Annotated in this window: 58 protein-coding genes and 2 tRNA genes (2 of these 60 only partly in view); 39 read left to right on the top strand and 21 right to left on the bottom strand. The window is 63.8% G+C overall.

Going from position 1 to position 54,671, the window contains the following annotated elements; translation table 11 throughout:
* The 6 genes in view from HYH08_RS08510 to HYH08_RS08485 are tightly spaced (at most 43 nt apart) and all read left to right on the top strand, a layout consistent with a single transcriptional unit that may run on beyond the window.
* Positions 1–605: the 3' portion of a Bug family tripartite tricarboxylate transporter substrate binding protein gene (locus HYH08_RS08510; RefSeq protein ID WP_220009314.1), read on the top strand. It extends 361 nt beyond the left edge of the window; only the last 605 of its 966 coding nucleotides appear in the window; its start codon lies beyond the left edge, outside the window; its stop codon occupies positions 603–605.
* Positions 606–608: 3 nt separating this feature from the next.
* The gene (locus HYH08_RS08505) at positions 609–1,226 is read left to right on the top strand and encodes a flavin reductase family protein (protein ID WP_220009313.1); all 618 of its coding nucleotides are present in this window, start codon (positions 609–611) and stop codon (positions 1,224–1,226) included.
* A 43-nt stretch (positions 1,227–1,269) separates the two neighbouring features.
* Positions 1,270–2,130, top strand: a complete 861-nt coding sequence (locus HYH08_RS08500) for a fumarylacetoacetate hydrolase family protein (protein ID WP_220009312.1) — start codon at positions 1,270–1,272, stop codon at positions 2,128–2,130.
* A 3-nt stretch (positions 2,131–2,133) separates the two neighbouring features.
* Positions 2,134–2,937: a 2-oxo-hept-4-ene-1,7-dioate hydratase gene (gene hpaH / locus HYH08_RS08495; RefSeq protein ID WP_220009311.1), complete on the top strand. Its 804-nt coding sequence runs from the start codon at positions 2,134–2,136 to the stop codon at positions 2,935–2,937.
* Positions 2,938–2,961: 24 nt separating this feature from the next.
* Positions 2,962–3,345, top strand: a complete 384-nt coding sequence (locus HYH08_RS08490; RefSeq protein WP_220009310.1) for a RidA family protein — start codon at positions 2,962–2,964, stop codon at positions 3,343–3,345.
* A 14-nt stretch (positions 3,346–3,359) separates the two neighbouring features.
* Positions 3,360–4,235 (top strand): amidohydrolase family protein, encoded by an 876-nt coding sequence (locus HYH08_RS08485; RefSeq protein WP_220009309.1) that lies wholly within the window; start codon positions 3,360–3,362, stop codon positions 4,233–4,235.
* 62 nt (positions 4,236–4,297) lie between these two features.
* Here the strand turns inward: HYH08_RS08485 and HYH08_RS08480 are convergent, their stop codons facing one another.
* Positions 4,298–5,305, bottom strand: coding sequence for an LLM class flavin-dependent oxidoreductase (locus HYH08_RS08480; RefSeq protein ID WP_220009308.1), 1,008 nt, complete (start codon positions 5,303–5,305; stop codon positions 4,298–4,300).
* 213 nt (positions 5,306–5,518) lie between these two features.
* Here HYH08_RS08480 and HYH08_RS08475 point away from each other — a divergent pair, with 213 nt between their 5' ends.
* Together HYH08_RS08475 and HYH08_RS08470 are read left to right on the top strand one after the other, a co-directional pair.
* Positions 5,519–6,007, top strand: coding sequence for a peptidase associated/transthyretin-like domain-containing protein (locus tag HYH08_RS08475; protein WP_220009307.1), 489 nt, complete (start codon positions 5,519–5,521; stop codon positions 6,005–6,007).
* A gap of 12 nt (positions 6,008–6,019) precedes the next feature.
* Positions 6,020–6,640 carry a ferric reductase-like transmembrane domain-containing protein gene (locus tag HYH08_RS08470; protein WP_220009306.1) on the top strand — a complete coding sequence of 207 codons (621 nt, stop codon included), beginning with the start codon at positions 6,020–6,022 and terminating at the stop codon, positions 6,638–6,640.
* An 8-nt stretch (positions 6,641–6,648) separates the two neighbouring features.
* Here the strand turns inward: HYH08_RS08470 and HYH08_RS08465 are convergent, their stop codons facing one another.
* On the bottom strand, positions 6,649–6,927 hold the full coding sequence (locus HYH08_RS08465) for a hypothetical protein (protein ID WP_220009305.1): 279 nt from the start codon (positions 6,925–6,927) through the stop codon (positions 6,649–6,651).
* A gap of 399 nt (positions 6,928–7,326) precedes the next feature.
* Between HYH08_RS08465 and HYH08_RS08460 the strand changes: the two genes are divergently transcribed.
* From HYH08_RS08460 to HYH08_RS08430, 7 genes are all read left to right on the top strand, one after another.
* Positions 7,327–7,815, top strand: a complete 489-nt coding sequence (locus tag HYH08_RS08460; protein WP_220009304.1) for a cyclic nucleotide-binding domain-containing protein — start codon at positions 7,327–7,329, stop codon at positions 7,813–7,815.
* Between the two features lie 165 nt (positions 7,816–7,980).
* The gene (locus HYH08_RS08455) at positions 7,981–8,403 is read left to right on the top strand and encodes an MgtC/SapB family protein (protein WP_220009303.1); all 423 of its coding nucleotides are present in this window, start codon (positions 7,981–7,983) and stop codon (positions 8,401–8,403) included.
* Positions 8,404–9,584: 1,181 nt separating this feature from the next.
* Positions 9,585–10,133 carry a 7-cyano-7-deazaguanine synthase gene (locus tag HYH08_RS08450; RefSeq protein ID WP_220009302.1) on the top strand — a complete coding sequence of 183 codons (549 nt, stop codon included), beginning with the start codon at positions 9,585–9,587 and terminating at the stop codon, positions 10,131–10,133.
* A complete protein-coding gene (locus HYH08_RS08445; RefSeq protein WP_220009301.1) occupies positions 10,123–11,097 on the top strand; it encodes a hypothetical protein in 975 nt (324 codons plus the stop codon). The genes HYH08_RS08450 and HYH08_RS08445 overlap by 11 nt, the downstream gene beginning before the upstream one ends.
* 1 nt (position 11,098) lies before the next feature.
* Positions 11,099–12,040 carry a CBASS oligonucleotide cyclase gene (locus HYH08_RS08440; protein WP_220009300.1) on the top strand — a complete coding sequence of 314 codons (942 nt, stop codon included), beginning with the start codon at positions 11,099–11,101 and terminating at the stop codon, positions 12,038–12,040.
* Positions 12,030–12,620: a hypothetical protein gene (locus tag HYH08_RS08435; RefSeq protein ID WP_220009299.1), complete on the top strand. Its 591-nt coding sequence runs from the start codon at positions 12,030–12,032 to the stop codon at positions 12,618–12,620. Before HYH08_RS08440 ends, HYH08_RS08435 begins: the two co-directional genes overlap by 11 nt.
* Positions 12,608–13,288: a hypothetical protein gene (locus tag HYH08_RS08430; RefSeq protein WP_220009298.1), complete on the top strand. Its 681-nt coding sequence runs from the start codon at positions 12,608–12,610 to the stop codon at positions 13,286–13,288. Before HYH08_RS08435 ends, HYH08_RS08430 begins: the two co-directional genes overlap by 13 nt.
* 454 nt (positions 13,289–13,742) lie before the next feature.
* Here HYH08_RS08430 and HYH08_RS08425 read toward each other — a convergent pair.
* A tRNA-Thr gene (locus tag HYH08_RS08425) sits at positions 13,743–13,817 on the bottom strand.
* 315 nt (positions 13,818–14,132) lie between these two features.
* Between HYH08_RS08425 and HYH08_RS08420 the strand changes: the two genes are divergently transcribed.
* From HYH08_RS08420 to HYH08_RS08400, 5 genes are all read left to right on the top strand, one after another.
* Entirely contained in the window at positions 14,133–14,309 is a 177-nt protein-coding gene (locus HYH08_RS08420) for a hypothetical protein (protein ID WP_220009297.1), read from the top strand.
* Positions 14,310–14,348: 39 nt separating this feature from the next.
* Entirely contained in the window at positions 14,349–16,055 is a 1,707-nt protein-coding gene (locus tag HYH08_RS08415) for an FAD-dependent oxidoreductase (RefSeq protein ID WP_220009398.1), read from the top strand.
* A gap of 204 nt (positions 16,056–16,259) precedes the next feature.
* The gene (locus HYH08_RS08410; RefSeq protein ID WP_220009296.1) at positions 16,260–16,568 is read left to right on the top strand and encodes an EthD family reductase; all 309 of its coding nucleotides are present in this window, start codon (positions 16,260–16,262) and stop codon (positions 16,566–16,568) included.
* A 290-nt stretch (positions 16,569–16,858) separates the two neighbouring features.
* On the top strand, positions 16,859–17,368 hold the full coding sequence (locus HYH08_RS08405) for a hypothetical protein (RefSeq protein ID WP_220009295.1): 510 nt from the start codon (positions 16,859–16,861) through the stop codon (positions 17,366–17,368).
* 115 nt (positions 17,369–17,483) lie between these two features.
* Entirely contained in the window at positions 17,484–18,308 is an 825-nt protein-coding gene (locus HYH08_RS08400; RefSeq protein WP_220009294.1) for an alpha/beta fold hydrolase, read from the top strand.
* 40 nt (positions 18,309–18,348) lie between these two features.
* Here HYH08_RS08400 and HYH08_RS08395 read toward each other — a convergent pair whose 3' ends face one another.
* Positions 18,349–18,987 (bottom strand): TetR/AcrR family transcriptional regulator, encoded by a 639-nt coding sequence (locus HYH08_RS08395; protein WP_220009293.1) that lies wholly within the window; start codon positions 18,985–18,987, stop codon positions 18,349–18,351.
* An 83-nt stretch (positions 18,988–19,070) separates the two neighbouring features.
* Between HYH08_RS08395 and HYH08_RS08390 the strand changes: the two genes are divergently transcribed.
* The 9 genes from HYH08_RS08390 (at position 19,071) to HYH08_RS08350 (ending at position 25,054) form a co-directional block, all read left to right on the top strand.
* Complete coding sequence (locus tag HYH08_RS08390) at positions 19,071–20,009, top strand: SDR family oxidoreductase (protein ID WP_220009292.1); 939 nt, start codon at positions 19,071–19,073, stop codon at positions 20,007–20,009.
* A gap of 26 nt (positions 20,010–20,035) precedes the next feature.
* Positions 20,036–20,695: an NAD(P)H-binding protein gene (locus HYH08_RS08385; protein ID WP_220009291.1), complete on the top strand. Its 660-nt coding sequence runs from the start codon at positions 20,036–20,038 to the stop codon at positions 20,693–20,695.
* Positions 20,696–20,773: 78 nt separating this feature from the next.
* Positions 20,774–21,217 carry a DUF2948 family protein gene (locus HYH08_RS08380; RefSeq protein WP_220009290.1) on the top strand — a complete coding sequence of 148 codons (444 nt, stop codon included), beginning with the start codon at positions 20,774–20,776 and terminating at the stop codon, positions 21,215–21,217.
* 145 nt (positions 21,218–21,362) lie between these two features.
* Positions 21,363–22,658, top strand: coding sequence for a histidinol dehydrogenase (gene hisD / locus HYH08_RS08375; protein WP_220009289.1), 1,296 nt, complete (start codon positions 21,363–21,365; stop codon positions 22,656–22,658).
* The gene (locus HYH08_RS08370; protein ID WP_220009288.1) at positions 22,655–23,152 is read left to right on the top strand and encodes a UPF0262 family protein; all 498 of its coding nucleotides are present in this window, start codon (positions 22,655–22,657) and stop codon (positions 23,150–23,152) included. The genes hisD and HYH08_RS08370 overlap by 4 nt, the downstream gene beginning before the upstream one ends.
* A gap of 72 nt (positions 23,153–23,224) precedes the next feature.
* Complete coding sequence (locus HYH08_RS08365) at positions 23,225–23,692, top strand: arsenate-mycothiol transferase ArsC (protein ID WP_220009287.1); 468 nt, start codon at positions 23,225–23,227, stop codon at positions 23,690–23,692.
* A 145-nt stretch (positions 23,693–23,837) separates the two neighbouring features.
* Entirely contained in the window at positions 23,838–24,467 is a 630-nt protein-coding gene (locus HYH08_RS08360; RefSeq protein ID WP_007597557.1) for a Maf-like protein, read from the top strand.
* A gap of 144 nt (positions 24,468–24,611) precedes the next feature.
* Positions 24,612–24,794 carry a DNA gyrase inhibitor YacG gene (yacG, locus tag HYH08_RS08355; protein WP_220009286.1) on the top strand — a complete coding sequence of 61 codons (183 nt, stop codon included), beginning with the start codon at positions 24,612–24,614 and terminating at the stop codon, positions 24,792–24,794.
* 184 nt (positions 24,795–24,978) lie between these two features.
* Positions 24,979–25,054, top strand: a tRNA-Phe gene (locus HYH08_RS08350).
* Between the two features lie 103 nt (positions 25,055–25,157).
* Here HYH08_RS08350 and HYH08_RS08345 read toward each other — a convergent pair.
* The 7 genes from HYH08_RS08345 to HYH08_RS08315 form a co-directional block, all read right to left on the bottom strand.
* Positions 25,158–26,558, bottom strand: a complete 1,401-nt coding sequence (locus tag HYH08_RS08345; protein ID WP_220009285.1) for an efflux RND transporter periplasmic adaptor subunit — start codon at positions 26,556–26,558, stop codon at positions 25,158–25,160.
* On the bottom strand, positions 26,534–28,069 hold the full coding sequence (locus HYH08_RS08340; RefSeq protein ID WP_220009284.1) for a TolC family protein: 1,536 nt from the start codon (positions 28,067–28,069) through the stop codon (positions 26,534–26,536). The genes HYH08_RS08345 and HYH08_RS08340 overlap by 25 nt, the downstream gene beginning before the upstream one ends.
* Positions 28,070–29,266, bottom strand: coding sequence for an ABC transporter permease (locus HYH08_RS08335; RefSeq protein WP_220009283.1), 1,197 nt, complete (start codon positions 29,264–29,266; stop codon positions 28,070–28,072). It lies immediately after the preceding gene.
* Entirely contained in the window at positions 29,263–29,967 is a 705-nt protein-coding gene (locus HYH08_RS08330) for an ABC transporter ATP-binding protein (RefSeq protein WP_220009282.1), read from the bottom strand. The genes HYH08_RS08335 and HYH08_RS08330 overlap by 4 nt, the downstream gene beginning before the upstream one ends.
* Entirely contained in the window at positions 29,961–30,140 is a 180-nt protein-coding gene (locus HYH08_RS08325; RefSeq protein ID WP_220009281.1) for a hypothetical protein, read from the bottom strand. Before HYH08_RS08325 ends, HYH08_RS08330 begins: the two co-directional genes overlap by 7 nt.
* 42 nt (positions 30,141–30,182) lie before the next feature.
* Positions 30,183–30,656 (bottom strand): hypothetical protein, encoded by a 474-nt coding sequence (locus tag HYH08_RS08320; protein WP_220009280.1) that lies wholly within the window; start codon positions 30,654–30,656, stop codon positions 30,183–30,185.
* A 190-nt stretch (positions 30,657–30,846) separates the two neighbouring features.
* Positions 30,847–31,557 carry a helix-turn-helix transcriptional regulator gene (locus HYH08_RS08315; protein ID WP_228747633.1) on the bottom strand — a complete coding sequence of 237 codons (711 nt, stop codon included), beginning with the start codon at positions 31,555–31,557 and terminating at the stop codon, positions 30,847–30,849.
* 559 nt (positions 31,558–32,116) lie between these two features.
* Between HYH08_RS08315 and HYH08_RS08310 the strand changes: the two genes are divergently transcribed.
* Positions 32,117–32,806, top strand: a complete 690-nt coding sequence (locus HYH08_RS08310; protein ID WP_220009278.1) for a hypothetical protein — start codon at positions 32,117–32,119, stop codon at positions 32,804–32,806.
* 166 nt (positions 32,807–32,972) lie between these two features.
* Positions 32,973–33,656: a hypothetical protein gene (locus HYH08_RS08305; RefSeq protein WP_220009277.1), complete on the top strand. Its 684-nt coding sequence runs from the start codon at positions 32,973–32,975 to the stop codon at positions 33,654–33,656.
* 334 nt (positions 33,657–33,990) lie between these two features.
* Here HYH08_RS08305 and HYH08_RS08300 read toward each other — a convergent pair whose 3' ends face one another.
* Positions 33,991–35,859, bottom strand: coding sequence for a tetratricopeptide repeat protein (locus tag HYH08_RS08300; RefSeq protein ID WP_220009276.1), 1,869 nt, complete (start codon positions 35,857–35,859; stop codon positions 33,991–33,993).
* Between the two features lie 497 nt (positions 35,860–36,356).
* On the opposite strand from HYH08_RS08300, the gene HYH08_RS08295 reads away from it, so the two are divergent.
* The gene (locus tag HYH08_RS08295; RefSeq protein ID WP_228747631.1) at positions 36,357–37,514 is read left to right on the top strand and encodes an ABC transporter substrate-binding protein; all 1,158 of its coding nucleotides are present in this window, start codon (positions 36,357–36,359) and stop codon (positions 37,512–37,514) included.
* A 63-nt stretch (positions 37,515–37,577) separates the two neighbouring features.
* On the opposite strand, the gene HYH08_RS08290 is transcribed toward HYH08_RS08295, so the two are convergent.
* From HYH08_RS08290 to HYH08_RS08280, 3 genes are read right to left on the bottom strand one after another with little or no spacing between them, the layout of a single operon-like run.
* On the bottom strand, positions 37,578–39,443 hold the full coding sequence (locus tag HYH08_RS08290; protein WP_220009274.1) for a di-heme-cytochrome C peroxidase: 1,866 nt from the start codon (positions 39,441–39,443) through the stop codon (positions 37,578–37,580).
* A 20-nt stretch (positions 39,444–39,463) separates the two neighbouring features.
* Entirely contained in the window at positions 39,464–40,852 is a 1,389-nt protein-coding gene (locus HYH08_RS08285) for a Dyp-type peroxidase (protein ID WP_220009273.1), read from the bottom strand.
* A 5-nt stretch (positions 40,853–40,857) separates the two neighbouring features.
* A complete protein-coding gene (locus HYH08_RS08280; protein ID WP_220009272.1) occupies positions 40,858–41,310 on the bottom strand; it encodes a hypothetical protein in 453 nt (150 codons plus the stop codon).
* A 341-nt stretch (positions 41,311–41,651) separates the two neighbouring features.
* Here HYH08_RS08280 and HYH08_RS08275 point away from each other — a divergent pair, with 341 nt between their 5' ends.
* From HYH08_RS08275 to HYH08_RS08265, 3 genes are read left to right on the top strand one after another with little or no spacing between them, the layout of a single operon-like run.
* The gene (locus HYH08_RS08275; protein WP_220009271.1) at positions 41,652–42,314 is read left to right on the top strand and encodes an FABP family protein; all 663 of its coding nucleotides are present in this window, start codon (positions 41,652–41,654) and stop codon (positions 42,312–42,314) included.
* 19 nt (positions 42,315–42,333) lie between these two features.
* A complete protein-coding gene (locus tag HYH08_RS08270; protein ID WP_220009270.1) occupies positions 42,334–43,056 on the top strand; it encodes a RibD family protein in 723 nt (240 codons plus the stop codon).
* A gap of 9 nt (positions 43,057–43,065) precedes the next feature.
* A complete protein-coding gene (locus HYH08_RS08265) occupies positions 43,066–44,337 on the top strand; it encodes a flavin monoamine oxidase family protein (protein WP_220009269.1) in 1,272 nt (423 codons plus the stop codon).
* A 49-nt stretch (positions 44,338–44,386) separates the two neighbouring features.
* Here the strand turns inward: HYH08_RS08265 and HYH08_RS08260 are convergent, their stop codons facing one another.
* Positions 44,387–44,683 (bottom strand): hypothetical protein, encoded by a 297-nt coding sequence (locus HYH08_RS08260; RefSeq protein WP_220009268.1) that lies wholly within the window; start codon positions 44,681–44,683, stop codon positions 44,387–44,389.
* 162 nt (positions 44,684–44,845) lie between these two features.
* Positions 44,846–45,415 (bottom strand): cysteine hydrolase family protein, encoded by a 570-nt coding sequence (locus HYH08_RS08255; RefSeq protein WP_220009267.1) that lies wholly within the window; start codon positions 45,413–45,415, stop codon positions 44,846–44,848.
* A 336-nt stretch (positions 45,416–45,751) separates the two neighbouring features.
* Here HYH08_RS08255 and HYH08_RS08250 point away from each other — a divergent pair, with 336 nt between their 5' ends.
* Complete coding sequence (locus HYH08_RS08250; RefSeq protein ID WP_220009266.1) at positions 45,752–47,566, top strand: AMP-dependent synthetase/ligase; 1,815 nt, start codon at positions 45,752–45,754, stop codon at positions 47,564–47,566.
* Between the two features lie 106 nt (positions 47,567–47,672).
* Complete coding sequence (locus HYH08_RS08245; RefSeq protein WP_220009265.1) at positions 47,673–49,232, top strand: oleate hydratase; 1,560 nt, start codon at positions 47,673–47,675, stop codon at positions 49,230–49,232.
* Between the two features lie 161 nt (positions 49,233–49,393).
* Here HYH08_RS08245 and HYH08_RS08240 read toward each other — a convergent pair whose 3' ends face one another.
* The 4 genes from HYH08_RS08240 to HYH08_RS08225 all read right to left on the bottom strand — a co-directional run bounded on the left by HYH08_RS08240 (position 49,394) and on the right by HYH08_RS08225 (position 53,179).
* A complete protein-coding gene (locus tag HYH08_RS08240; protein ID WP_220009264.1) occupies positions 49,394–49,972 on the bottom strand; it encodes a hypothetical protein in 579 nt (192 codons plus the stop codon).
* A 199-nt stretch (positions 49,973–50,171) separates the two neighbouring features.
* Positions 50,172–51,485: a tetratricopeptide repeat protein gene (locus HYH08_RS08235; RefSeq protein ID WP_220009263.1), complete on the bottom strand. Its 1,314-nt coding sequence runs from the start codon at positions 51,483–51,485 to the stop codon at positions 50,172–50,174.
* Between the two features lie 15 nt (positions 51,486–51,500).
* Entirely contained in the window at positions 51,501–52,511 is a 1,011-nt protein-coding gene (locus HYH08_RS08230; RefSeq protein WP_220009262.1) for an aldo/keto reductase, read from the bottom strand.
* Between the two features lie 242 nt (positions 52,512–52,753).
* Positions 52,754–53,179 carry a PaaI family thioesterase gene (locus HYH08_RS08225; protein ID WP_220009261.1) on the bottom strand — a complete coding sequence of 142 codons (426 nt, stop codon included), beginning with the start codon at positions 53,177–53,179 and terminating at the stop codon, positions 52,754–52,756.
* Positions 53,180–53,250: 71 nt separating this feature from the next.
* On the opposite strand from HYH08_RS08225, the gene HYH08_RS08220 reads away from it, so the two are divergent.
* Together HYH08_RS08220 and HYH08_RS08215 are read left to right on the top strand one after the other, a co-directional pair.
* Positions 53,251–53,877 carry an NUDIX hydrolase gene (locus tag HYH08_RS08220; protein ID WP_220009260.1) on the top strand — a complete coding sequence of 209 codons (627 nt, stop codon included), beginning with the start codon at positions 53,251–53,253 and terminating at the stop codon, positions 53,875–53,877.
* A 73-nt stretch (positions 53,878–53,950) separates the two neighbouring features.
* Positions 53,951–54,671, top strand: the 5' portion of a protein-coding gene (locus HYH08_RS08215; RefSeq protein ID WP_220009259.1) for a hypothetical protein. It continues 494 nt past the right edge of the window; 721 of the gene's 1,215 nt are visible here — the first part of the coding sequence; its start codon is at positions 53,951–53,953; the stop codon falls past the right edge of the window.

Genomic DNA, 54,671 nt, shown 5'->3' with positions numbered 1-54,671 from the left:
TGACGCCGCTGGTGCTCGAGGTGCATCCCTCCGTGCAGGCCAACACTTTCAAGGAATTCATCGATCTCGCCAAGCGCGAGCCCGGCAAGCTGACCATGGCCTCGCCCGGCCCCGGCACCACCAACCATCTGCTCAGCGAGCTGATGCAGGAAAACCTCGGCCTGCAATGGGTCACCGCGCATTACCGCGGCAACGCGCCCGCCATCAACGACCTGCTCGGCGGCCAGGTGCAGTTCGCCTTCGACCAGCTCACCGTCAGCCTCCAGCACATCAAGGCCGGCCTGTTCCGCGCGCTCGCGGTCACCAGCCCGCACCGGCTGAAGTCGCTGCCCGACGTGCCGACCTTCATCGAGCTCGGCTACAAGGATTTTGACGGCCAGACCTTTACCGGCCTGTTCGCGCCCGCGGGCACGCCGGCGCCGATCGTCGACAAGCTGCACGAGACGCTGGTCGCGATCCTGAAGGACCCCGGCGTGGTCGACAAATTCGAAAAGCTCGGCGGCGAAGCGACGCCGATGACGCCCGACGAATTCAAGGCCTATCTCGAGCGCGAGGACGCCAAATGGATTCCGGTCGTGCGCAAGGCCAACATCAAGGCTGATTGAGCGATGCGGATCGACCCCACCGAACTCGGCGCGGAGCGCATCTATCGCCTGATGACCGGCATCGTGGTGCCGCGCCCGATCGCGTGGGTGACGAGCCTGTCGCGCAGCGGCGTGCTCAACCTCGCCCCCTTCAGCGCCTTCACCTTCGTCTCGCAGAAGCCGCCGATGCTCGCCATCAGCGTCGGCCGCAAGGGCGCCGACTACAAGGACACCGCGCACAACATCCTCGATACCGAGGAATATGTGATCCACATCGCCGATACCCCGCTGATGCAAGCGTTGCACGACAGCTCCGTCGAGCATCCGCCCGAGATCAGCGAGGTCGAGCATCTCGGCCTGGAGACGCTGCCTTGCGAGCGTATCAAGGTGCCGCGGCTCGCTGCAGCGCCGGTGGCGATGGAGTGTCGTTTTCGCCAGTGCCTCGAATTCGGTGATGCCAGGAGCCGGCTGATCGTCGGCGAGGTCGTGATGTTCCACCTGCGCGACGGCCTCGTCAACGACGGCAAGGTCGAGACCAGGGCGCTCGACCCGATCGCGCGCATCGGCGGCCCGCGCTACGCCCGCCTCGGCGAGATCGTGACGCTGAACAGCGTCTTCCAGACTCCCAAATCGAAGGACTGAGCGCGCAGGCCCGGCCGCGCCGCCAGATTATTGGAGAACAATTATGCGACTCGTAAGCTATCTCCTGGACGGAGAGCCGCGCTATGGCGCAGCCGTCGAAGGCGGTGTCGTCGATCTGACCAAGCGGATCGGCCGCGACTATTCCGACGTCAAGGCGCTGATCGCGGCCAACGCGCTCCCCGATGCGCAGGAAGCTGTCGCCGGGCAAAAGCCCGACTACGCGCTGGATGAACTCGTGCTGCTGCCGCCGGTGCTGGCGCCGGAAAAGCTGTGGTGCATCGGCGTCAACTACGCCGAGCGCAACGCCGAATACAAGGACAATTCGGACCTGCCCAAATATCCGAGCCTGTTCGTGCGCAGCATGTCCTCGATGACGGGCTCCGGCCAGCCGCTGGAGAAGCCGAAAGTCTCCGAGCAGCTCGACTATGAGGGCGAACTCGTCATCGTGATCGGGCAGGGCGGTCGCCACATCCCGCGCGAGAAGGCGTGGGGCCACATCTTCGGCATGACACTGTGCAACGAGGGCACGATCCGCGACTGGCTGCGCCACGGCAAGTTCAACGTCACGCAGGGCAAGAATTTCGACCGCTCCGGCAGCATCGGTCCCTGGATCGTCACGTCGGACGAGCTCGACCCGCGCGGCCCGCACGATATCGTCACGCGCGTCAACGGCGAGGTGCGGCAGCAGGACACCACCGAACGGCTGATGTTCCCGTTCGATTTCATCATCTCCTATCTCTCCACCTTCGCGACGCTGAAGCCCGGCGACATGATCGTGACGGGAACGCCGACCGGGGCAGGCGCCCGTTTCGATCCGCCGCGTTGGCTGAAGGTCGGCGACGTCGTCGAGGTCGAATCCAGCCGCATCGGCGTGCTCAGCAACACCGTCGCCGCGGAGCAATAGAGCATGCTGGACCCCGCCACGATCGAACGCCTTGCCGCGCGCCTCGATGAGGCCGAGCGCACCAAGACGCTGATCACGATGTTCACGAAGGACTATCCCGATTTCAGCATCGAGGATGCCTATGCCGTCCAGCGCGCCTGGACGCAACTTCAGCTCACGCGCGGCCGAATCATCAAGGGGCACAAGATCGGCCTGACCTCGAAGGCGATGCAGAACGCGGTCGGCATCAGCGAGCCCGATTACGGCGTTTTGTTCGCCGACATGTTCTATGCCGACGCCACGCCGATCCCGTTCGACCGTTTCCACGCGCCCCGCATCGAGGTCGAGCTCGCCTTCGTGCTGAAGGCGCCGCTGCGCGGGCCCGACTGCACCATCTTCGACGTGCTCAACGCCACCGATTACGTGACGCCCGCGCTGGAGATCCTGGAAACGCGGATGCATCGCGTCGACCCCCAGACGGGCAAGGCGCGCAAGGTGATGGACACGATCTCCGACAACGCGGCGAATGCCGCCCTGGTGCTCGGCGGCCGGCCGATCCCCCCCATGGATGCCGATTTGCGCTGGATCGGGGCACTGCTGTTCCGCAACGGCGAGGTCGAGGAGACCGGGCTCGCCGCCGGCGTGCTCAATCATCCCGCCAATGGCATCGCCTGGCTCGCCAACCGCCTCGCGCCGCATGACGAACATCTTGAGGCCGGCGAGGTCGTGCTGGCGGGATCGTTCACGCGCCCCGTCGATATCCGCCGCGGCGACACGTTTCATGCCGACTACGGCCCGTTCGGCTCGGTGTCCTGCCAGTTCGTCTGAAACAATAAAGAGAGGGAGCGCACCATGTCACGGCGCAAGAGCATCCATATCGGCGGCTTCAAGCACGCCAACCCGATCCCGAACGCCTGCCGCATCGGCAATCTCGTGATGTCAGGCGTCATCCTCGGCCGCGATGCGGCCGGCGTGATGCCGGAGAGCCTCGACGCGCAATGTGCCAACATGTTTGCGCATATGAAGGCGACGGTGGAGGCCGCCGGCGGCACCACAGACGACATCATCAAGATGACGGTTTGGCTGAAGGACCGCGGCAATCGCGGTCCCGTCAATGTCGAATGGCTCAAGATGTTTCCGGACGAGCATTCGCGCCCGGCGCGCCATGCGCTGCCGATGGACAACATGGACGGCGGCGCGCTGGTGCAGTGCGACTTCACCGCCGTGATCGACTGAAGGAGCACGTCTGCATGCCGACCTATCTGCCGTTCGATCCCAATCCCCGCCGTCCGATCAAGGCACCGCCGCCGAAGACCGTCGACAGCCAGTTTCACGTGCTGGGTCCCATCGACAAATATCCCGAGCGTCCCGGCGCCGCCTACCGGATGCCGACCGCGACCTGGGAAGCGGCGCTGCGCGTGCACAAGACGCTCGGCATCGAGCGCGGCATCATCGTGCAAACCACGACCTATGGCGCCGACCATTCCGTCGTGCTCGACGGCCTCGCGGCGATGGGCCCGAACTATCGCGGCTGCGCCAACGCGTTGGTGTTCGCCGAGGCGAACGACGCTTACCTCGCCAAGCTGCATGGTGCCGGCGTGCGCGGCGCCCGCTTCAGCTTCCGTCAGGAACTCGGTGCCGTGCTGTCGGATGCGGACTTCGCCCGGGCCATCGCCCGCATTCGCGAGCTCGGCTGGTACGTCAAGATCCAGCCGGAGAAGGATGGCATCATCTCCAGCGTCGCGAAGTACGAAAACCTCGACGTGCCCGTGCTGATCGATCACATGGCGCGGCCGGTGCCTTCGAACGGCAAGGACGATCCCAATCTGCGCAAGATGCTGGAGCTGCTCGAGAAGGGCAATTTCTGGGTCATGTTGTCATTGGGCGAGAAGACCTCGCAGACCGGCGCGCCCTATGACGACGTGATCCCGATCGCGCGCGCCTATATCGAGGCCGCCCTCGACCGCTGCGTCTGGGCCACCGACTGGCCGCATCCGGTCTCCGTCAAGCAGCCGCCGAACGACACCGACCTGCTCGAGCTGATGTACCGCTACGCGCCTGACCAGACAGAGCTGGAGAAGATTCTGGTGCACAATCCGGCCAAGCTGTTCGGCTTTCCGGATTGAGGCCCGCCACGCGTGCGATGCGCTCCCTCTCACGCTTGCGGGGGGGAGGGAGCGCACCTTCGTCACATTACCGGCTGCATCGCCAGCCGGTCCCTGACCCCGGCCGCAATCTCGAACGAGTGCAGCCGCGCCGTGTGGTCGTAGATCTGCCCCGTGGTCATCAATTCGTCCGCGCCTGTCTCCGCGATCAGCGCCTTCAGCTTCGCCTCGACGACTTCAGGCGTACCCACCGCGGAGACGGATAGCGACTGGCCGACCATGGCCTTCTCCGCCGGCGACCACAGCGCATCCATGTCGTCGACCGGCGGCGGCAGCGGGCCGGGCGTGCCGCGGCGCAGATTGATGAATTGCTGCTGCAGCGAGGAGAACATCCGCTGCGCCTCGACGTCGCTGTCCGCGGCGAACACGTTGACACCGACCATCGCATAGGGCTTTTCCAGCTGCGCCGATGGCTCGAAGCGTGCGCGATATTCGCGCAGCGCCGGCATCATCATCTGCGGCGCGAAATGCGAGGCGAAGGCGAACGGCAGGCCGAGCATCGCCGCAAGCTGCGCGCCAAACGTGCTCGAGCCCAGGATCCACAGCGGCACTTTCGTCCCCATGCCGGGCACGGCGCGGATCGCCTGGTTCGGCTGCACGTCGCCGAGCAGCGCCTGCAACTCCAGCACGTCGTGCGGAAAATTCTCCGCCGCCGTGGCAAGGTCGCGCCGCATCGCCCGCGCGGTGAGCTGGTCGGTGCCGGGCGCGCGGCCGAGGCCGAGATCGATGCGTCCGGGATAAAGCGATTCCAGCGTGCCGAACTGCTCGGCGATCACCAGCGGCGAATGGTTCGGCAGCATGACGCCGCCGGAGCCGACGCGGATGGTTTTGGTCCCGCCCGCGATATGCCCGATCACCACCGAGGTTGCCGCGCTCGCGATGCCCGTCATGTTGTGGTGCTCGGCCAGCCAGAACCGCTTGAAGCCCCAGCGTTCGACGTGCTGGGCGAGGTCGAGCGAATTGCGAAAGGCCTGCGCCGCATCGCCACCCCTGCGGATGGGAGCGAGGTCGAGCACGGAGAAAGGGATCATGCGGGAATACCGGACGGAGGAGCTGGGAACACCACATGTAATGTCAGTGCGCAGGATGGGTAGAGCGCCTCGCGCGACCCATCGAACCGTTCGCGCGGCCCGCGCCCCGTTCACAACCCTGTTATTGCGGCCGTGGGCGCCTTTCGTCCCAACTGGGCGTCCGGCGGCCGTTGTTGTATTCTCTGCGGCGCCACGCTCGCAGGAGGAACCGACATGACCATCGTCGTACTCAGCCGCCGCAACCTCCTCCTCGCAGGCGGCGCCATTCTGGCGGCCGGTGCGTCCAGTCGTCTGTTGCCGGCACGCGCCGACGGCCTCGCACCGACCGAAACCATGTCGGGCGGCGCGAACAATTACCGCAAGGGCGCGCCGATCGTGGAGCGGATCGGCAAGGGCGGTTTCTGGATGAGTGGCACCGTGCGCCGCGCCGGCGACGGCGCCCCGCTCGCCGGGCAGCGCATCCAGATCTGGGCGCACACGGTCGAAGGCCAGGAGCACGAGCCGCAGAGCCACGGCGCCACGCTCACCGACAAGGACGGAAAATTCCGGCTCGAGATGCCGCAGATCATTCCGATCTTCGGCCAGCCGCATGGCCACCTCGCCTATGACAGCGGCGAGTTCAAGACCGTCTTCCTGCGGCCGATCATGCGGAGCCCGAAGGAAACCAGCCTCGAGGCGCACTTCGTGCTTCAGCCGGCCTGACCGGGCCGGCGAATGAAGCAGGGAAGATCGGCGCGGGTGATCCTGATCTGGGTCGCCCTTGCCTCGGCGATCGGTGTGCCGATCGCGCTTGCAGCGGGAAGCGAACAGCTCGCATGGCGCGGTCCGGTCTACATCCTCGCCGGCTTTGCGGGCATCATCGCGCTGGGTCTCGTGCTGGTTCAGCCGCTGCTGGCCGGCTTATATCTGCCGGGCCTGTCGGCCTATCGCAGCCGGCGCGTCCATTTCTGGATCGGCATTGCGCTTGCGTTGACGATCGTGATCCACGTCGCCGGGCTCTGGATCACCAGCCCGCCCGACATGATCGACGCGCTGACCTACACCTCGCCGACGCCGTTCTCGCCCTTCGGCGTGACCGCGATGTGGGCCATCTTCGCCGTCGCGCTGCTGGCTCTCTTCCGCCGCCGATGGGGACTGCGCCTGCGAACCTGGCGCATGATCCATATTCCCCTCGCGATCGTCATCGTCGCAGGGACCGTCGCCCATTGTCTGCTGATCGAGGGGACGATGGAGACCGTCTCGAAAGCCGTGCTCTGTGCGCTCGTTCTCGCGGCGACAATCAAGGTGATGGTCGATCTCTGGCGAAAGCGCACGTTGCGTGGCGAGAGCCCATAGCCCGCGCGTTAATCCCGATCGTCGTATTTGTCGCAGCGCGAATCGCCGCGCTTGACGTCGGTGTCGATCTCGTCGAGCGGCGGGGTGCAGCGAAGCAACGAATATTTGTCGTTGTACGGCGCGGGCTGCCGCCGGCAGACGCTGCCGCCGATGGGCACCTGCACCGCCTGAGTTCCAACGGTGTAGAAGCAATTGTCCGCTTTAGGTTCGGTCTTCTTCGCCGCGTCCTGCGCCGATGCCGGCACCGAGGCGAGCGTCACGACTGCAACCACGACAGCTTTCCACACGGCTACTCTCCGTTAAAGCATGATCCGGAAAGGATCATGAGCAAGCAACAACCCCAAGCGCGACGACGATTCATTGCGATCTCATCGCGCTCATGTGCAGCAGAGACCAGCATAGCCTATGATCGATTGGCGAAACATTCAATTCATACGCAGGTATGGCGGTTGACGCGTGGAATCGGGCGATTTGGATTCATGGTTCGTAGCGCGGATGGAGTAGGGGCGTAGGATGAGTAGAGCCCTTGCGAAAGCCATCATGTCTCACCACCAAGCAAGGCCTTGATGGGTTTCGCTTTGCTCGACCTATCCTGCGGGCTACCCCATCTTCGAGCGCGTCGGGCGTGATCAGTGCCGATGCGCACCCTGCTTGCCGCAGATGGAGGCCGGGCTTATCCTCGCAAAATGGTTGTCAGTGCCCCCGATCTCAAGACGTTCCTGCTCGCGACACCGTTCTTCGGTGGTCTTTCGGACCCGGGTCTCGATTTCCTGGTGTCGATGCTGGTCGAGCGCCGCTTCGATGCCGGCGCAACCGTCGTGACGGAGGGCGAGCCGGGACGCTCGATGTTCATCGTCGAATCCGGCCGGCTGGCGGTGAGCAAGCGGGTGAATGCGGGCAGCGTTGTCCCAATCTCGGTTCTACAGCCCGGTGATTTCTTCGGCGAGATGACGCTGATCGAGATGCAGAATCGCTCTGCCACGGTGGTCGCGGAAGAGCCTACGCTGCTGTACGAGCTGACCGCCCAAAATCTCTACGCCTGCTACAAGGCCGACATCCACGCCTATGTGATGGTCCTGCAAAACATCAACCGCGAGCTCTGCCGGCGCCTGCGCCGCGCCGATGACCGGTTTGCGGGACGGCACGGCCATGATGAGCGCGCTCCGCCTGTGTGACAAATCGCTCCTGCGAGCTGGAAGAGCTTCGTAGCCGGAGGCAACGGAACGCAATCCGGGAGTGCGCGGCGCGTGCGGCAAATTCGCACGACGCGAAACCACGAGCAGTCCCGCCGCGTTGCCGGCGGTTCGATTCAATCGGCTGCTTTCGTTTCAGGTGTTGCCTTGGACAAATTCAATATTGGTGCACATTTCCTTGCGTTGGCCGTCGCGTTCGCGCTTGCCATCCCGATTGGTTGGGATCGCGAGAAGCGGGCACGCAGCGCGGGCCTGCGGACCTTTCCGCTGGTCGCGCTCGCAAGCTGCGGTTTCGTACAGGGCAGCGAAGGCCTGCTGTCGCATTCGCCAGACGGGCTCGCCAAGGTGGTCGAGGGCCTCATCACCGGTATCGGCTTCATCGGCGGCGGTGCCATACTCAAGCAGGGCAATTCGGTGCAGGGCACCGCAACGGCCGCAAGCCTTTGGGCCACAGGGGCGATCGGGGTCTCGGTGGGACTCGGCAGCTACGACGTTGCCGTGACCATTGCGATGTTCACCTTCCTGACGCTGCGCTTGCTGACGCTGGTGAAGGAGGAAGATGACCAGTGAAGGCGCGTGCGCAGTATCTTGCTTCGCTTGAGCCACACGAACGTGCCATCGCTGCGGCTACATCAGCGCCATCGTATGCAGCGAATTTCGATGGAAGCCAAAGGCAACAATGCCGGAGAGAAGCAACGCAATCCCAGTCACGATCAGGCAGCACGCAATCACTATCGAAGCCCCACGTTCGTCATCACTGGCAGGACGATAATAGATAAAATTTTACCGACAATCGAAAGGAAGGATTAACCTTACCTGCGTGGTCCCACCTTGCCCGTCGGGCAAAACACCCCAAACCCTGTCAACCCTTCCCCATAAAAATATTCCACTTTACCGAAATTCGGAATTACGGCATTCTCTCCGCCATCCCGGTCCCCGGAGAGGGGCGATCGTACGTCGTAACGAACGTGGACCGGGGTGCGGTGGACGCGGCAGCGCCGGGCGCGGGACGGTCGGACCAGGGCGAGATGAACCTCGTGAGGTCCGCCTCCGTGCGGAACGAACGGCGCCAAAGTCCGGCCAAGCCTCATGGCGAAGCGGGGTGAGCTGCGTACGGCGAAAGCGCGTCGTTCTGACCGTCGTTGCTACGGTCAAGCCTTGCGGAGATGCTTTGGGGCTCGACCGGGCCGACGGGCATCGTCAATTCGCGAGGCGACGGAGGCCAGAAGGAACTCGGCTCCGGGGAGAGCGCGTATAAGCCGTCAACCCACTGCGCAGGGAAGGCCGAGTGATTGGCTACACCTGTATGCTGCTGTGCGGTTTCCTTGCGCTACATTTTCGCGCAGCGGACCGCGGGTGCCAGCCGGCACCTGGTCTTCCCTGCGCTCTCTTCACAGAGGAGCGCGAACGAGGAGAGCAAAACTCGGGCGTTTCAGGCCGCGAGAATGCCGCTTCATGTGCGATTGAACCCGAAAAATGGTGCTGCCAGACAGGATTGAACTGAGGTTGTAGCTGCTTTCGTACTGAAACCATTGAGGATTTTTGGCCCGTCACTCCCGGTTCTGTATCAGTGGCGCGAGCGGTTGGCGCGCCCATTTGGAATGCCGAGCCAGCCGCACCCCAAGGTGCGTCTGCGAAGCCGCGACACCTCGCAGCCGCGCCGAACCCGGACCAAAGGATGAGGGGCGGGGCCATTTGCCTCATCGGAACCCTACGGTAGAAATGTCAACTCCAAGTCGAGTGATTTGCCCATGCACGCTTCTGTCCTGTTTAGCGGTGGCATTGATTCAACCTCTTGTGTCCACTTCTTCAAGAAAAGAGGACACGAGGTACGCGGAATCTTCGTCGACTTCGGGCAGGCCGCGGCGCGGTGTGAAGATGCTGCCGTTGATGTTCTGAGTGAGAAGCTCTCAATCCCGGTAATCAAACTTAAGGTGTCCTCTTCGACCAAATTTGGTGCAGGAGAACTTATTGGTCGCAACTTATTTTTGATCGCAAGTGCAATTCTGCTGGGAAGTTGTCACGACGGGCTGTTGGCGATTGGGATCCATTCTGGGACCAACTACTACGACTGCTCTCGCTCCTTTTTGTCTCGTGTTGAGGTACTAGCCCAGGAATGCTCCGACGGACGCGTGGCTGTCGTTGCTCCCTTCGTCGATTGGTCGAAGGATGACGTCTTTAGTTATTTCAAGGCGGCAGCGTTGCCGCTCAATGATACTTACAGCTGCGAAGCAGGCGGCATCCCGCCGTGTGGTACCTGCGCTTCGTGCAGAGATCGTGTGAGGCTTTATGCTGGCTAGTCGTCGATTTCTTCGAATAGGCAACGCGCCTTCGATAAAGACCCCGCTTTTGTTGCCGTCATTTTCCAGCAAGGGCTTTCCCAACGTCGCCAAAATCTTGCAGACAATGGAGGAGTATATATCGGACGAGGTCCTGGTCAGCGCCTACGACATCTACAACAATCACATAAAGCCCCCATTTGATTTTGCGTCAGCCATCTTTTTGGATAGCGGTGGCTATGAGGCGTCCAAGGAGACTGAGCTGTCTGACACCTATGAGAAGGAGTATTCCGGAAAGGAGTGGTCTTTCGATAAGCATCAAAAGGTTCTGGCCGAATGGAAATCCAACTCTCCGACAGTTTGCGTCAGCTATGACCATCCCAACGATCGCGTGCCAACCGGGCAGCAAATTGAACGTGCAAAGGCAATGGTACTGCCGCCTGGAAACAGCGCACGTGCGTTGCTGATAAAGCCTGAGAGTGAAACTTCAAAGCGTCTGCACTTGGAGAACATACTCCCGGCTGTGAAGCTAATGACGGGGTTTGCAGTGGTGGGTGTCACAGAAAAGGAAATTGGCAACTCTACATTGAGTCGAATGATCAATGTGGCAAAACTCAGAAACGAGTTAGACGCGCACCACCCCGGCGTCCCAATTCACGTCTTCGGCAGTCTCGATACGATTTCGACATTCTTATATTTCTTGGCGGGAGCTGACATTTTCGACGGCCTGACGTGGCTGCGCTATGCGTTTTCCAATGGCGACACCGTGTACAGGCATCACTTTGGAGCGCTTTCCCTACCAATTACGACGAACTCTGACATTGTTGAAGGTAGGTGCTGGACGAACAACTATCAATCCATGCAAGAGATGAGACTCAGCATGATCAAGTTTGTTGCCGATCACCGCTTCGAACATTTTGGCAAGCATCATGAGAGTCTGAAGAGAGCCTATGATGTAATGACTGCTGAGTTGGGAGGAACCTAATATGGGTGGTGGTGGAGGCGGTGGCCCATTCGTGAATAGGACGCCCGAGCAACTTCGTCAGCAGGTGCGTGAAACCGAAGATCAGACTGCTATTAAGGTGTTCGAGACCGAACTCGGCGGTCTTCTAAATGAGCTTCTGGCGTCGGCAAACAGTAGAGATGTTGAAAAAGTCCGGAATCGTCTCGATGAAATAAAGGACGCCCTGGAGGGGCCGCTCGAAACAACAGTCGATTCCTTGTTTGGCGGCTCGGTAGCGAAGCATACATATGTTGACGGATTAAGCGATGTCGATTCTTTGCTCGTCCTCGACGACCCAGACCTGCAAAATTCAAGGCCATCGGAGGCGATTAAATCCGTTGCCGACATACTTTCGAGCGAACTCGGAGGCGGCGCAAAGGTGAGTTCGGGCAGGCTTGCCGTTACGGTGGCGTATCCGGACGGGCAGGAAATTCAGCTGCTACCAGCATTCAAGACGACAGAAGGACTAAAGGTTCCTTCTTTTATGAGAGACGGGTGGTCGGGCATATCGCCTGAAAAATTCCAGGCTGCATTAACAGCCAGGAATGAACAATGTGCAGGGAAGCTTGTCCCGACGATCAAATTGGCTAAGGCAGCTATCGGCACATTGCCAGAGCAACAACGACTGTCCGGTTATCACGTCGAGAGCTTGGCGATAGCTGCCTTCCGCAACTACGAGGGCCCCAAGACAACCGCTTCTATGCTCCCTGTCTTCTTCGAGAAGGCGCGCGACCTGGTGGCGTCGCCGATTCGGGATAGTACGGGGCAATCCGTCCATGTGGATGCCTATCTGGGCGACGCCGGCAGCCCTGAGAGGGTCGCCGCCGCGCACGTTTTGGGGCGCATCGCAAAGCGCATGCGAAATGCGAGTGCCCACATGTCGAGAGAGCAATGGGAGGCGCTATTCAGCACCAATGACGATTGAAACAGATATCGGTTCACGAGAAGAAGTCGAGCGAATACGGCGGGTTTCAGATCAGCTCTGCACCGCGCATGCCGCGCTGTCCGACAGATTCAGCCGGCGGGCTCTTCTACTTGATATCGTTGTTTTGGTCCTGTCGGCTTTGGTGACCGCGCTAGCTTTTGTTGACCCAAAGCTGCTCCGCCATGCCATGCCTGAGGCGGTCGATCCCGCAATCGTGGTGGGCTTTTTTGGCCTCGTGGTATTCTGTCTTACATTGATCCAGTCGAAGACCGATTGGCGTGGACGGGGAGAGGCACATAAACGCAGCTTCACGATGTACGCAGAAGTAAAGAGAGAAGCTGGCTATTTGCTTGCATCCTCCAGCGACATTCCTTCTCGCGAATTCCAGCGCCTTGCTGCTCGGTACGATATGGCGAGTGACGTTGGTAGCGGTGTGCCGGAATCGGAGTTTCTTCGTCTAAAGCAAAAGCATCTCACCAAGATAGAAATCAGCAAATTGCTCGACAAAAAACCGGGGGCGAGTATTTGGTTAACAAAATTGAAGCTGTTGATTCGCGACAATCGGCCATGGTCAACATAGAAGCCCGCCAATCTGAGCTCGTGGAGTATTACCTCGAAGCGAAGTCTTGGGTTGAAGGTTCACCATTTGTACAAGAGGTCGAGAGCCAAAAGCGGGTCGTAAGCGAGCGCTCGATCACCGAGACAGCCTTCCTTCGTGAGTACGCTTGGGTTGTCCTGAATTCAGGGTTTCGTGAGGCCGTAGTTAGGAAGCATTTCGACTATATCTCGCTTAGCTTCTGCGACTGGGAATCGGCCGGCGTGATTGCCGAAAACCGAGACGTTTGCGTCCGATGTGCCTCTTCGGTGTTTGGTCATCGAGGGAAGCTTCAGGCTATCGGCGAGACCGCTAGCTTGATCGCGAAGAATGGTTTCACGTGGCTGGAGGAACGCCTTGAGGCCGATGCGCTCTCCACCTTAGAGTCGCTGAGATACATAGGTGCCGTTACGAAGTGGCATTTGGCTAAGAACATTGGATTGGATGTTGCCAAGCCAGATCGCCATTTGGTTCGATTGGCAAGTCGGTTCGGTTACTCCGACGTCCACGTCATGTGCCGTGACATACACGAGCAGTGCGGCGATTTGGTTTCCATTGCAGACTTGATTCTTTGGCGCTTTGAGGAACGTGCCTCTGCTTTGAAGTCTCGAGGCAAGCTATTCGCAATTGATCGAACCTTTGCGGCGGTGTGATTCCAGCAAGCTCTCCGAGTTAGAGACTTGGTTTGTTGGGGCATCTGAGTGAGATTACGCCGCTGGATGGCGAAGCTGGGCGAGCTGCGTACGGCGAAAGCGCGTCGTTCTGACCGTCGTTGCTACGGTCAAGCCTTGCGGAGATGCTTTGGGGCTCGACCGGGCCGACGGGCATCGTCAATTCGCGAGGCGACGGAGGCCAGAAGGAACTCGGCTCCGGGGAGAGCGCGTATAAGCCGTCAACCCACTGCGCAGGGAAGGCCGAGTGATTGGCTACACCTGTATGCTGCTGTGCGGTTTCCTTGCGCTACATTTTCGCGCAGCGGACCGCGGGTGCCAGCCGGCACCTGGTCTTCCCTGCGCTCTCTTCACAGAGGAGCGCGAACGAGGAGAGCAAAACTCGGGCGTTTCAGGCCGCGAGAATGCCGCTTCATGTGCGATTGAACCCGAAAAATGGTGCTGCCAGACAGGATTGAACTGTCGACCTCTCCATTACCAATGGAGTGCTCTACCACTGAGCTACGGCAGCATGTGCTGGGATCAGAATCGGCCGCCACAAGGGCCTACCAAGCGGGCCGATATCTGCCACAAGCCCCCCGCCTGTGCAAGCTTGCTGGACCGGTCAAAACGAGAAAATCGGGGCGATATCGGGCCCAAAATGCCCCATTCGGCGCGAAACGGCCGGCTTTCTACGGATTTGGCTTGTGCTTATCCCCCGCCAACTGGCCAGTTGGCCGGACCTGCGGAAGAGGTCCATTTCGCGTTTCGCACGATCCGTTCACGCGGGCCTCTTGAGCTGCCGCATTCTCTGGGCATGTTATCGCGACCGCTGTATGGACCCGTGATGGCTGACGAGAACGACAAGGGCGCGAGAGGGGCGAGGTCGTCGCGAGACGACCGCCTGAAATCGGCGCTGCGCGAAAACCTCAAGCGGCGGAAGCTGCAGGCGCGCGAACGCGCCGCAAGCGCCGACCTCTCGCAGGATGACGATGGTTCCCAAGATCAGGGGACCGGCGATTGAAGACCGGCGATTGGAACTTCTGGAGTGAATGACGTGGCAATGGCGCAGGACGAACAGCAACGAACCGATAGTCAGGCGCAGCTGCCGCAGTTTACGCGCCCTGAGCAGACCTTTCCGACGTTGACACCCGCCGAGATCGAGCGGATGCGGAAATTCGGCGAGGTCCGCAGCTATGCCGATGGTGAACTCCTGTTCGAGACCGGCAAGCCGGGGCCCGGCATGTTCGTGGTGCTGAAGGGCCATGTCGCCATCACCCAGCGCGACGGTCTTGGCAACGTCACGCCGGTGATCGACCAGGGGCCGGGGCAGTTCCTGGCCGAGCTCAGCCAGCTCTCAGGACAGCCCGCGCTGGTCGACGGCCGGGCCGAGGGCGATGTCGAGACGCTGCTGCTGCCGCCGCATCGCCTGCGCGCGCTGCTGGTCGCCGAGGCCGATCTGGGCGAGCGCATCATGCGCGCGCTGATCCTGCGCCGGGTCAATCTGCTCCAGGGCGGCGTCGGCGGTCTGGTGCTGATCGGCCCTTCGCATTCGGCCGGCGTCGTCCGCTTGCAGGGCTTCCTCACCCGCAACGGCCAGCCGCATCATCTGCTCGATCCCGAGCGCGACCGCGACGCCGCCGAGGTCATCGCGCGCTATTCGCCCAAGCCGGAAGACTGGCCACTGGTCGTCGCGGCAAGCGGCGAGGTGCTGCGCAATCCCAGCGAAACCGAGGTGGCGCGCGCGATCGGCATGATCGGCGGCCCCCGCAACGATCGCATCTATGACGTCGCGATCGTCGGCTGCGGCCCGGCAGGGCTCGCTACCGCGGTGTATGCGGCGTCCGAAGGATTGTCGGTGGCCGTGCTCGATACCCGCGCCTTCGGCGGCCAGGCAGGCGCCAGCGCGCGCATCGAAAACTATCTGGGCTTTCCGACCGGTATTTCCGGCCTGGCCCTGACCGCGCGTGCGTTCAACCAGGCACAGAAATTCGGCGCCGACATCATGATCCCCGTCACGGTGAAATCGCTCGACTGCACGCGCAAGGACGGCGCGTTTGCGGTGGCGCTCGACGGCTGCGATCCCCTGCGTTCGCGCGCGGTGGTGGTCGCGAGCGGCGCGCGCTATCGCCGGCCCGAAATCGAGAATCTCGACAAGTTCGAAGGGCGCGGCGTCTGGTACTGGGCCTCGCCGGTCGAAGCGAAGCTGTGTGCCGGCGAAGAGGTGGCCCTCGTCGGTGCCGGCAATTCGGCAGGCCAGGCCGCCGTGTTCCTGTCGGGCCACGCCAAAAAGGTGCTGATGATCATCCGCGGCGGCGGCCTCGGGGCCAGCATGTCGCGCTATCTCATCGAGCGCATCGAAGCGACGCCGAACATCGAATTGATGTTCAACACCGAGATCACCGCGCTCGAAGGCGATGAGGCCTCGCTGCTGCGGCGGATCCGCTGGAAGAGCCGGCTGTCCGCCGATGAGGATTCCGCCGACATCAGGAATCTCTTTCTGTTCGTCGGCGCCGATCCCGCCACCAGCTGGCTCGACGGCTGCGGCGTCACGCTCGATCGTGGCGGCTTCGTCGTCACCGGCGCCCAGTCGGAGCAGAACCAGGGCAAACTCGTGGCTCCGCTGGAGACCTCGGTGCCCGGCGTCTACGCCGTCGGCGATGTCCGCTCCGGCTCCGTCAAGCGCGTCGGCGGCGCCATCGGCGAAGGCGCCCAGGTCGTCGCCGCCCTGCACGGTTATCTTGGCGACGCAGCCAAACCGGCGCTCTGAGCACGATCCGGATCCGAAGGGCCGCGTCAGCGCAAAGTGTGGAGCGGTTTTCCGGCGAGATCGTGCTCGAAAAAATAAGTCAAGGACAAGACAAGCAAATGGCAAGTCGAATCTGGCTTGCCATCTTGCGGTGTGATGCGTGACTATCGCCATGTCGCGAGGCCAATCGCACGCGGAAGAACAAGATTCAAACGGGAGGACTACATGGCTGAACTCGTCGTGCTCTACAAAACGCCCAAGGACACTGCCGCTTTCGACAAGCACTATGCCGAGACCCACATTCCGCTCGCCAAGAAGCTTCCCGGGCTGAAGAAATACGCCGTCAGCACTGGCCCGGTTGGCTCGCCCGCCGGACCGTCCGGAATCCACCTCGTCGCCATCCTCACCTTCGACAGCGTCGCCGACATCCAGAAGGCGTTCGGCAGCGAAGCAGGCAAGGCGGCCGCGGGCGACGTGCCGAAATTCGCCAGCGGCGGCGCCGACCTCCTGATCTTCGACACCAAGGAAGTGTGAGACCTGATTCAACGTTCGTCGAAAGCGCCTGAGCTCGTAGCCCGGATGGAGCGAAGCGCAATCCGGGACGGTGCCATCCACATGCGAGAACCCCGGATTTCGCTTCGCTCCATCCGGGCTACAAACTGCTCTCGTTTGGGACGCCGCTGCAAAAAATTCAGCCATGCGTTTGTCGATTCGCACGACGACGCGTGGCTGCACGCGAAGCTGTGACACGGGAGCATGTGGCAATCCGATGAGGACCGTAATACTAATCTGCTGATCTCAGCGTCGAGAACAGGAGAGATGACATGGTCCTTGGATTGAGCTTGCCTGCCTTCACACTGGTCCATGTCATCATCAGCCTGATCGGAATCGTTGCGGGCCTCGTCGTGATGTTCGGCCTGCTCGGCTCGAAGCCTATGCCGGGCCTCACCGCGATCTTCTTGGCTTTCACGATCCTCACCAGCGTCACCGGCTTCCTGTTTCCGTTCAAGGAATTGCTGCCCTCGCACATCATCGGCATCATCTCGCTGGTGCTGCTCGCGATCGCCTGCCTCGCGCTGTACGGCATGAAGCTGAAGGGCATCTGGCGTCCGGTCTACATCGTGACTGCGATGATCTCGCTCTACTTCAACTGCTTCGTGCTGGTGATCCAGTCGTTCCTGAAGGTGCCGGCGCTCGCCGCGCTCGCGCCTGCCATCCCGCCGAATCCTCCGGGAGGCCCTGTTTTCGCGGTGGTGCAGGGCATCGTGCTGGTGTTCTTCGTCGTGCTGACCATCGGCGCCTGGCGCCGCTACAGGCCGATGGCGTTTGCCTGATCGCACGTTTCCGGCCGGTGCGTGGCATCGACCTCGTGATATCGCACAACCATCTTCCGATCGCCGGCTCGCGGCATTGCGAGCCCCGGATTGATTCTCACTGAAGGAGCCATTCATGCCCACCATCACCACCAAGGACGGCGTCGAGATCTTCTACAAGGACTGGGGATCGGGCCAGCCGATCGTGTTCAGCCATGGCTGGCCGCTCTCGGCCGACGATTGGGACGCGCAGATGCTGTTCTTCGTCGCGAAAGGCTACCGCGTCATTGCCCATGACCGCCGCGGCCACGGCCGCTCGGCGCAAGTCGCCGACGGCCACGACATGGATCATTATGCCGACGATCTCGCGGCGGTGACCGCGCATCTCGATCTCAAGAACGCCATCCATGTCGGCCATTCCACCGGCGGCGGCGAAGTCGTGCACTACATCGCGCGCCACGGTGAGTCTCGCGTGGCGAAGGCCGCGATCCTCTCCGCCGTGCCGCCCTTGATGGTGAAGACCGAGGCCAATCCCGGCGGCCTGCCGAAGAGCGTGTTCGACGATTTGCAGAAGCAGCTCGCCGCCAGCCGTACGCAATTCTATCGCGACCTCCCGTCGGGCCCGTTCTACGGCTACAACCGCCCCGGCGCAAAACCGTCGGAAGCGGTGATCCAGAACTGGTGGCGCCAGGGCATGATGGGCGGCGCGAAGGCGCATTACGACGGCATCGTCGCGTTCTCGCAGACCGACTTCACCGAGGATCTCAAGAAGATCAACGTGCCCGTGCTGGTGATGCACGGCGACGACGACCAGATCGTGCCCTACGCCGATTCCGCCCCGCTCTCGGCCAAGCTGCTCAAGAAGGGCACGCTGAAGACCTACAAGGGTTTTCCCCACGGCATGCCGACCACGCACGCGGAAACCATCAACGCCGACCTGCTGGCGTTCTTCAAGGAGTGAGGACTGATTCTACCCTCCCTGCAGGGGAGGGTAGGCCAACTCACTTCAAGATCGCCCTGATTGCATCGAAGGTACGCTTCACGAACGCCTCCGGCTTCTCGCGTGCGCCTTCGCTCATCCAGCTCTCGCCGCCGACGCGCATCGCGCCGGTGGCGATCATCGCGACGAGTTGCGCCTTCAGGCGATCCGATTTGCGGCCTGAGCGCTGCGCAAGTCCTTCGGCGAGAGCCTGCTCCAGCTTTTCATATTTGAGCTGATCGCGCGCATGCAGCGCCGGGTTGTCGCGCTTCAGCCGCGACATCGCGGCGGCCTCGGCCGGATCGATCCGCTTGACTGCCGTCGCGATCGCATTCTCCGCCGCCGTCAGCATGGATTCATCCGCAGGCCGTGCCAGGATCTCGGCGACCAGTGCGCTGGCAGCGTCCTCCTGCCAGGCCGCGACCACGTCCTCTTTCGAGGCGAAATAATGAAAGAAGCTGCGGCGCGACATGTCCGCCTGGGCCGCGATGTCGTCGATTGTCGTGGCCTCGAAGCCGCGTTCCAGGAACAGCGCCATCGCCGCGCGCTTCAGCCGCTCGCGGGTCTGCTGCTGCTTGCGCGCGCGCAAGCCGGGCGCCGGGGATTTTCCCTCCGGCGCCAATGGCTTGGCAGCTTTCCCGGCAGGCTTCGAAATCTTCAAAATATTTCACCTCTTGCAAATTTGCACTCAGTGCACATTTAGACCTCTCGCGGGCGTTTTCCAGCCCCGAACGGAGACATGGCATGACCGACTGGACGACGGCAGACATCCCCTCTCTCGGCGGCAAGACCGCTGTCATCACCGGGGCCACGGGCGGCCTAGGCTATGAGACGGCGATGGCGCTGGCGGGCGCCGGCGCCTTTGTCATACTCACCGGGCGCAACGAGGCAAAGGGCCGGCGGGCGATCGAGGGCATTTGCCAGCGGTTTCCGAACGCGCTGATCGCCTATGAGCATCTCGACCTCGCCAGCCTTGCTTCCGTCGCCGATTTCACCCGGCGCTTTGCCGCTGGCAACGAGCAGCTCGACCTCCTCGTCAACAATGCCGGCGTGATGGCACTGCCGAAGCGGCAGCAGACCGAGGACGGCTTCGAAATGCAACTCGGCACCAATTATCTCGGCCATTACGCGCTGACGGCGCGCCTGTTGCCGCAGCTTCGGCGCGCCAGAGCTGCGCGCGTCGTCAATCTTTCCAGCCTTGCGCACCGCTCCGGCGCGATCAATTTCGATGATCTCCAGAGCAGGCACTCCTATCGTCCGTGGCGGGCCTATTGCCAATCCAAGTTGGCGATGCTGATGTTTTCCCTGGAATTGCAGCGGCGTAGCCTCGCCGCCGGCTGGGGAATGACGAGTCTTGCCGCCCATCCCGGCTTTGCGCGGACCGACCTCGTTGCGAACGGTCCGGGCGTCAATACGCTCCGGTGGCGGGTGGGCCGGTTGCTCCAGCCTTTGCTGAGCCAGTCCGCCGCCGATGGCGCGCTGCCAACCTTGCTGGCCGCGACCTCACCGGCCGTCGAGCCCGGCGGCTATTACGGTCCGAACGGCTTCTACGAGATGAAGGGACCACCCGTGCCGGCGAGGATCATGCCCCAGGCGAAGGATTTGGCAGCATCGGCGATGCTGTGGGATGTTTCCGCAACGCTGACGGGTGTATCTTTCGACGAGATCGCGGCCGCCGCATGAGCCGCGATCCGGGTGGGGACATCCCGATGCGAGTGATCATCTTCGGCGCGACCGGCATGGTCGGGCAGGGTGTTTTGCGCGAGTGCCTGATCGATCCCGGCATCGAGCGCGTGCTCGTGGTCGGCCGCAGCCCGACCGGCGTGCGCAACGCCAAGCTCACCGAGATCATCCACGGCGATTTCACGGACTATTCGGCGATCGAGCCGCAGCTCACAGGCTTCGACGCCTGCTTTTTCTGCCTCGGCGTGTCCTCGATCGGCATGAACGAGGAGCGCTACCGTCATCTCACCCACGACATCACGCTCGCGGCAGCGACGACGCTGGCGCGCCTCAATCCGCAGATGACCTTCACCTACGTCACCGGTGCCGGCACCGATTCCACCGAGCAGGGCGCGCGGATGTGGGCGCGGGTCAAGGGCAAGACCGAGAACGATCTGCTCAAGCTTCCGTTCAAGAGGGCCTACATGTTCCGGCCTGGCGCGATCCAGCCGCTGCACGGCATCCGTTCCAAGACCGCCTGGGTGCAGGCGGCCTACACCGCAACCTGGCCGCTCTGGTCGGTGCTGCGGCGGATCTCGCCGTCGCTCGTCACCTCGACCGAGCAGATGGGCCGCGCCATGATCCATGTCGCCCGGGCCGGCTACCCGAAGCAGGTGCTGGAGATGGAGGATATCAATAGCCTCTAATCCGCCAGCCGGTTACGTCCAGGGAAATTTCGGCGTAGCTACGCGTTGGGCCATGTTCGTCCCCGAGGAGTGCCGGTGATGTCTCCCCAGCTCAAAATGATCGCGCTCGACGCCGACGATCTCGCGGTGATCTCGACCCATGTGCAGGACGCCCGCGTCCAGCCGGCCGACATCATCTGGCGGCAGAGCGAGAAGCGCCTGGTGGTCGGCATGAGCCGGCTGGACTGGGAGCAGACGCTGGATGGCCAGGCCGAGCCGCGCCGGCTGGTGGCCGCGCTCCGCTTCGACCGCGTGCTCGCCTGCAAATCGCGCAACATCGATCTGGCCGCACCGGGCGAGGTTCTGGACCTCGTCGGCATCGAGTTTCATCCCCAGGACGGCCGCCAGGAGGAGCCCGGCGGCAGCGCCTTGCTATTGTTCGCCCAGGGCGGCGCCATCCGCCTTGATGTCGAGTGCCTCGAGTGCGAGCTGACCGATCTCGGGACGGACGAGCTGGGGGCGGCAATCGACGTGGAGGGGTGAGGTCGCCGGTATACCAGTGAAACCGGCTCAGGCCTCCGCTGGAACGGCACCCCGCGAGGGTTGACGCAGCTTCCCCGCCGCGCCATTGAGCAGGGGGCCCGCGTGAGCCAATGCGCCCCAAAGACCAGCCGGAAGCCAAGCCAAAATGCCCGTTCGTCTCGACCGCAGCAGCGCCGATTTTGACCAGCGATTCGCGGCCTTCCTCGCCGCCAAGCGTGAGGTCTCGGCCGACGTCGAGGCCGCCGCGCGCGCCATCGTCGATGATGTGGCCGCGCGGGGCGATGCCGCCCTGCTCGAGGCCACCGCAAAGTTCGACCGGCTCAAGCTGGATGCATCGTCCTTGCGCATCACTGCCGCCGAGATCGAGACCGCGTTAAGAGCCTGCGATGCCGCGACGCTGGACGCGCTCAAGCTCGCGCGCGATCGCATCGAGGTTTATCACCGCCGCCAATTGCCGAAGGACGAGCGCTTCACCGATCCGCTCGGCGTCGAGCTCGGCTGGCGCTACACCGCGATCGAATCCGCCGGCCTCTACGTGCCCGGCGGCACTGCGGCCTATCCGTCCTCGGTCCTGATGAACGCCGTGCCCGCCAAGGTCGCCGGCGTCTCGCGCCTCGTGATGGTGGTGCCCTCGCCCGACGGCAAGCTCAACCCGCTGGTGCTGGCGGCAGCCCATCTCGGCGGCGTCACCGAGATCTACCGCGTCGGCGGTGCGCAGGCGGTGGCCGCGCTCGCGCACGGCACCGCGACGATCGCGCCCGTGGCAAAAATCGTCGGACCCGGCAATGCCTATGTCGCCGCCGCAAAGCGCCTGGTGTTCGGCAAGGTCGGCATCGACATGATCGCGGGCCCCTCGGAGGTGCTGGTCATCGCCGACGACACCGGCAATGCCGACTGGATCGCCGCTGATCTCCTCGCGCAAGCCGAGCACGATGCCAGCGCGCAGTCGATCCTGATCACGGATTCGGCACGGCTTGCCGCCGATGTCGAAAAGGCCGTCGAGGCGCAGCTGAAGACGCTGCCGCGCGCTGCGATCGCCGGCACGTCGTGGGCCGATTTCGGCGCCATCATCATGGTGAAGAACCTCAGCGATGCCATTCCGCTCGCGGATGCGATCGCCGCCGAGCATCTCGAGATCATGACCACCGCCCCCGATACGCTCGCCGCGAAGATCCGTAACGCCGGCGCCGTCTTCCTCGGCGCGCATACGCCCGAAGCGATCGGCGACTATGTCGGCGGCTCCAACCACGTGCTGCCGACGGCGCGCTCGGCGCGGTTCTCCTCAGGGTTAGGGGTTGCCGATTTCATGAAGCGCACCTCGATCCTGAAATGCGGTCCGGACCAGCTGCGTGCGCTGGGCCCGGCCGCGATGACGCTCGGACAAGCGGAGGGGCTGGACGCCCATTCGCGCTCGATTGGATTGCGCCTCAATCTGTCATGACAACGCCGCCCGAACAGGACGACTCGCAGAACCGTATCGTCGCAGTCACGCTCGACGAGGACTCGATCGGCCGTTCGGGGCCCGACATCGAGCATGAGCGCGCGATCGCGATCTACGATCTGATCGAGCAGAACCTGTTCGCGCCGGAGGGCGCAGAAGGGAAGGGGCCGTTCACGCTGCATATCGGCATCACCGGCAGCCGGCTGATGTTCGACATCCGCCGCGAGGACGGCACGCCGGTGGTCGCGCATCTGCTCTCGCTGACGCCGTTCCGGCGGATCGTGAAGGACTATTTCATGATCTGCGACAGCTACTACCAGGCGATCCGCACCGCGACGCCTGACAAGATCGAGGCCATCGACATGGGCCGCCGCGGCATCCATGACGAGGGATCGCGCACGCTGCAGGAGCGGCTGAAGGGCAAGGTGCGGGTCGATTTCGAGACCTCGCGCCGGCTGTTCACGCTCATTACCGTCCTTCATTGGAAGGGCTAAACGCGCATGATCCCGAAAAGTGGGAACCGGTTTTCGGATCGGATCATGCGCAAAAACAAAAGAGCGTAAGCGATGGCTGCGCCCCCACGCGCACGCGATCCGCAATCGGTGCTGTTCGCCTGCGCCATGAACAGCGTGCGCTCGCCGATGGCCGAGAGCCTGCTGCGGCACATGTTTCCGCAAGGGCTCTACGTGAAGTCGGCCGGTGCCAGGAAGGGCGACCTCGATCCCTTCGCGGTCGCCGTGATGGACGAACTGGGGCAGGACATCTCCACCCACAAGCCGCAGACCTTCGAGGAGCTGGAGGACTGGGAGGGGCTGAATTTTGATCTCATCATCACGCTCTCGCCGGAAGCGCATCACAAGGCGCTGGAACTGACCCGCACGCTCGCCGCCGACGTCGAGTACTGGCCGACGCAGGATCCCACCACCATCGAAGGCAGCCGCGACCAGAAGCTCGCCGCCTATCGCGAAGTCTGCGACCAGCTCTTGATGCGCATCCGCCGGCGCTTCGCGAAGGCGGGGGCTGCGAGCGGTTAGCCGTAACACCCGCGTCACAGATCGCGGGCACAGCCATGTCGGGGGCCTTGAATCAGCAAAGTCGGGGTTCCGGGTTGTGAAATCAGCCCCCTTCCGATAGGTTCCGCGCGCAATTCACCCCCTGCTTCATCCCCCAAATCACCTGATGCTCGGCCGCCCCAAATTCGTACTTGCCTCCGGTTCGCCGCGGCGCCTGTCGCTGCTCAACCAGGCCGGCATCGAGCCGGACGCGCTCCGTCCGGCCGACGTCGACGAGACGCCGAAGCGGGGCGAGCTGCCGCGCGCCTGCGCCAATCGCCTCGCGCGGGCCAAGGCCGATGCGGCGCTCAAATCGGTACAGCTGGACGACGAGCTGCGCGGGGCCTTCATCCTCTCGGCTGACACGGTCGTGGCGGTCGGCCGCCGCATCCTGCCCAAGGCCAATCTGGTCGACGAAGCCGCGCAGTGCCTGCGACTGCTGTCGGGCCGCAACCACCGCGTCTACACCGCCATCACCCTGGTGACGCCGCGCGAGGCCTTCCGCCAGCGCCTCGTCGAGACCCGCGTCCGCTTCAAGCGCCTCTCGGAGGACGACATCCAGGCCTATATCGGCTCCGGCGAATGGCGCGGCAAAGCCGGCGGCTATGCCGTGCAGGGCATTGCCGGCTCGTTCGTGGTGAAGATGGTGGGGTCCTACACCAACGTGGTCGGCCTGCCGCTCTACGAGACCACGACGCTGCTCGGCGGCGAAGGCTTTCCGATCCGCTTCGGCTGGCTCAACGCCACCGCGGTGTGAGCGCCAACTCAAACCTCGAAAACAACCCCATGCACAGTAGAATGGGCCGTTCCGAGCCCGGCGAGGAAGCACGCGCCGTTGTCCCGGGAACCCGTTCACCGACAGGCTCTTGAACCCCGTCACCCCTTGTAAGCTGCCGACATCATGGACAACCAGGTCAACAAGCCCGCAGGATCGCTCAAGACCTGCCCGATCTGCGGCAAGCCGCAGGCGCAGGCCACCCGCCCGTTCTGCTCCTCGCGCTGCCGCGACGTCGATCTGAACCGCTGGCTGAAGGGCAGCTACGTCATCCCCGGCCGCGACGACGAGGTGGATGACGTAGAATAAATAAGAAATTTCAACTGCTTGCGGCTTGAAATGCCGCGCCCGGCGCCAACCCCGGCAAGCCCACCCCATCTTGTACACAGCCGGGCCGCGCCCGGCGAAGCCACTTGGCGAAGCCGGGTGGACAGGCAGCCCCGAGCCCACTATAAACCGCCCGCTCGATGGGCCTTGGTCCTTCGCACAGCAAGCCCAGGTAGCTCAGTTGGTAGAGCATGCGACTGAAAATCGCAGTGTCGGTGGTTCGATTCCGCCCCTGGGCACCATTTCCTCAGCAAATTTGCGAACCGGGCCCGGCCAAGAGTGGCCCTGCTATCGTCGTTCGAGCCGTTGACGCGCGAGATCGACAAGCACGTGCCTGTGCGCAGTTCACCGCGGAGGATCCGGCTCGGAGACACGTCCAATATCGGATGAGGTCAGAACGACAACCTCTCCCGTCTCCAGACCGCCCAGCACCTCGACGCCAGTTTCGGTGGTTGCTCCTAAGACGACGGGCCGGTCGAACTCTCGGCCCGATCCTGGCTCACGGATTCTGACCATTGGCTTCACGCGGGTACCGCCTACGGCTTCGATGGGAACGACCAGCGCCTTTGCATTCGCCATCAGCTCCATCGTCATCCGGGCCGACATGCCCAGCCGCACCATATCGCGCCGCGCCGCTTCGACCGATATGGCCGCGCGGACTTCGAACGAGGGAGCCGGATTTCCGGCCTGGTCGGCATTCGCTTCGGCGCTCACGCCGACGATGCGTCCTGCGATCTCGCCGGAGAAGGCATCGCTGGTGATCGCGGCAGGTTGGCCGACATGGAGGCGATTGACGTCGACCTCGTCGATCTTGCCGACCACAACGAGCGTCGAAAGATCGGCGACGGAAAACAAGGCCTGCCCGCGGCTGACCCGGCTTCCGGGCTCGGTCGAGAGAGACCCCTGAGTGCTGGGTGCCGTCGCCGGCGGGCGGACCAGGATGCCTGACGAGGGGGCGAGCACTATGCTGCCATCGAGTTGTTGTTTCAGGTCCGCCAGTCTGGCCTGTGCGTTCGTCATTTCCAGATCCGCCAGCTGGCGGTATTCGGCGTTGCCACGTGCGAGCGTGGTTTGCAGGTCCAGGCGGCTGCTGGCGGCTGCGATCCGTTGTGCATCCCGCTGTTGCATCAGCCCATCGAATTCGTTGCGCGAGACGATCCCGCGATCGAACAGGGCCTTGATCTCGGTCACCTGGCGTTCGAGGACTGCCAGCGTGGCGTCTGCGGCCTCGACTGCCCGCTTGGCGCGCGTGACCTCCGGGCTGGTCTCCCAATGAAGCAGGACGTCGAGCGCCATGCTGGCCTTGAGCAGGGATCCCTGAGCGTCGCGAAAACGGCTTTGCACTTCCCCGGGGTCCATGATGAGAACCGTGTCACCCGCAGCGACACGATCGCCCAGCTGCACCTTGCGCTCGAGTATGGGGCCGTCGAACGGCGCCACAATCGGGACCGTCTTTCCGGCTCTCAAGGTACCGGTCAGGGTCAGGCGTGAAACGACCGCGCTCGGTGCAACCGTGAAGGTGCGGGCCGTTGTCGGCCCGGACGCGCTCCGCGGCGGCGAGACGGCGTTTTGCCAGCACCACGCGGTCAGGCTCAATGCGACAATGGCGAGTAGGGCAGCTGCGATCGTCACGCGTCTGATTCGTCGCGGGACAGGTCCGGCCACGCGCGTACGCTCCGGGCGATCCGTCTCCTCGGCGTCGGGCGTCTCGGCGTTCACGGTCAGTCTTTCAACGCGATTCGCCATGTCTCCAGCGTCGTCCCCAATTGGATATCCAGAAGCGTGAGCGCGTTGAGATAGCCGATCATGGCGCCGAGCCGCTGGCTCTCCGCCGACCTCAGATCGTTCTCCAGCCCACGCACCTGGAAATTGGCCGAGCGGCCGGCCTTCAATTTCTCCTTCTCGATCTCCACGGCTCGGGCAGCCAGATGGCGGGCGCGACGTGCCACTTCGAGCTGCCGCCAGCGGATGTCCACATCCGTCACTGAACCGCGCACCTGGAGCTCCAGGCCCTGGCGGATGCTGGCAAGCTGCAACTCCGACGTCTGCAATGTCGAGGTCGCCTGCACGAAAGGTTGCTCGCGGCGCAGATCGTTGAGCGGAACGCTGAACGACGCGCCGACCGTCACGTCGGAGATCCGTTCGGAAACGAGAGCGCCACCGCCTGTGGTCGTCTCGCGCCCGAACCGGCCGCTTGCGAAGACCGACAGGTCCCACAACCGTTCATTCTGGGCGACGACAATGCCCAACTTGTTTTGCTCGACGACGAGAACCTGCCCGAGATAATCCGGGCGCTGGGCCAGCGCGATCTGCATCAGCCGCGACAGGTTCGTCGCGATCCTCGCCGGATCGGTGCTCTCCCTGGCCACGATCGCGGCACCGAGGTCGATGGACAGAAGGTTCAGCAATTGCAGCCGCGCCGAATCCAGCGTCTTCGTCGCCTCGAGCACGCGAATGCGTTGGTTCTCGAGGTCGGCCTCGGTCTGCACGATATCGACTTCGGCCATGCGTCCGGCGGTGATGAGGGTGCGGTTGATGTCGAGGAGCTCCTCCGCGCGCCCGACCGATGCCTGTGCCAGCTTCAGCTCCTCCTGGGCCTGCAGAAGTGCACGATAGGCGAAGATGACCTGGCCGACGGTCTCTGAGACCGTCGCCTTCAGCCGCAGTCGGTTGATCTTCTCCGTCAGGCGGGCGGCCCGCACCGGCGCCATGTTGACGTCGACGCCGCCTCCGCGCAGCAGAGGCTGCGACAATGTCAGCTCCGCCGTGGAGCTGCGTGTGACGATGCCGGCTGTATCGGTCATGTGGTTCGCCCAGGCCAGGCCGAACGTTGCTCCCGTCGGCAGCAGGGCAATGGCGGTCGGCGTGATCTCGGCACTCGTCGTGTTGATGCCGGCAACCTGCTGACGGGTCGCGCCTCCGTTGATCGAGAAATGCGGCGTGAAGCGGTCCTCGACCACCCTCAGATCGAACTTCTGCGCGATCCTGTCGATATAGGCGCTGCGGATCGTCCTGTTGTCGCGCAGCGCAATCGCGATCGCATCGGCAACGGTGAGTGAAATGCCGGCTGGCCTGGCTACCTCCGTGTCGGCTGTGGCGGCCGGCTGCGCCAGGGCTGCGGATGGACGTGCCGCGCGCTTGGCTTTGACTGCGGTTTTTGAGGCTGGCTCCTGCGCCGCTGCGCCGACAAGCGGGACGGCCGCTCCGATCAGCAGCGCGAACCCAATTCCAAGCCGGTGCTTCCGCCGCGCGCCCATCTAGTCCGACCTCAAGGCGACAATCGGATCGAGCCGGGCGGCGCGCGCCGCGGGATAGCTTCCGAAGAACAGGCCGACCACGAGCGCCATGCCGGCCCCCAGCGGCAATGCGACAGGCGCCATAGCGAAGGTCCAGCCGGACGATCGGGCGAAGAGCCAGCCGGTCAGCGTCCCCAGCACCGTGCCGATCGCCGAGCCGGCCGCCGAGAGCAGCAGGGCTTCGATCAGGAACATCACGCGGATATCGTGGCGACGTGCACCGATCGCCAGCCTGATGCCGATCTCCCGCCGCCGCTCCATCACGCTCATCAGCATCACGTTCATCACGCCGACGCCGCCCACCACCAGCGAGACCGTCCCGATCGCCAGCAGCAGGAGGCCGTAGATGCGCATCTGCTGATCGAGGGTCGCGATCAGCTGTCGCGCGGTCTGCACGCTCACGCCGCCGCCGCGCATGCGCGCGCCGAAATATTCGGAGATCTTCTCCGAGACGATCGTATCGTCGTTCGCGATGTCGATCCGTGCCGCGACATTGGTGATTTGAGGGGACGGGATCAGGCGGCGTGCGGCCGCATAGGGAATGACGACGGATCGGTCGAGATCGAGGCCGAGGACCATATTGGAGTAGACGCTGGCGAGGATGCCGATGACGGTCATGACCTGGCCGTCGAGTGAAATCTGGTCGCCGATCCTGACGGGCCTGCCGGTGCTCGCCGCGATGTCTTTGGTGAGAACGGCCCCGAGCACTGCGAACGGCGCAAACCCGTCGAGATCGGATGTCCGTCGACCAGTCGCGATCTCGGCCTTGGCGAGCGAATAGATACCGTCCGTTGCGGCGACGAGGTTGGCCTGAAGCGAGGAGCGGCCGATCCTGACGGACGTGCCCGTGAGGATGAAGGGAGCCGCGGCGATGACGCCAACCCCGACAGCGGCGACATCACGAGTGGCGTCGAGGGGGATCACGGCATTTTTCATTCCGTCGGATCTCGGGGTGACGTTCACGAGGTCGATGCCGAGCACGTCGAATTGCTGCATCGTCTCCTTGCGGGCATTATAGCCGATGTGAAGCATCGCGATCACGGCGGCTGTCCCGATCGCGATGCCGACCAGGGCAAGGACGGTGCGCCCCGTGAGGGCCTGCAAGTTCGAAGCCGCATCGAAAGCGAGTTCGCGCAGAACCATGCGATCGCCGCTCATGCCGTCGCTCCGACGCAGCGGAGCTCGCCTCTGTTGTCGTCGACGACGCCGCCGTCGCGCATGACGATGCGCCGGGGGCAACGCGCCGCGAGCGAGGAATCATGAGTCACGATCACCATGGTGACCCCGGACTCCCGGTTCTGGGACAGGAACAGGCCGAGGATGTCGTCGGCGGATTGGCTGTCGAGATTGCCGGTGGGCTCGTCCGCGAGAAGCAACGCAGGCTCGCCGACGAGAGCCCGGGCGATCGCCACCCGCTGGCGCTGCCCTCCGGAGAGTTCATCGGGGCGGTGCGCCAGACGATCCGCAAGGCCGACACGATCGAGAGCGGCGGCGGCAGCCTGTCGGCGCCGCGCGCCCGCGACGCCGCGATACAGCAGCGGCAACGCCACATTGTCGAGTGCGGACAGGCGCGGCAGCAGATGGAACGACTGGAAGACAAAGCCGATGTGCCGGTTGCGCAGCCGGGCCGCGTCGTCCTCGCGCAGGCTTGCGACGGATGTTCCGTTCAGATGAATCTCGCCGCTGTCGGGCCGGTCGAGCAGCCCCATCAGGTTCATCAACGTCGTCTTGCCCGAGCCCGACGCGCCTGTCAGCGCGCACATGTCTCCGGCGTTGATCAATAGCGAGACGTTCCTCAGCACGGGCGCGCCGCCCGCAACTCCGGCGTAGCTCTTGCTGACGCGGGCAATGCTCAGCATTCCGCGCGAACTCGGTGACGATAGGGCTGCGAACCGCGGTGAAGTCCTTGAACCAATGAACGCCTTCGATCGTCCGAACGATTGAGCAGGCCGGCCAAATGATCGCGATGTTGCAGCACCACGGGTGAGCCGCGCCGCTGCATCATTGCTAGTTTGTTGGGATTGTCCGGCATGGGCGTCTCGTGCCTACGAGACACCCACGGGGGGCAGCATCTCTAGTTCATGGTGGTGACGTTAAAGACGTAGGTGCACGTCTTGGGGTCCTCAGTGACAAGGGCCCATTGGCAGACCGGACTGGTGCCAGTCCCGTTACCCTTAGAAAAGGTGATGCTCTTGCCCTCACATCCTGGTCCCGGAAATGTGCTGTTCGGTCCGTAGGCGCTAACCACGAGCTGACACGACTTCCTCGTGAGACCGTCCATATAGTAGAATCGCGTGCTCATGGTGCGAATGTACTGGGTGCTCGCGGCCGTGTGCGTGAGCACTCCGGTCGTGCCGTTGTTGATGTCATGCGGGATAGTGCAAGTGCCGCCGTTGCAGGCGTTGTATGCCGCTGTAAAGTCACGCCCCATGCCGAAGCCGGTGCTGTTGGTCCAGTTGACGGTAATGGTGTCGTTGGCGTGGGCCGTCGTTGCGAAGGCTGCGACGGCGACAAGGGCGGGCAGGATGGAGCGCAGGATATTTTTCACAGTGTCTTCTCCGCTGACAGAACTGGAGAGCTGCGAGCCGCAGCATCCGGCGGAGATCTAAAGCGATCATGCGTGTGTATCACAATCTGAGATAATAAAACTTGACACGCTCGCCTTGGACATTTCGACAATTTCTATGTCGCGCGCGGCACGCGTGGCTCTCGAAGAGAGAGCGAGCGTGCGTCGCGCGTCAGGCCTCGATGATGTCGAGGCTGACGGCCCTGGCGATCGACTGCATAAGAGTCGCGCATTCCAGCTTTGTGCGTGCGCCCTGCAGATAGAGGCGGACGGCCGTCGGCGACAGATGCAGGTCGGCGGCGATCTGCTTCGGGCTGAAGCCGCGCGCGGCGAGCTGAAGAGTCTCCCGCTCACGCGCGGAGAGCGATCGTCCGAGCTCCTGTGGTCGCAAGCCTGCTAGCCGCACGGCCTGATCGTGAATGAAGTGGGCGATGATCAGAAAATCCCGCATATAGGTCATCCGCCGGCTGGCCCAGGTGTCGGTGGTGACGTTCGAGGCGATCGACAGACGTGCGTGCTCGCTGGCCGGCCCCCGGATCGGGATCGTCATGCCGCGAAAACCGGTCTTGCGAAAGAACGTGCGTGCATCCTGTGTCTCCGGGGCGGCCTCGCCCCAGTCGACCGGCAGGAAGCCGCTTCGGCCGTTTTGAAAGACAGAGCCTGCCTGAAGGACGTCATGCTTGAGATATTGCTGCGCCAGGTCATCGTCGGATGAGAGCAGCATCAGCGGGGTGAGCGTGTTGGTCTCGGGTCGGCGCGCAGCTTGGTATGCTAGAAGTGTGAGGCCATAGTCATTCGAAATCCGAGTCAGCACGAGATTCAGTTCATCGAGAGTCGTCGTGCTCGTGATGTTTGCGAGGGTTCCTTCGATCGGCGGAAACATTTGCGTTCCCCAGTCTTGGCGAGTCGTGAGTTGGCCGGGCGGCGAGTGTTCCCGGTTGGGTTGTGGTAGTGTCGGGAGCTGGTGCGAGGCCGTTGCGGCAGCGTCGGATCTGCGGATTGCTGCGCTGAGGACGAGCTCCGATTGATTTCAATCCATTTCATTCACGAATTTCCGCCGCGCGATGGTTCGCAGCTTGTGTGGGATCTTCGGGGCGCGTCATTTGGACGCGCTGGACAGAGCTATCTCGGGGTTCAGCCCCGCCATTTAACAGTCGATTCACCATTGGGGGCTGGCTTGCAATTTCGCAGATTGCGCGGGCTTGACCGGAACCGTTAGCCTGCGAGCACTGATTCGGCTTCGCGCCCTGAGGTTGATCAGCCGTGAGTGCGACTGGGAGCCCTGTCTACGGCGACATGGCATCCTTATCGATGCATCCGCTCCGGCCGGTCGAGCCGACGAACGCGGGGCTGCTGTTGCGACGACTGGCATGAAGCCAGCCCCTGCTTGTGACCCGGCAATGATTGGCGGACGTCCAGGTAACACAGACCAGGAGGCCTAAATGGTTGCCATCAATTCCGTCGGCGCGACCGCGCTCACCATCCTGAAAGCCGCCAGCGCTCAGACGGCGACAGAGCCCGAAGCAAGTCCGATCGGCATCATCCCTCATGTTAACGCCGTGTCGTCTCGCCTGGCGCCGGGCGTGTCCGACGCGCTGCTGAAGATCGACGCGCTCATCAACGGAAAGGACGCGCTCGTTAACGCAAAGACAGCGGCGGCGAACGCAGGGAAGTCTGCTGGCAGGGTAATCGCTCGCGACGGCTATGTCGAATCGCCCATGATGAAGCTCTCCGAGCTTCCGGCGGATCAGGCTGAATACGTGAAGAGGTTCGGCGCGGATGCGGCGGTACGCATTGATCCCGTCGAAGTGAGCCGGGCGGACTTCGAGCGCATGGTCCTGCAGCACGCGATGGAGAGCTGGAAGGATCTGCCGGGCTTCAATGAAGCGCTCGCCAACGGAACGTTGAAGATCCAGCGGGCAAGCGACGTGCCCGAAATCGGCTACGAGTCGTTTCAGTACGATCTCTATAGCGGCGGAAACTATTTCGGCGGCGTAGGCTGGAGCGGCATCAACAACAAGAAGCTCTACTTCGAGATCCAGGCGCAAGGCATTAGTCAGGCCTTCGGGTCGATCCGGGGGCAGGAGTTCTACGTGACCTGGCCGGACGCGAGCTTAGCGAAACCTTCCTAAGGGCCCTCGGACCAACGTCATCGCACCCTGTCGGTTCATCCGTTCCGACCTCGTAGGAACTGATGAACGTGCGACTTCTATCGTGACGACTGGCATGAGGCCAGCCCCCTGCTTGTGACCCGGCAATGATTGGCGGACGTCCAGGTAACACAGACCAGGAGGCCATATGGTTGCCATCAATTCCGTCGGCGCGACAGCGCTCACCATCCTGAAAGCCGCCAGCGCTCAGACGGCTGCCAAGTCCGAAGCAAGTCCCGTCAGCGTCGTCCCTCATGTCAACGCTCTATCGTCTCGCCTGGCGCCGGGCGTGGCTGACGCGCTGCTGAAGATCAACGCGCTCATCAACGGAAAGGCTGCCGCGGCGAAGGGAGGGAGCTCTGCTGGCGATGCACTCACTCTCGCTCGTGCGCGCGAAGGCCTTGTCGAATCGCCCATGATGAAGCTCTCCGAGCTTCCGGCGGATCAGGCCCGATATCTGAAGGGGTTTGGAGCGGATGCGGTCGTGCGCGTTGACGGCGTCGCGGTGAGCGATGCGGACTTCAAGCAAATGGTTCTCCAGTACGGTATGGAGGCCTGGACCGATGAGCCGGGCTTCAACGAGGCGCTTGCCAACGGAACGTTGAAGATACAGCGCGCAAGCGACGTGCCCGAACTCGGCTACAAGTCAAATCTGTACGATCTCTATAGCGGCGGAAACCTCCTAGGCAGCGTAAGCTTCGGTAGCAGTACCTTCAACAAGAAGCTCTACCTCGAGATCCAGGCGCAAGGCATTCGTCAGGCGACCGGGTCGATCAATGGGCAAGATTATTACGTAACTTGGCCGGACGCGAGCTTGGCGAAATCTTCGTAAAGGCTCCGGACCAACGCCATCGCGCCCTTGTCGGTTCATCCGTTTCGACTCCGTCGGAACTGATGAACGTGCGGCTGCGATCGTGACGACTGGCATGAAGCCAGCCCCCTGCTTGTGACCCGGCAATGATTGGCGGACGTCCAGGTAACACAGACCAGGAGGCCTAAATGGTTGCCATCAATTCCGTCGGAGCGACAGCGCTCACCGACCTGAAAGCCGCGAGCGCTCAGACGGCCACCGAACCTGATGCAGGTCCCGTCAGCGTGACCCCTCATGTCAAGGGTCTGTCCTAGCGCCTGGCGCCTGGCCCGCGCCGTTTGCCGTGACGAGGCCCTCACCTCGCTGCGGCAACCAGGCCCTCGAGTTCGTGGCGAACGCTGTCCACGACGCTCGCCCAGTCGCCGCTGCTGGGTTGCCTGAACAGCCTCATGGACGAATACCACGCGCTATCGTTGCGGTTCAGCAGCCAGCGCCAATCCGGGGTGAAAGGCAACATCGTCCAGACGGGAGCGCCGAGAGCGCCGGCAAGGTGAACGACGCTGGTGTCGACCGAGATCACCAGATCGAGGCATGACACCAGCGCCGCCGTGTCGGTGAAATCCTTGATCTGGTCCGTCAGGTCGATGATGTCGGGACGTTCGCCGAGGAAGGCACGGTCCTGATCCCGAACGCCCTTCTGCAGGCTGACGAACTGGACGTCGCAATCCAGCAGAGGAGCAAGCGTGCGCAGGGCCATCGAACGGTTGTGGTCGTTCTTGTGATCCGGATTCCCCGACCAGACGAGACCGACACGGAGGCGATTGCGGGGGCCAAGCTGGTCTTCAAGCCGATCGTCAAGCCGGTCTTGCCAAGCCTTTACGCACGCCGCCGGAGGCGCAGCAAGGTACCGCTCCGCGAACGGGATCGTATCGAGCCTGGTCCCGAACGCCAATGGCAGAGCGCCAAGAGGACAGTGCAGGTCGAACGCAGGCAAATTCGCAGACGGTCGGCCGATACAATTTGCGACGCCGGTGATGCCCGCCAAAATCTGCCGGATCGGAGAGTGAACCTCGAGGATGACCCGCGCTCCGAGTGCGGCCACCATGGGCACATAGCGCGCGAACTGAATGGCATCGCCCAATCCCTCGTCGGCGTGAAGCAAGATGGTCTTGCCTTCGATCGGCTGGTCACCACGCCAAAGCGGTTGGGAAAAGCCGCGATCGGCATGGCCGAGAGACGATACGTTCCAACGGGCCTCGCGTCCCGACCAGCCCCGCGCGAAGTCTCCGGTCAGCAGCTGAAGCAGCGCGAGATTCCAGATCGTCCGCGCATCGTTCGGGTCGAGCGCCAGGGATCTGTGAAAGGCCGCGAAGGCCTCGTCCAGCAATTGCAGGCGCGACAATGCCACCGCCTTGTTGGAAAGCGCCGAGGCAAAATCCGGTCGAAGTTCGAGCGCCCGATCGATGCTCGCAAGTGCCTGCTCCATCCGGTCCAATCTCGAATGAAGCGCGCCGAGGTTGTTGTGCGTCTCCGCCAGGCTGGAGTCCAGCGCAATAGACCTTTCGTAGTCGACCTGCGCTTCCTCGAACCGGCCCGCCTCCTGGAGGCAAACGCCGCGCATTTGATACAACGCTGCGGACTCCGGATCGAGTTTCACGGCGGCATTGAAGGACTCCAGAGCTTCCGCATGCCGGCCGAGTTCGAGCAGCAGCAGCGCGACATTGCGGGTCGTGTCCGCATTATCAGGGTCGATTGCCAGCGATTGGCGGAAGACCACGAGAGCTTCACCCCGCAATTGCAGGGTCCACAAGGCGCGCGCCTTTTCGTCGAGCGCTGCGGAAAAGTTCGGACGAAGTTCGAGCGCGCGATCGAGGCTCGCCAAGGCCTGCTCGATGCGGCCAAGCCTTGAATGAAGCGCGCCGAGGTTTTTGTGCGTCTCCGCCTCGCGAGGGTTCAGCGCGATGGACCTCTCGAAGTCGGCCTGCGCTTCCGCGAACCGATCGAGCCGCTGGAGGCAAAGGCCGCGCGTCTGATACAGGGCTGCGACATTCGGATTGATCCGGTCGAATGCGTTGAAGCACTCCAGGGCTTCGGCGTAGCGGCCGAGATCAAACAGTAACTTGCCCCGTTTCGCAGCCTCAAGGCTTCGTTTCACGGCCTCTAGATCTTGCGGTGCGACCCTTTGGGACTGTTTGGCCGCCGCGCGGCGCTCCTGGCGATTCATAGGCTGACCGGAAAAAAATGGACGACGTCAGATGGCTCGCCGTTTCTCAGTCGCGCGAAACGGAGGCGTCCATCGCATCTGCCTCTCGTTCCCTCAGTTCACATTCAGTCCGTGCCGGCGGAGTCCACCGAGCGCGGCCGTCGCATCCCGTTGGCTGGTTTATCGTGCGAAGCTGGCGCGAGACTGACGCCGGCCACGGCGCCGAAGCGCCGGCGCGGCCGCCGATGCCCGGCTTGCCGCCGCACATCGGGCAGATTTCCCAACACACCGCGGGCAGGGCTCGTTGGACTGCGCTTGCCCGCTCTGGTCCAATCCGGCCGAACGGTTTTCTTGCCGGTCACGTGATGCGTTTGCGCTTCGGCCAGCGAGGCAGCATGGAAGTCGTGAACGGCGCCCGGATCGAGGGGCCCGCTCCAATAACGAGGGTCGCAGCGATGAGCGCGCGCTTGCGCACGGACGCCCTCAGAGCAGCAATCCTTGCTGCCGGGCTTTTCACCATGACCCCATTGCTTGCGGGAGATCGTCGCTATGATCAGGGCGCAAGCGATACCGAGATCAAGATCGGCCAGACGATGCCCTTTAGTGGTCCGCTCTCGGCATCTTCCGTGATCGGCAAGGTGCAGTCCGCCTATTTCCGCATGATCAACGATCGTGGCGGCGTCAATGGACGCAAGATCAATTTGATCTCCTACGATGATGCGGCAACGCCGTCCAAGACCGTCGAGCAGGTCCGCAAGCTGATCGAGAGCGACGAGGTGTTGTTCACATTCGAAACGCTCGGCAATGCCTCGAACATCGCAGTTCAGAAATACCTCAATGACCGCAAGATCCCGCAACTCTTCGTAGCCGGGCGGTCGACGCGTTTCGAGGATCCGGTCAATTTCCCATGGACGATGGGCTTTGCGCCCAATCTGCGCACGGAGATCCGCGTCTACGCGCGCTTCATCCTGGACAATTATCCGAATGCCAGAATCGGCCTGCTCTATCAGAACGATGAAAGCGGCAGGGACTATCTGGCCGGGTTGAAGGACGCGCTCGGCGCAAGGGCGGGCGAGCTCATCGTCGGCGAAGCGTCGTACGATGTGTCGGACCCGACCGTCGATTCGCAGGTCGTGCGCCTCAAGGCGGCCGGTGTCGACGTGCTCATCGACATGGCGGCCTCGAAATTCGCCGCCCAGGTCATCAGAAAGACGGCAGAACTCGGTTGGAAGCCCGTTCACCTCCTTGGCGTCGGATCGTCCTCGATCGATGCGGTCCTGATTCCCGCGGGTATCGAGAACGCAAAGGGCATTATCTCGGCGAGCTCGTTCAAGGAGGCTACGGACCCGACCTGGCGTGACGACGAAGGCATGAAGCGGTGGAGCGCCTTCATGGACGGCTATTATCCGGGAGGCGACCGGAAAAGCATCTTCGCGGTCTACGGCTATAGCGCCGCCGAGCTGCTGGTCCAGGTCTTGAAGCAATGCGGCGACGATCTCTCGCGCGAGAACGTCATGAAGCAAGCCGCGAGCCTGAAAGGCGTGCAACTTGATCTGCTGCTTCCGGGGCTCTCCATCAACACCAGCCCGACCGATTATCGCGTGGTCAAGGAGTTCCGAATGATGCGTTTCACGGGCGAACGATGGGAGGCGTTCGGGCCGATGGTCACCGATTGATCCGGTGCGGCCATTCGCGCCTTGCAGGACCGACGGCCGTTCAGGCGATAATGCATCTGCTCCTCACATCGTCTTCAGAAATTCCACCAGCGCCCGCCGCTCCCCGGGCGTCAAAAGGCGCCCGATCACGCCGCCTTTTTCATTTTGCTTCGTCCCGTCACCATTGAACTCGTGCCCGGTGTTGGTGTTACCGCGCAGCCGCGTATCGAGCTCGAATCCGTTTTCCAGTCTGTCGGTGCTGTATCCGACATTGACCGGGTCGTATGCGCGGTTGCCCAGGTAGAATTTCGTCGGCCGCTCGCTGACCGGCGACAGTAGGGCATACAGGTTCGGTACCGAGCCGTTGTGCAGATAGGGCGGCGTTGCCCATATCCCGTTGAGCGGACGCGCCTTGTAGGCCAGCGGCGCCTGGATGCCGTTGTCGCGGTATCCGTTCATATCCTCGCGCTTTTCCGGCGAGACCGGCGGCGTCTGGCCCTCATACCAATGCTTGACGGTCTTTGCTGTGACCTCGCCGAGCGCGAGGCCGAAACTGTCGGAGGAAATATCGAGCTCCTTGGGAACGGCGACCTTGCGATCGAGCATGTCCTGGGCCTGCGCGGGGTCGGTGCCGATCTCCGTGATCCTGACGATTGGGACGCGGAGATAACGCTCGCCGGGATAACGCTCCACTGTCCGACCGTCCGGCAACGACCAGAAGTCCGAGGTCCAGAACTCGGCCGAACTCACCGGCGGCAGGTGGCATCGCTGGCAATGCTCTCTGTAGAGAGCCGCGCCTTGCCCGGCGAGAGTCTTGTCGATCGGAGGAAGCTCGGAGGGCCATTGCGGTGACTTCAATCCGGTGAAGCCCGTGCTCGCATTCGGCTGCTTGCCGGCCAGCGATTTCTCGATCCTGTCGAGGTTCACGAATTCGATGCCTGAATTGTACAGCCCACCCCGCGCATCCGTCAGATTGATCATCGCCGATACGCCCATGGCTTCGCCGGCATTGCGCACCATGGGCTGCTCGATCGACGCGTTGTACTGGACCCAATCGAACCACGAGGCATCCCAGATGCGCGGGAAATGCACCGGCGCCGAGGTGGCGGCATAGTTGGCGGGAGTCTTGAGGTCGACCGCAAACACCTCGTTGCCGATGCGGTTCAGCGCGTCGAGCCTGCCGAACCCCTCGACCACGCTCTGCGGCGCAACCATGGTGTCGAGATCGGACAGCCACTTGCCCTGCGCCAGGATCTTGCCGAGTTGCGCACGCAACTGGCTCTTTTCCACCTCGCTCGGATCCGGGCCAATGATTTTTTCGGCAAACCGGTCGAAGCGGTAGGGAACGACGCTGGTGAAGAACAGCGAGAGGCCGAGTGCCGTCCGGAATTTGCCGAGATCGGTGAGGGCGGGGCCGCCGTCGACCAGGAATTCCGTCCCGTTGTAAGTGAAGCGTCCGGTGTGGCACGCCGCGCAGGTCAGCCCGATCCGCGTCAAGTCATTGTAGGGCGCCCGCGGATTTTTCCAGGGCTGTGCGGTGGCATCGACCATGGCCTTGCCGCGCGCCATGCCGATCGGCAGTCCGAGCTTGGGGTTGGCCGGATCGGGGATGAAGCCGAAACGGTCGAGATAGACAGGGTCGCTCAAGAGTCCGACCGAGGTCAGCGATATCTCCGGCTGCTCGAGGGCCATGAACCATTCGTAGGGAATGTGGAAGGTCGCCGTTCCCTGATCGGCGTGGTGAAACCATTCGCGCTGATCCTTCCAGTTCTGGTCGAGCCAGCGGGTGTTCCGGGCGGTCGGATATTCCGGCAGCTTCACCCTGATCCCGTCATAGACCTTGGCGACATAGGGGTAGCCGATCACACTCGCGATCACGACGAGTGCGGCAACCACGACCGAGAAGAGCAGGGCCAGTGAGGCGACGATCGAATTCGGTTTCCACGCCATTTTGCTCTCCTTGGAATCGATCATGAGCCCGTGCCCGCGGCGGGCTCGGCGAGAGATCGCAACGCGGTGATGCCCGGCAAGAAGAAATACTCGCCGCCGCGCGTGCTCACGAAAGCCGGTAAATTCTTCAATCGACGCCGCGGCGGCGGGACTCGCGGGATCGTGAAGGTCCCGCTGCCGTCATTGCCGCCGATCATCGGATCCCTCTCGTTCTCGAGGCCCGCGAAGTTTCCATCGTTGATCCAGACCTTCTGAACGAATTCGAACTGGCGTGCGATGTCGGCGTTCACCAGCAGCATGATGGCGCCGCGCGCGGCGCCGTCATCGGCGGTCGCATCCGCAGGCAGGCGTGATCCGTAAGGCAGGCCCTGGCGCAGCAGCCGATGCCGATGGACGGACGCGCCATTCGGGCCGGTCAACCCCGAGCGTGGATTGAGGCGCCGCACATGCGCCCCCATCGGGCAGCTCGTTCCCTGCAAATCGTCGAGATAGGTGAAATCATTGTTTCGCTGCGGATCGGCCGCGAGCGCCGGATCGTCCCGCTCTGCCGCCAACGCCAGCGGCGCGCCGCTCGGCCAGCGGCCCATCATCTTCGCGGCCAGCAGCGCGGCGTCGGCGTCGTCCCTGGCGCAGCTGCGCAGATAGTTGCGGAAGGCCCAGACATTCTGGTGCAGCTTGCGCAGCACCACGAAGCTGCCGTTGCCGCTGAAGCTTGCCGGGGTGGGCAAGTCAGCGACCGCACCCATCTCGTCCGGCTGCCCGAGTACGAACTCCCCGGCCTTCAGGGCTCGCCAGCCGCCTGCGTCCGGAATGCCCGCGCCGGGCAGGACGGGCTCGCCACTGCCTTCGATGGCAGGTTGGGTAATTCCGTCGCGGTAGCCGAAGTGCTCGATCGGAACGAGCCCGCCATCCGGACCGGGTAATAGTTTCGCGTCGATGGCAATGGCTGCCGTCAAGCCGTTGTCGCGTACTTCGGACAGCAATGCGGCCGAAGCCGCATTGCGCTCCGCTTCTGTCATCGCACTCACCACGGCGAGCACGTGCACGCGCGCGTTGAACGGTGGATCCCACCGCGCCGGAGCGCTGTCGCCGACATCGCCGAGCCGGTCGGCGCGCGCGGCCATCCCTTGCCGGAATTCCTGCGAGAAGCTCGACAAAGTGGCTTGCGGCACGCCGATCGCCGACAGGCCCTGCCATGAGAGGGCGACGTTGAAGGCCTGCGAAGGCGATGCGTCCAGGCCCGCCACCGTGGTGCATCGCCCGGCAACGCCGGCGAACCATCGCCGTGCCTTCGCCGAATCGCTCACGTTCAGCACATGATAATGCGCAAACGGGAAGCGATATGGCCGCATCGTCATCCCCTGGATATCGGTCCGATCCAGCTCGCCGGCTGCGGACTGGGCAGCCATGCTCGTCAACCGATCTGGTCGAGGAACGTGTCGAACTTGCCCTTCCAGTCCAGCGCCTTGTTGATGTCCGCGACGGTCGCGTTCGGCGTGGCGCAGTAATAGCCGGTGGTCTCGACGGCGCTGCCGAGAATGTAATCGCGCAGCTTGGGATAATCGCGCGCTCCCGGATAGCCTTCGCAATGGCCCCAGATCGCGTCGATGCCGTCGGGGGCCCGCTCGGCGAAATCGCGCATGTAATCTTCGACGTCGCCGTCGAAATTCGTTGCAAAGAACAGGCGCGTGTCGTCGTCGAAGATGACCCAACGCACGATGTGGATGGTGCCGAGCGACGCGATCTTGCCGCCGTTTGCGGCGGTCAGCGCCTGCAGGGTCTTGCGCAGCGCCTCGGCATGACCAGGAATGATCCTGGTGATGGCGGTCAGAGCGCTGATCTTCCCAGCTTTCAGTACAACTGACATGGCAACTCCTCCCTCTCTCCGCTGCAACCGTTGCGCGTGACTCATGCGCTGCGGGCAGCAATGTCGGCATTACGCCCGCGACTTTAGCACCATATACAGCTAGAGATTGTGACTTGTTTCACACCGGAAAGGCGCGTTGCTCCCGGAGTATGTTGCGGATCGTGCTTAGGCGGCATGTCGCTACCGGTTTCGCGCGACGAGCCATGGCGGATATTTCGTTGATGCGGCCCGACCATCGTCTGCGCGTGGCGCCTAAGTCCATTCGCGATTGTGAGGCTTGGGCCCGCGCCAGGGTCCTGCCGCTATGCTATGGCTGCTCCCGCAACGATGCGAGGCCAGCCATGCTCCCCATTCCCGCCGACATCTTCACCGAACAAGAGGACGTCTCGCCCGACAGCCTCGCCAATCTCGGCCCGCTCCGCCGGCTCGCCGGCATCTGGCAGGCGGACAAGGGCATCGACGTCAACCCGAAGGCCGACGGCCCGGAGCGGCGGACCTTCATCGAGCACATCCGCATGGATCCGATCGATCCGCAGGCCAACGGGCCGCAGCTGCTCTACGGCCTGCGCTATCACATCCACATCAACACGCCCGAGGAAGACATCACCTTCCACGACCAGGTCGGCTACTGGCTGTGGGAGCCCGCGACAGGGCTGATCATGCAGACGCTGGCGATCCCGCGCGGGCAGGTGCTGCTCGCCTCGGGCAACGCCAAAGTGGAAGACAGGACCATCGCGGTGACGGCAAAACGTGGCGATACCGCCTACGGGATCTGCTCGACCGATTTTCTGGAACAGGCATTCCGGACCGATCATTACCGTTGCGAGATTACCTTCAACGACGATGGCAGCTGGAGCTATCTCATCCAGACCGAGTTGTTCGTGCGCGGCGCGCCGTTCAACCATCACGACAGCAACACGCTGAAGCTCGTCGCGCCGCCAAAGCTCAATCCGCTCGCGGTGATCGTGAACGATCGCGCCAAGAGCGGCGGAACGGCGGCTTGAGCGTGACCGGGAGATTTGCATGAAGCCGTACGTTATCTGCCTGATGCATTCGAGCCTCGACGGCCGCACGCATCCCAGCCGCTGGCGTCCGAAGGGCGCCGGCACGGACTGGTTCGAGACAATCCATGAGGAGCTTGGCGGCGATGCCTGGGTGATCGGCCGTGTCACCGGCTCGGAATTCGCCAAGGGCCAGCCCTATCCTGCGACGAATGAGAAACTACCCCGCGAGAACTGGTTTGCGCGGCGCGAGGCCAAGACTTACGGCGTCGTGCTCGACGCGCAAGGCAAGATCGGTTGGGGCCGCGCCGACATCGGCGGCGACCCGATCGTCGTCGTGCTTACCGAGAGCGTGCCGGATTCGCATCTCGCGGGGCTTCGCGGCGAAGGCGTTTCCTACATCTTTGCCGGCAAGTCCGAGATCGATCTCGCGCTGGCGCTGGAGATCCTCAACCGCGAGCTCGGGGTGAAGCGGCTGCTGGTGGAGGGCGGCGGCGTCGCCAACGGCGCGTTCCTGCGCGCCGGTCTGATCGACGAGTTCAACCTGATCCTCAGTCCCACGATCGACGGCGCCAGGGGCGCGCCGTTCGTCTTCGACTCGGTCGAAGCCGACAACGACAAGCGCGCGCCGCTTGCCGCGATGACGCTGGACAATGTGCGCCAGCTCGGCGGCGGCGTCCTGCTGCTGCGGTACCTGATCAAGAACGATCCGCAAGGCTCGGCTTCGCAAGATTTGGCCGGGTAACGCGCGGGCATGTCGGACAGGCCTGAGCACATCATTGTCGTCGGTGCCGGCGCGGCGGGCCTGATGGCGGCGCGCGCGCTCGCGCTTGCCGGCAGGAGGGTGACGATCCTGGAGGCGCGCGAGCGCTGTGGCGGGCGTATCCATCCGTTGCCTGTGGCGGAGTTCGGCTACCGCGCCGATGGCGGTGCCGAATTCGTCCATGGCGAGGCACCGGTCACGCGCGCGCTGTTGCGCGAGGCTGGGCTGTCGCTGCAACTGATCGAGGGCGTGCAGTGGAGCTTTGACGGCGCAGGCTTTTCGCGCGAAAGCCGCCGCGATCCGCATGACGCGGAGCTGCATGCCGTGCTCGGCGCGTTGAAGGACGACCTCACCGTCACCGATTTCCTGCAGCGTCATTTTGCCGGCCCCGAATATGCCGGGCTGCGCCATTCCATCGAACGCATGGTCGAAGGCTACGACGCCGCCGATCCCGCGCGTGCGTCCATCCTGGCGCTGCGCGAGGAGTGGATGGACGGCTCTCACCACACCCAGGCGCGCATCGTCGGCGGCTATGGCGCGCTGATCGATTTCCTGGCGGCCGAATGCCGCAGGCATGGCGCAGCGATTAGCCTCGGCTGCGTGGTGTCATCCATTGCGGAAGAGAGTGGCACGGTCGTGGTCCGCTGCGGCAATGGTAGCGTGCACAGCTGCGATCGCGTGATCGTCACCATGCCGCTGCCGCTGCTGCGGGATATCGCGCTGCCCGCGGCCGTGCGCGCCAAAGCCGACGCCGCCAACGATATCGGCTTCGGCAATGCCATCAAGATCCTGCTGCGCTTTACGCGGCCGTGGTGGCGCGAGCAGCGGCCGGAGCTCGCGGACATGTCGTTCCTGCTGTCGCAGCAGACGATCCCGGTGTGGTGGGCGCGACATCCGGACCCCAATCCGGTGCTCACGGGATGGTTCGGCGGGCCGCGAACGGCGGAGCTGGACGGTCTCGATGCGCAGGGCCTGATCGATGCCGGCCTCTCGTCGCTCGCCGCGATCTTCGCCCTGCCGCGCGAAACCATCGCGCGCGATCTGATGGCTGCCGCGGCGATCAATTGGGCGCATGATCCGTTCGCCCGCGGCGCCTATTCCTGGGCGACGCCGCGCTCGCGCGAGGCGCAAACGATGTGGGCGCGCCCTGACGGTCCCGTGCTGTTCTCCGGTGAAGCGCTCTATCGCGGCCGCGACATGGGCACGGTCGAGGCGGCGCTGGCGAGTGGGCTCGAGACGGCGCGGACGATCCTGCGCGGATGAAAAAAGGCCCGCGCATTCGCGGGCCTTTCGTGTCTCCGCAGCAGTCCGCTCACCAGCGACTGCCGCCGAAGCCGAAGGTCACGCTCGGACCGCCGCCGTAATAGCCGTACGGCCCGCCGCCATAATAGCCGTGGTGCCGCGGGTAATAGCCGTAGTTGCGATAATAATGCGGGCGATAATGGCCGTGGTGAGGACGCCAGTGATGATGGCGGTGGCCATGATGATGGTGCCGGTGCTGCGCGCTGATGTCGGTCGGCGCCTTTTGCGCGGCCTTGTCAGCCGCGTTGGCGAATCCGCCGGCGAGCGCGGCAGCACCGACAGCCATCGCGACAAAGAGATACTTCATGTCATCACTCCAGTTGAACGTGGTGCGACAACAGATGGGCGCTGGCTGCGTTCCGGCGAGTGCGGGCGTCGAAACGACGCAGTGGACGATGTCGCGTAGCGTTAACGATCGTTCATCGTGGGATTTATTGTCGCATCAGCGGCGCTGATCGCGCCATTGCCATCATCTCGCCGCGAATGATGCGATGACGTCCTGCGTCGTGACGATGCGCGCGAACTCGCCGTTGAGATTCGACAGCGTCATCGCATGGATCTCCTCGGCGGAATGGGTATCGCCGTCGGGCCCGATCCGGTCGAACGTCCAGGTCGCATCGCGCACCAGGCGCGCATCGAAGCCGAGATTGCCCGCCATCCGCGTCGTCGTCTCCACGCAATGATTGGTGGTGGCGCCGCAGATGACCAGCGTGGTGATGCCGGCCGCACGCAGCCGTGCCTCGAGATCAGTGCCGATGAAGGCGCTGTTGACGCGCTTGACGATGACAGGCTCACCTGCCTCCTCGCGCGCCTCGTCCTTCACCGCGTAACCGCTGCGCGACGGCAGAAACGTCGAGTTCGGCTTGGTGCCCTCGTGGCGGATGTGAAAGATCGGTGCGCGATTCATTCTGAAGGCCTTGAGCAGATCTGCGATGCGCGCCACCGCATCCGGATTGTTGCGCCGCTTGCCCGCCGCTTCCCATTCGTCGAAGGCGCGCTGGACGTCGACGACGATGAGGGCGGGGAGGGGGCTGGTCATGGAGGTGACTTTCAGGCTGCGTGCGGAGCCGAGTATGCGAGGCGACTGAAGTGGCAGGCAATGCCGATCTTCCCTCGTTTCGGGACGGCGCTCGTGCCCCGGACGCAGCGCAGCGTCTCTTTGACGGTGCGCTGCAGAGCCGGGGCCCATGTTTCGGAGAGCGCAATTGTCGCGTGGGTCCCGGCTCTGCGCAGCAACGCCAAGAGCGTTGCAGCGCGTCCGGGACACCAGATATCATGGATTGCTCCGGAGCATGGCCGCCTTGCTGAGGATCAAGGCGGCGAGAGCTGGCCAGCCTAGTGTCGAGCCCCCAGATTCAGGCCAGGAAAGGACGCCATGCCGGGACCGATCAGTCAACCGCTGACGCTCGCCGACGTAAAGACCCTGCCGGAGCTGCTGCGCTGGCGCGTCAGGGCGACGCCGGCGGCGGAAGCCTATCGCCATTTCGACGCGGGCGCGCGGCGCTGGGTCAGCCAGTCCTGGCGCGAGATCGACGCGGAATTCGAGCTGTGGCGGCGGGCGCTGGCCGCGGAGAATTTGCCGCCCGGCGAGCGGGTGGCGATCCTGATGCCGAACGGCATCCCGCATGTCGCGATGGACCAGGCGGCGCTGTCGCGCGGGCTCGTGCCGGTGCCGATGCACGCGGTCGACAACCCCGACAGCATCGCCTACATCCTCGGCGATTCCGGCGCGCTGCTGCTGTTCGTGGATACGCTGGAGCGCTGGCAGGCGATCGTGGCCACCGGCCAGCCGCTCGATCATCTCAAGCGCGTCGTCTGCGCCGATGCGAGCGGGCTCATCACGCCTGATGCGCGCATCGTCGGGCTCGACCATTGGCTGGCACAGGCGCCCGGCGCGAGCGCGCCGCTGCCCGATGTGGCGGTCGAGCCGGATGATCTTGCCGCGATCGTCTACACCTCGGGCACGACCGGGCGGCCAAAAGGCGTGATGCTCTCGCATGACAATGTCGTCGCCAATGTGAAGGCGATCGCGAACCGCATCGCGGCCGAGCCTGACGACGTCTTCCTGTCCTTCCTGCCGCTGTCGCACACGTTCGAGCGCACCGGCGGCTATTACTATCCGATCGCGGCCGGGGCCTGCGTCGCCTATGCGCGCTCGGTGCCACAGCTCTCGGAGGATCTGAAGCATGTGCGGCCGACGGTGCTGGTCTCGGTGCCGCGGATCTATGAGCGCATCCATGCGCTGATCATGCAGCATCGCGCCGCGGCCGGAGGCGTCGAGCGGACGCTGCTCGATCTCACCATTGCCGTCGGCGGCCGGCGTTTCGACGCGCGTCAGGGGCACGGGTCGCTGTCGCTGCTCGACCGGCTGGCCTGGCCGCTGCTGAAGCGTTTCGTCGCCGACAAGGTGCTGATGCAGCTCGGCGGCCGGCTGCGTGTCGCCGTCTCCGGCGGCGCGCCGATCGCCGAGCCTGTCATCCGCCTGTTTCTCGCGCTCGGCCTCGATATCCTTCAGGGCTACGGCATGACCGAGACCTCGCCGGTCGTGTCGGTCAACACGCCCGAGGACAATGATCCGCATTCGGTCGGCCATGTCCTCGATGGGGTCGAGGTCAGGCTGGGCGAGAACGACGAGCTGCTGGTGCGCGGCCCGAGCGTGATGCTCGGCTATTGGCACAAGCCTGACGAGACGCGCCGCGTCAAGCAGGCCGACGGCTGGCTGCACACCGGCGACCAGGCGCGCATCGAGAACGGCCGTATCACGATCACCGGCCGCATCAAGGATATCCTGGTGACGTCCACCGGCGAGAAGATCGCGCCGGTCGATCTGGAGACCGCGATCCTCGCCGATCCCCTGTTCGAGCAGGCGCTGGTGGTCGGCGAGCAGCGTCCCTTTCTCACCGCGCTGGTGGTGCTCAACGCCAAAGCCTGGGTGAAGGAGAAGGAGCGGTTGGCGGCCAGCGGCAAGCAGGGCGGCGCGGCGGAACGGGCGGCGCTGCTCGCGCGCATCGCGGCAGCGGTGAAATCCTATCCGTCCTACGCGACCCCGCGCGCGGTGTGGTGGACGCTGGACCCCTGGACCATTGCCGCCGGCCTGCTGACGCCGACCCTGAAGAACAAGCGCCCGGCGCTCGAACATCGTTTTGCAGACGAGATCGCGCAGATCTACGCGAAGAAGCCGCCGCAATAACATCGACGTGATTCACACCTCGTGCCGCGCTTGATCCAGCGCAACTTCAGCTGCGCCTGCGCATGCAATGTCGCTGCGACAATTCGTATTGCAATCGAGGTAGGTCATGAAAGCGTATTTCATCGGTGGTGGCATCGGGTCGCTCGCAGGCGCGGCGTTCCTGGTTCGCGACGCGCAGTTGCCGGGGCGCGACATCGTGATCTACGAGGCGCAGCCGCTGGTCGGCGGCAGCCTCGACGGCGCGCTGCTGGCGAGCGGCGCCTATTCACTGCGCGGCGGGCGCATGCTCACCACCGATCATTACGAATGCACCTGGGATCTGTTGTCGAGCATTCCCTCGCTCGAACATCCCGGCCTCAGCGTGCGCGAGGAGACGATCGCGTTCAATCTGGAGAATCCGGCGCATTCGCAGGCGCGACTGGTCGATCGCAACCGCCACAAGATCGACGTCTCGCATATGGGCTTCTCGGCGCGCGACCGGCTCGAGCTGCTGCGGCTTACCGAGGCTTCGGAGGAGACGCTCGGCAACAGCCGCATCACCGACTGGTTGTCGCCGGCGTTCTTCGAATCGAACTTCTGGTACATGTGGCAGACCACTTTCGCGTTCCAGCCTTGGCACAGCGCGGTCGAGCTGAAGCGCTATCTGCACCGCTTCATGAACGAGTTCCCGCGCATCGAGACTCTCGCCGGCGTCAAGCGCACCGTCTACAATCAGTATGATGCGATCGTGCGGCCGCTCGCCGACTGGCTGAAGCGGCAGGGCGTGCAGTTCGTACGCGGTACGGCCGTCACCGACATGATGCTCGAGGATGAGGGCGGGCGCGTGCGCGTCCGACAGCTCGTGCTCGACCGCGATGGCCGCACCGCCAATGTCCGCCTCGAGGACGGCGATCTCGTGTTCTTCCAGAACGGATCGATGACGGATGCCTCGAGCCTTGGCACCATGACCGACCCGGCGCCGTACCTGACCAAGAAGGACAGCCAGGGCTGGATGCTGTGGGAGACGATCGCACAAGGACGTCCCGAATTCGGCAATCCGGCCGCGTTCAACACCTCGATCCCGGAATCCTACTGGCTGTCCTTCACCGTCACCTGCCGCGACCCGCGCTTCTTCGACAGGATGGAGGCGTTCTCCGGCAACAGGGCCGGCACCGGCGGGCTCGTCACGTTCAGGGATTCCAACTGGCTGATGTCGGTGGTGCTTTATCGCCAGCCGCATTTCGCAGGCCAGCCGAAGGACGTGCAGGTCTTTTGGGGCTATGCGCTGCATCCCGACCGCATCGGCAATTTCGTCGCCAAGCCGATGTCCGAATGCGGCGGCGCCGACATCTTGAACGAGCTGTGCGGGCATCTGAATTTCGATCGTGAGGTGTTCGAGACGGCGACCTGCATTCCCTGCCGCATGCCCTACATCACCAGCATGTTCATGCCGCGCAGCGCGACTGACCGGCCGCTGCCGGTGCCGAAAAATTCGGTCAATCTCGCCTTCGTCAGCCAGTTCGTCGAGATCCCCGACGATGTCGTGTTCACCGTCGAATATTCGGTGCGCGCGGCGCAGATGGCGGTCTACCAGCTCATGAAGATCGATCGCCCGGTGCCGCCGGTGACCCGTCACGACAAGTCGCTCGCGGTGATCTTCGCGACGCTGGAGAAGGCGTTCGCGTGAAAAGTTTTCTCCCTCGCCCCGTTCTTACGGGGAGAGGGTTGGGGTGAGGGGCTGCTTCCGCAATTGTGGTGGGAGTTGGACTCGCGGAGAGTCCCCCTCACCCGGATCGCATCTGCGATGCGATCCGGCCTCTCCCCGCGAGCGGGGAGAGGCAAGAAGAGCTACTTGAACGGATCCTGGATCGACGGCGACGACTGCCTGATGCGTCGCACGCTCACCGGTCTACCGTCGGAGACGAACAGCAATTCGTAGCGGCGGCCCTCGCTGTCGGTCGCCGTGCAGGTGACGTCGTTGACCTTGCGGGCGGCGAAGTTGCCGGTCTGGCGGCAAAGGCCGGTCGAGGCCTGCTCCGCCGGCACCGGCAGGCCGTCGATCCTAGGCCGGTTCTTGGAATTCAGCAGCATACGGTCGATCGGCAGCTCGTAGGAATTGTCGTCGGCCCGCTTGCCGTTCTCGCCGGAGAACGACACGACATGGTTCTCGTCGCTGGGATCGTCGACCGCGACCGCGAAATTGACCCGGCCCTTGTCGCCATGGGCGTAGGCCACAGTCTTGCAGGCATAGGCGCGCCCCGCGACCTTCAGTGTCTTGCAATGGCCGGACATCAGCGCCAGCAGGTCGATGAGAGCGGTCTGCTGCGCCGGCGGATTGTTGACGGGGATCGGTGCGGAAGCTTCGCCGAAACAAGGGCTTGCGAAGGCGATGAGGGTTGCGGCCAGAACCGGTCGGCGGAGGCGCATCGTCAGGCTCATATGCCAGAGGCCACGGTGGCGGAAAAGTTCCGCGCAATAACCATCGAACCGCAAATTGGTTGCGATCCCGTTTGTTCAGCCAAGCCCGCCTGGAATACCACCGCGCCACCCCTGGCGATTCGCCCCCGATCGCCCCATCCGTCCCGTAGGCACTTGCCGTCAGGCCGATGTTTTTTTCGTGGCAAAGCTAGTGCATGGCGGCCTGCCAGCGCCTATCGCGCAGCGACGGCCGGCGGTGCAGGCGGGCGTCGAGCATGGCGCGGGCCCGGGGGAGATCGCCGCTGCGCATGAGGGCGATGATAAAGGTGTCCTCGATCAGCTCGCGCTGGGCATGGCTGCCGCCGATGCGCACGACCTCGCCGAGCACGGGTGCGAGCGTTTGCACGCATGACGCGTAATCCTCGTCCGCGAATGCGACGAGCGCGCGGCAGATCGCCGGCACCACGGAGCCCGCCGGCAGCTTGCCATCGGCGAGCCGCTGCTCGATTGCCGCAAGGCGCGCGGCGAGGGCGTCGCGATTCTGCGTCGCGGCGGCGAACAGCGCCATGTGAACGTCGGCGAATGGCAGGCTCGATTTCGGGAACAGTTTTTGCGCGGCGGCGTCTGCCTCGAGCCACAGCGGCTTCGGCACGGCATGGCCATAGGCTGAGAGGCGCCAGAGCAGCGAGGCGCCGTCGGTGACGACGTTGAGCGGGGGCGCATGAGTGGCCGAGGGCTGAAGAACGTCGGCATAGATTTTGAGCGCACGCGCCGCATCGCCATGCTCGAGCGCGCCGAGCGCCTGGTGCCAGCGGATGTGGCCATGCAGGATGCCGGCGCGATCGTATGACGGGATCCATTCGTCGACGAGGCGGTCGGCGTCGTCGATCGAGCCGTCCTCGAACATCGCATGCAGCACCGCGTGTGCGGCGTGAGCATTCTGCCGGCGCAGGTTGAAGCCGCGCTCGGTGACGGCGCGGCCGCGCGCGACGTCGCCGTTCTCGGTCATCGCCCAGCCGGACATGGTGAGGAACCACCAGTCCTCGCCATAATGATGCGCGACGCTCTGACACAGCTCGTGCCGGGCGCGGTCGTGATCGGCCATGCCGGAGAAGGCGAACAGGCCGAACGCGCCGAGCGGCAGCGACAACACCAATGCATCGCGCGGCCATGCCCCGATATGCTCGCGCATCGCGGCGATCGCCTCGGGCAGTCGGCCTTCAATCGCGAGCGCCAGCGTCTCGACGTGCGAGCGCTCGCGCTCCGTGCCGCGCCTGGCGACGAGCTCGCGCGCGAGAGCCGCCTTCTGCCGCGCGAGATCGCCCTGCTGGTAGAAAGCGTGCACGCGGGCGCGAGCGATGTGGGCCAGCGCGAAATCCGGATCGGTCGCGATGGCGCGCTCCAGCATCTCCGCCGTGCCGGTCCATCCCGCCAGCATGAGGTCGACGCCCTCGCGATAGGCGCTTGCCGCCTCGTGTGACGAAGTTGAGAGCGGCAGGCCGTAGCGGTCGTCATGCGCCATCGTTCTCTCCCGCGCTCACGCCGTCCGCGCGCGGCGGCCTTCGATCGGATAGGCGGGGTCATTGTAGCCCGGCGTCGAGGGATGGCCGGGCACGACCAGGCGGTCGATCAGCGCTTCGTCGTCGGCGGTGAAGCGATAATCGAGGGCGCTGATATAGCCGTCCCACTGCTCCTCGGTGCGGGGACCTGCGACGATCGAGGAGACGAAGGCCGAGTTCAGCACCCAGCCGACCGCGAACTGGCCGGCGGTGATGCCCTTCTTCTCGGCGTGGCTCTTGATCTCCTGCGCGAGCTGAAGCGATTCCGGCCGCCACTCGGTCTGCATCATCCGGGTGTCGTTGCGCCCCGCACGCGTCTCCTTGTCGGGGGCGGCATCCGGCCTGTACTTGCCGGTGAGCACGCCGCGCGCCAGCGGGCTGTAGGGCACGATGCCGAGGCCGTAGTAAGAGCAGGCCGGAAAATGTTCGACCTCCGGCATGCGGTTCATCGCGTTGTAATAGGGCTGGCTCACCGCGGGACGATCGATGCCGAGGCGGTCGCAGATGTTGCAGATCTCGGCGACGCGCCAGGCGCGGTAGTTCGAGACGCCGAAATAGCGCACCTTGCCGGCGCGGATCAGGTCGCCCATCGCGCGCACGGTCTCTTCGAGCGGCGTCGCGTGGTCTTCCTTGTGCAGGTAGTAGATGTCGATGTGGTCGGTGCCGAGCCGCTTCAGGCTCTCCTCGGCGGCCCGCAACACCCAGCGGCGCGACAGGCCGACACGGTTGGGATCATCGCCCATTGGATTAGCGAGCTTGGTCGCGAGCACCCACGCGTTGCGGCTGCTTGCGATGGCACGCCCGACGACCTCTTCGGAGGCACCTTTTGAGTAAGCGTCCGCGGTATCGATGAAGTTGATTCCCGCGCCATGCGCCTTGTCGATGATCCGTTTTGATGCGGCCTCATCGGTCGGCCCGCCGAACATCATGGTGCCCAGACAGATCGGCGAAACTTTCAGGCCAGAGCGGCCGAGCTGGCGGTATTGCATAGGCTGTTTCCTCAACGCTTCAGTCGAGTGTCAGCATAGCCGTCTCATCCCGTCATTGCGAGTGCAGCGAAGTAATCCAGAGATGCGTCCTCCGCTGTCATCGTCCGCGAAGGCGGCCGATCCAGTATTCCAGAGGCAGCAGTGATGGAGCCGAGAAGCCGCGGCGTACTGGATTCCCCGCCTTCGCGGGGAATGACAGTGGTGGGTGTCGTGAGCTGCGGTGGCCGCCTTACAGTGCGCCCCTACGCCGGCCCCTTCAAAATCTTGAACACGCCGTTCGCCATCACGATGCAGCGATCGTCCACTGTCACCTCAGTGCTCATGAAGATCAGGCTGCGGGTCGAGCGCACCACGCGCGGGCGGGAGATCAGGATGTCGCCGATCTGGCCGGCTTCGACGAAATGCGTGTCGAGCTGCACCGTCGCCATGAACTCCTTGCCGGAGGTGTAGCGGGCGGTCATGCCGCAGGTGCGGTCGGCGAAGGTCATCATCACGCCGCCCTGGACCAGGCCGCGGCGGTTGTGGTGTTTGTCCTCGGTCGCGAGCGCGAATTCATACTGGCCGTCGACCTTGCGCTCCCACAACGGGCCGATCAGGTGCAGGAAGCCCGTGGTCTCGAGGACGCTCCAGCCCTCCGATTTGAGCCTTGCGGCGGCCTTGTTCGTCATCTCGTCGTCCATTCCTGTGCGGGCCTTGCGACCTCATTTCATCGGGGGCGGACGTGGTGTAGTCAAGCATCATGAGACCGTTCGACGATGCCACACGGCGGAATATCGCGGCTGCTTGCGCCGCCTTCACGCGGCTGCCGCAGGATGATGCCACCTCGGCGCTGAAGCGCGCCGCGGTGGCAGTCGCGCTGACAGCAGCCGGCGAGGGCGGTGACACCGCGTTGCTGCTGACGCTGCGTGCATCGCACTTACGCGCCCATCGCGGCCAATGGGCGCTGCCGGGCGGACGCTGCGATGCCGGCGAGACGCCGGTCGAGGCCGCACTGCGCGAGCTCGACGAGGAGCTTGGCCTGCGCCTCACGGGCGCCGACGTACTCGGCACGCTCGACGATTATCCGACGCGGTCTGGCTATCTGATCACGCCGGTCGTGGTCTGGGCCGCGGACAGTGCCGCGATCACGCCCAACCCGGACGAGGTCGCCTCGGTCCACCGCATCGCGCTTGCGACGATCGAGCGCGACGACGCCTTCGACTTCACGGTCATCCCCGAGAGCACCCGCCGCGTGATCCGCTTCCATCACCGGATGAGCCTGATCCATGCGCCGACGGCGGCGCTGATCTATCAGTTCCGCGAGGTGCTGGCGGGGCGGCACACCCGCGTCACCGAGCTGGAACAGCCGGTGTTCGCCTGGAAGTGACCCAAGGAGCTTAAAAAAAGAGGTAAACGGCGCGTTAACGTGACGGTTACCGGATGCCTGCTAAGAGGGCAGCATGCATCATTCGATTCGACATGCCGTGAGGCTGGTTCCACTGGCGCTCGTCCTGCTTGCGCCCGCTGCGCGCGGCGGCGAGGCCGATGTTCTGCCGCCGGCCGTCCGCAATGCCAATGCCCAGCTGCTGTCGCAGTTTTTCACGCAAGGTGGCGCATCGCCCGCCGTGCTCGAATATCGCCGCAAGCTGCAGGAATATCAGGCTGCGCGCGCAGCCTTCGAGGAGGAAGCCGGCGCCTATTGGAGCCAGATCTCCGAGAAGCGGAAAGGCCGCAACGCCAAGCGGCGCAGCGGACAGCAGATCACGCTCGACGATTACGTGCTGGAGCACCCGCCGCTCTACACCGGGCCGAAGCGGCCGGTGAATCCGGAGCCGGAGCAGACCCCGGAACGCCCCGAGCGAAAGCCCATTCCCGTCGTCGCCGATCTCCTGCGTGCCGCGCAGGAGCTGTACCAGTTCACGCCGCAGCGGCCCGCGAGCGAGGTCGAGTTCAAGCGTGCCTATGCGCGCTACGCGCTCGCGTCCGGCCTGACGCGCGAGCAGGCGGTGCGGGTCTATTCGTTCGAGACCGGCGGCACCGGCAGCTACGACGTGCAGGCCGGCATCGAGCATGGCGGCAAGCGCGCGATCTCGACCGCGATGGGCTACAACCAGCTGCTGACGACCAACAGTGTCGAGCTGCTCGCCGAGCAGGGCCACGAATTCATCCGCGCGCTCTCCG

It is taken from the genome of Bradyrhizobium sp. BR 10289 (assembly GCF_019455385.1).
Lineage (GTDB): Bacteria > Pseudomonadota > Alphaproteobacteria > Rhizobiales > Xanthobacteraceae > Bradyrhizobium.
Note: the sequence above shows the minus strand (reverse complement) of the source record. Positions and strands in the feature narration are given on the sequence as shown.

Bases quoted from the DNA above. Each gene is read 5' to 3' on its own strand.
- HYH08_RS08305 (WP_220009277.1), top strand. From the start codon at position 32,973: ATGGTTGCCATCAATTCCGTCGGCGCGACAGCGCTCACCATCCTGAAA.
- HYH08_RS08380 (WP_220009290.1), top strand. From the start codon at position 20,774: ATGTCTCCCCAGCTCAAAATGATCGCGCTCGACGCCGACGATCTCGCG.
- HYH08_RS08420 (WP_220009297.1), top strand. From the start codon at position 14,133: ATGGCTGACGAGAACGACAAGGGCGCGAGAGGGGCGAGGTCGTCGCGA.
- HYH08_RS08335 (WP_220009283.1), bottom strand. From the start codon at position 29,266: ATGAGCGGCGATCGCATGGTTCTGCGCGAACTCGCTTTCGATGCGGCT.
- HYH08_RS08250 (WP_220009266.1), top strand. From the start codon at position 45,752: ATGCCGGGACCGATCAGTCAACCGCTGACGCTCGCCGACGTAAAGACC.
- HYH08_RS08260 (WP_220009268.1), bottom strand. From the start codon at position 44,683: ATGAAGTATCTCTTTGTCGCGATGGCTGTCGGTGCTGCCGCGCTCGCC.
- HYH08_RS08270 (WP_220009270.1), top strand. From the start codon at position 42,334: ATGAAGCCGTACGTTATCTGCCTGATGCATTCGAGCCTCGACGGCCGC.
- HYH08_RS08430 (WP_220009298.1), top strand. From the start codon at position 12,608: ATGGTCAACATAGAAGCCCGCCAATCTGAGCTCGTGGAGTATTACCTC.
- HYH08_RS08500 (WP_220009312.1), top strand. From the start codon at position 1,270: ATGCGACTCGTAAGCTATCTCCTGGACGGAGAGCCGCGCTATGGCGCA.
- hpaH (WP_220009311.1), top strand. From the start codon at position 2,134: ATGCTGGACCCCGCCACGATCGAACGCCTTGCCGCGCGCCTCGATGAG.
- HYH08_RS08345 (WP_220009285.1), bottom strand. From the start codon at position 26,558: ATGGCGAATCGCGTTGAAAGACTGACCGTGAACGCCGAGACGCCCGAC.
- HYH08_RS08275 (WP_220009271.1), top strand. From the start codon at position 41,652: ATGCTCCCCATTCCCGCCGACATCTTCACCGAACAAGAGGACGTCTCG.
- HYH08_RS08325 (WP_220009281.1), bottom strand. From the start codon at position 30,140: ATGCCGGACAATCCCAACAAACTAGCAATGATGCAGCGGCGCGGCTCA.
- HYH08_RS08360 (WP_007597557.1), top strand. From the start codon at position 23,838: ATGCTCGGCCGCCCCAAATTCGTACTTGCCTCCGGTTCGCCGCGGCGC.
- HYH08_RS08480 (WP_220009308.1), bottom strand. From the start codon at position 5,305: ATGATCCCTTTCTCCGTGCTCGACCTCGCTCCCATCCGCAGGGGTGGC.
- HYH08_RS08450 (WP_220009302.1), top strand. From the start codon at position 9,585: ATGCACGCTTCTGTCCTGTTTAGCGGTGGCATTGATTCAACCTCTTGT.
- HYH08_RS08405 (WP_220009295.1), top strand. From the start codon at position 16,859: ATGGTCCTTGGATTGAGCTTGCCTGCCTTCACACTGGTCCATGTCATC.
- HYH08_RS08505 (WP_220009313.1), top strand. From the start codon at position 609: ATGCGGATCGACCCCACCGAACTCGGCGCGGAGCGCATCTATCGCCTG.
- HYH08_RS08475 (WP_220009307.1), top strand. From the start codon at position 5,519: ATGACCATCGTCGTACTCAGCCGCCGCAACCTCCTCCTCGCAGGCGGC.
- HYH08_RS08390 (WP_220009292.1), top strand. From the start codon at position 19,071: ATGACCGACTGGACGACGGCAGACATCCCCTCTCTCGGCGGCAAGACC.
- HYH08_RS08225 (WP_220009261.1), bottom strand. From the start codon at position 53,179: ATGACGAACAAGGCCGCCGCAAGGCTCAAATCGGAGGGCTGGAGCGTC.
- HYH08_RS08290 (WP_220009274.1), bottom strand. From the start codon at position 39,443: ATGGCGTGGAAACCGAATTCGATCGTCGCCTCACTGGCCCTGCTCTTC.
- HYH08_RS08255 (WP_220009267.1), bottom strand. From the start codon at position 45,415: ATGACCAGCCCCCTCCCCGCCCTCATCGTCGTCGACGTCCAGCGCGCC.
- HYH08_RS08240 (WP_220009264.1), bottom strand. From the start codon at position 49,972: ATGCGCCTCCGCCGACCGGTTCTGGCCGCAACCCTCATCGCCTTCGCA.
- HYH08_RS08310 (WP_220009278.1), top strand. From the start codon at position 32,117: ATGGTTGCCATCAATTCCGTCGGCGCGACCGCGCTCACCATCCTGAAA.
- HYH08_RS08435 (WP_220009299.1), top strand. From the start codon at position 12,030: ATGACGATTGAAACAGATATCGGTTCACGAGAAGAAGTCGAGCGAATA.
- yacG (WP_220009286.1), top strand. From the start codon at position 24,612: ATGGACAACCAGGTCAACAAGCCCGCAGGATCGCTCAAGACCTGCCCG.
- HYH08_RS08385 (WP_220009291.1), top strand. From the start codon at position 20,036: ATGCGAGTGATCATCTTCGGCGCGACCGGCATGGTCGGGCAGGGTGTT.
- HYH08_RS08315 (WP_228747633.1), bottom strand. From the start codon at position 31,557: ATGTTTCCGCCGATCGAAGGAACCCTCGCAAACATCACGAGCACGACG.
- HYH08_RS08445 (WP_220009301.1), top strand. From the start codon at position 10,123: ATGCTGGCTAGTCGTCGATTTCTTCGAATAGGCAACGCGCCTTCGATA.
- HYH08_RS08370 (WP_220009288.1), top strand. From the start codon at position 22,655: ATGACAACGCCGCCCGAACAGGACGACTCGCAGAACCGTATCGTCGCA.
- hisD (WP_220009289.1), top strand. From the start codon at position 21,363: ATGCCCGTTCGTCTCGACCGCAGCAGCGCCGATTTTGACCAGCGATTC.
- HYH08_RS08265 (WP_220009269.1), top strand. From the start codon at position 43,066: ATGTCGGACAGGCCTGAGCACATCATTGTCGTCGGTGCCGGCGCGGCG.
- HYH08_RS08295 (WP_228747631.1), top strand. From the start codon at position 36,357: ATGACCCCATTGCTTGCGGGAGATCGTCGCTATGATCAGGGCGCAAGC.
- HYH08_RS08415 (WP_220009398.1), top strand. From the start codon at position 14,349: ATGGCGCAGGACGAACAGCAACGAACCGATAGTCAGGCGCAGCTGCCG.
- HYH08_RS08300 (WP_220009276.1), bottom strand. From the start codon at position 35,859: ATGAATCGCCAGGAGCGCCGCGCGGCGGCCAAACAGTCCCAAAGGGTC.
- HYH08_RS08440 (WP_220009300.1), top strand. From the start codon at position 11,099: ATGGGTGGTGGTGGAGGCGGTGGCCCATTCGTGAATAGGACGCCCGAG.
- HYH08_RS08330 (WP_220009282.1), bottom strand. From the start codon at position 29,967: ATGCTGAGCATTGCCCGCGTCAGCAAGAGCTACGCCGGAGTTGCGGGC.
- HYH08_RS08365 (WP_220009287.1), top strand. From the start codon at position 23,225: ATGGCTGCGCCCCCACGCGCACGCGATCCGCAATCGGTGCTGTTCGCC.
- HYH08_RS08460 (WP_220009304.1), top strand. From the start codon at position 7,327: ATGGTTGTCAGTGCCCCCGATCTCAAGACGTTCCTGCTCGCGACACCG.
- HYH08_RS08285 (WP_220009273.1), bottom strand. From the start codon at position 40,852: ATGGCTGCCCAGTCCGCAGCCGGCGAGCTGGATCGGACCGATATCCAG.
- HYH08_RS08230 (WP_220009262.1), bottom strand. From the start codon at position 52,511: ATGCAATACCGCCAGCTCGGCCGCTCTGGCCTGAAAGTTTCGCCGATC.
- HYH08_RS08400 (WP_220009294.1), top strand. From the start codon at position 17,484: ATGCCCACCATCACCACCAAGGACGGCGTCGAGATCTTCTACAAGGAC.
- HYH08_RS08280 (WP_220009272.1), bottom strand. From the start codon at position 41,310: ATGTCAGTTGTACTGAAAGCTGGGAAGATCAGCGCTCTGACCGCCATC.
- HYH08_RS08245 (WP_220009265.1), top strand. From the start codon at position 47,673: ATGAAAGCGTATTTCATCGGTGGTGGCATCGGGTCGCTCGCAGGCGCG.
- HYH08_RS08470 (WP_220009306.1), top strand. From the start codon at position 6,020: ATGAAGCAGGGAAGATCGGCGCGGGTGATCCTGATCTGGGTCGCCCTT.
- HYH08_RS08340 (WP_220009284.1), bottom strand. From the start codon at position 28,069: ATGGGCGCGCGGCGGAAGCACCGGCTTGGAATTGGGTTCGCGCTGCTG.
- HYH08_RS08235 (WP_220009263.1), bottom strand. From the start codon at position 51,485: ATGGCGCATGACGACCGCTACGGCCTGCCGCTCTCAACTTCGTCACAC.
- HYH08_RS08410 (WP_220009296.1), top strand. From the start codon at position 16,260: ATGGCTGAACTCGTCGTGCTCTACAAAACGCCCAAGGACACTGCCGCT.
- HYH08_RS08490 (WP_220009310.1), top strand. From the start codon at position 2,962: ATGTCACGGCGCAAGAGCATCCATATCGGCGGCTTCAAGCACGCCAAC.
- HYH08_RS08485 (WP_220009309.1), top strand. From the start codon at position 3,360: ATGCCGACCTATCTGCCGTTCGATCCCAATCCCCGCCGTCCGATCAAG.
- HYH08_RS08220 (WP_220009260.1), top strand. From the start codon at position 53,251: ATGAGACCGTTCGACGATGCCACACGGCGGAATATCGCGGCTGCTTGC.